Annotated in this window: 60 protein-coding genes and 1 tRNA gene (2 of these 61 running past the window's edge); 36 read left to right on the top strand and 25 right to left on the bottom strand. The window is 69.8% G+C overall.

Annotated features, from left to right (window positions below; genetic code table 11):
- Positions 1–115 carry the 5' portion of a carboxyl transferase domain-containing protein gene (locus O6P37_RS03330; protein ID WP_269892718.1) on the bottom strand. It extends 1,358 nt beyond the left edge of the window, so the window shows 115 of its 1,473 coding nt (coding positions 1–115); its start codon is at positions 113–115; its stop codon lies beyond the left edge, outside the window.
- Positions 116–124: 9 nt separating this feature from the next.
- Complete coding sequence (locus tag O6P37_RS03325; RefSeq protein WP_269892717.1) at positions 125–739, bottom strand: hypothetical protein; 615 nt, start codon at positions 737–739, stop codon at positions 125–127.
- A gap of 79 nt (positions 740–818) precedes the next feature.
- On the opposite strand from O6P37_RS03325, the gene O6P37_RS03320 reads away from it, so the two are divergent.
- The 7 genes from O6P37_RS03320 to O6P37_RS03290 are packed head-to-tail and all read left to right on the top strand — an operon-like array spanning position 819 to position 7,762.
- Positions 819–1,553: an enoyl-CoA hydratase gene (locus O6P37_RS03320; protein WP_269892716.1), complete on the top strand. Its 735-nt coding sequence runs from the start codon at positions 819–821 to the stop codon at positions 1,551–1,553.
- Position 1,554: 1 nt separating this feature from the next.
- Positions 1,555–2,670 (top strand): MBL fold metallo-hydrolase, encoded by a 1,116-nt coding sequence (locus tag O6P37_RS03315; protein ID WP_269892715.1) that lies wholly within the window; start codon positions 1,555–1,557, stop codon positions 2,668–2,670.
- A gap of 52 nt (positions 2,671–2,722) precedes the next feature.
- A complete protein-coding gene (locus O6P37_RS03310; RefSeq protein ID WP_269892714.1) occupies positions 2,723–4,306 on the top strand; it encodes a serine hydrolase in 1,584 nt (527 codons plus the stop codon).
- The gene (locus O6P37_RS03305; RefSeq protein WP_269892713.1) at positions 4,303–6,687 is read left to right on the top strand and encodes a cation-translocating P-type ATPase; all 2,385 of its coding nucleotides are present in this window, start codon (positions 4,303–4,305) and stop codon (positions 6,685–6,687) included. Before O6P37_RS03310 ends, O6P37_RS03305 begins: the two co-directional genes overlap by 4 nt.
- Positions 6,688–6,696: 9 nt before the next feature.
- Positions 6,697–6,933, top strand: a complete 237-nt coding sequence (locus O6P37_RS03300) for an antitoxin (protein WP_269892712.1) — start codon at positions 6,697–6,699, stop codon at positions 6,931–6,933.
- Between the two features lie 3 nt (positions 6,934–6,936).
- A complete protein-coding gene (locus O6P37_RS03295; protein WP_269892711.1) occupies positions 6,937–7,377 on the top strand; it encodes a type II toxin-antitoxin system Rv0910 family toxin in 441 nt (146 codons plus the stop codon).
- A gap of 4 nt (positions 7,378–7,381) precedes the next feature.
- Positions 7,382–7,762 (top strand): glyoxalase superfamily protein, encoded by a 381-nt coding sequence (locus O6P37_RS03290; RefSeq protein WP_269892710.1) that lies wholly within the window; start codon positions 7,382–7,384, stop codon positions 7,760–7,762.
- Here the strand turns inward: O6P37_RS03290 and O6P37_RS03285 are convergent.
- Positions 7,740–8,306 carry an isomerase gene (locus tag O6P37_RS03285; protein ID WP_269892709.1) on the bottom strand — a complete coding sequence of 189 codons (567 nt, stop codon included), beginning with the start codon at positions 8,304–8,306 and terminating at the stop codon, positions 7,740–7,742. The two genes, O6P37_RS03290 and O6P37_RS03285, sit on opposite strands and share 23 nt — an antisense overlap.
- A 222-nt stretch (positions 8,307–8,528) precedes the next feature.
- Here O6P37_RS03285 and O6P37_RS03280 point away from each other — a divergent pair, with 222 nt between their 5' ends.
- From O6P37_RS03280 to O6P37_RS03265, 4 genes are read left to right on the top strand one after another with little or no spacing between them, the layout of a single operon-like run.
- Complete coding sequence (locus O6P37_RS03280; protein ID WP_269892708.1) at positions 8,529–9,512, top strand: LacI family DNA-binding transcriptional regulator; 984 nt, start codon at positions 8,529–8,531, stop codon at positions 9,510–9,512.
- Entirely contained in the window at positions 9,505–10,449 is a 945-nt protein-coding gene (locus O6P37_RS03275) for a ribokinase (RefSeq protein WP_269892707.1), read from the top strand. The genes O6P37_RS03280 and O6P37_RS03275 overlap by 8 nt, the downstream gene beginning before the upstream one ends.
- Entirely contained in the window at positions 10,446–10,916 is a 471-nt protein-coding gene (locus O6P37_RS03270) for an RpiB/LacA/LacB family sugar-phosphate isomerase (RefSeq protein ID WP_269892706.1), read from the top strand. Before O6P37_RS03275 ends, O6P37_RS03270 begins: the two co-directional genes overlap by 4 nt.
- A gap of 31 nt (positions 10,917–10,947) precedes the next feature.
- The gene (locus O6P37_RS03265; RefSeq protein WP_269892705.1) at positions 10,948–12,291 is read left to right on the top strand and encodes an MFS transporter; all 1,344 of its coding nucleotides are present in this window, start codon (positions 10,948–10,950) and stop codon (positions 12,289–12,291) included.
- Here the strand turns inward: O6P37_RS03265 and O6P37_RS03260 are convergent.
- From O6P37_RS03260 to O6P37_RS03235, 6 genes are all read right to left on the bottom strand, one after another.
- Positions 12,288–12,935: an NAD(P)H-binding protein gene (locus O6P37_RS03260; RefSeq protein ID WP_269893156.1), complete on the bottom strand. Its 648-nt coding sequence runs from the start codon at positions 12,933–12,935 to the stop codon at positions 12,288–12,290. The two genes, O6P37_RS03265 and O6P37_RS03260, sit on opposite strands and share 4 nt — an antisense overlap.
- Positions 12,936–13,042: 107 nt before the next feature.
- Positions 13,043–14,527, bottom strand: a complete 1,485-nt coding sequence (locus O6P37_RS03255) for an acyl-CoA synthetase (protein ID WP_269892704.1) — start codon at positions 14,525–14,527, stop codon at positions 13,043–13,045.
- A gap of 13 nt (positions 14,528–14,540) precedes the next feature.
- Positions 14,541–15,332: an SDR family NAD(P)-dependent oxidoreductase gene (locus O6P37_RS03250; RefSeq protein WP_269892703.1), complete on the bottom strand. Its 792-nt coding sequence runs from the start codon at positions 15,330–15,332 to the stop codon at positions 14,541–14,543.
- 6 nt (positions 15,333–15,338) lie between these two features.
- A complete protein-coding gene (locus O6P37_RS03245; RefSeq protein ID WP_269892702.1) occupies positions 15,339–16,931 on the bottom strand; it encodes an AMP-binding protein in 1,593 nt (530 codons plus the stop codon).
- Positions 16,928–17,677 (bottom strand): GntR family transcriptional regulator, encoded by a 750-nt coding sequence (locus O6P37_RS03240; RefSeq protein WP_269892701.1) that lies wholly within the window; start codon positions 17,675–17,677, stop codon positions 16,928–16,930. The genes O6P37_RS03245 and O6P37_RS03240 overlap by 4 nt, the downstream gene beginning before the upstream one ends.
- The gene (locus O6P37_RS03235) at positions 17,674–19,284 is read right to left on the bottom strand and encodes an SMP-30/gluconolactonase/LRE family protein (RefSeq protein ID WP_269892700.1); all 1,611 of its coding nucleotides are present in this window, start codon (positions 19,282–19,284) and stop codon (positions 17,674–17,676) included. Before O6P37_RS03235 ends, O6P37_RS03240 begins: the two co-directional genes overlap by 4 nt.
- A 146-nt stretch (positions 19,285–19,430) precedes the next feature.
- Between O6P37_RS03235 and O6P37_RS03230 the strand changes: the two genes are divergently transcribed.
- The 14 genes from O6P37_RS03230 (at position 19,431) to O6P37_RS03165 (ending at position 35,365) form a co-directional block, all read left to right on the top strand.
- On the top strand, positions 19,431–20,288 hold the full coding sequence (locus O6P37_RS03230) for an SDR family NAD(P)-dependent oxidoreductase (RefSeq protein ID WP_269892699.1): 858 nt from the start codon (positions 19,431–19,433) through the stop codon (positions 20,286–20,288).
- Between the two features lie 11 nt (positions 20,289–20,299).
- Positions 20,300–21,691, top strand: a complete 1,392-nt coding sequence (locus tag O6P37_RS03225; protein ID WP_269892698.1) for an aromatic ring-hydroxylating oxygenase subunit alpha — start codon at positions 20,300–20,302, stop codon at positions 21,689–21,691.
- A 70-nt stretch (positions 21,692–21,761) separates the two neighbouring features.
- Positions 21,762–23,612, top strand: coding sequence for a flavin-containing monooxygenase (locus O6P37_RS03220; protein ID WP_269892697.1), 1,851 nt, complete (start codon positions 21,762–21,764; stop codon positions 23,610–23,612).
- The gene (locus O6P37_RS03215) at positions 23,609–24,442 is read left to right on the top strand and encodes a TauD/TfdA dioxygenase family protein (protein WP_269892696.1); all 834 of its coding nucleotides are present in this window, start codon (positions 23,609–23,611) and stop codon (positions 24,440–24,442) included. Before O6P37_RS03220 ends, O6P37_RS03215 begins: the two co-directional genes overlap by 4 nt.
- Before the next feature lies 1 nt (position 24,443).
- Positions 24,444–25,373, top strand: coding sequence for an SDR family NAD(P)-dependent oxidoreductase (locus O6P37_RS03210; protein WP_269892695.1), 930 nt, complete (start codon positions 24,444–24,446; stop codon positions 25,371–25,373).
- Positions 25,366–26,604, top strand: a complete 1,239-nt coding sequence (locus O6P37_RS03205; protein ID WP_269892694.1) for a CaiB/BaiF CoA transferase family protein — start codon at positions 25,366–25,368, stop codon at positions 26,602–26,604. The genes O6P37_RS03210 and O6P37_RS03205 overlap by 8 nt, the downstream gene beginning before the upstream one ends.
- A gap of 2 nt (positions 26,605–26,606) precedes the next feature.
- A complete protein-coding gene (locus O6P37_RS03200; RefSeq protein WP_269893155.1) occupies positions 26,607–27,758 on the top strand; it encodes an acyl-CoA dehydrogenase family protein in 1,152 nt (383 codons plus the stop codon).
- Positions 27,755–28,672 carry an acyl-CoA dehydrogenase family protein gene (locus O6P37_RS03195; RefSeq protein WP_269892693.1) on the top strand — a complete coding sequence of 306 codons (918 nt, stop codon included), beginning with the start codon at positions 27,755–27,757 and terminating at the stop codon, positions 28,670–28,672. Before O6P37_RS03200 ends, O6P37_RS03195 begins: the two co-directional genes overlap by 4 nt.
- A 26-nt stretch (positions 28,673–28,698) precedes the next feature.
- Positions 28,699–29,877 carry an acyl-CoA dehydrogenase family protein gene (locus tag O6P37_RS03190; RefSeq protein ID WP_269893154.1) on the top strand — a complete coding sequence of 393 codons (1,179 nt, stop codon included), beginning with the start codon at positions 28,699–28,701 and terminating at the stop codon, positions 29,875–29,877.
- Positions 29,877–30,848 (top strand): acyl-CoA dehydrogenase family protein, encoded by a 972-nt coding sequence (locus tag O6P37_RS03185; protein WP_269892692.1) that lies wholly within the window; start codon positions 29,877–29,879, stop codon positions 30,846–30,848. The genes O6P37_RS03190 and O6P37_RS03185 overlap by 1 nt, the downstream gene beginning before the upstream one ends.
- A 10-nt stretch (positions 30,849–30,858) precedes the next feature.
- Positions 30,859–32,571 carry a thiamine pyrophosphate-binding protein gene (locus O6P37_RS03180; protein ID WP_269892691.1) on the top strand — a complete coding sequence of 571 codons (1,713 nt, stop codon included), beginning with the start codon at positions 30,859–30,861 and terminating at the stop codon, positions 32,569–32,571.
- A 27-nt stretch (positions 32,572–32,598) separates the two neighbouring features.
- Entirely contained in the window at positions 32,599–34,020 is a 1,422-nt protein-coding gene (locus tag O6P37_RS03175) for an aldehyde dehydrogenase family protein (protein ID WP_269892690.1), read from the top strand.
- A gap of 120 nt (positions 34,021–34,140) precedes the next feature.
- Positions 34,141–34,629, top strand: a complete 489-nt coding sequence (locus O6P37_RS03170) for a DUF309 domain-containing protein (protein ID WP_269892689.1) — start codon at positions 34,141–34,143, stop codon at positions 34,627–34,629.
- Between the two features lie 10 nt (positions 34,630–34,639).
- Positions 34,640–35,365, top strand: a complete 726-nt coding sequence (locus tag O6P37_RS03165; protein WP_269892688.1) for a 3-keto-5-aminohexanoate cleavage protein — start codon at positions 34,640–34,642, stop codon at positions 35,363–35,365.
- Here the strand turns inward: O6P37_RS03165 and O6P37_RS03160 are convergent.
- Positions 35,355–35,801: a cupin domain-containing protein gene (locus tag O6P37_RS03160; RefSeq protein WP_269892687.1), complete on the bottom strand. Its 447-nt coding sequence runs from the start codon at positions 35,799–35,801 to the stop codon at positions 35,355–35,357. The two genes, O6P37_RS03165 and O6P37_RS03160, sit on opposite strands and share 11 nt — an antisense overlap.
- Positions 35,802–35,886: 85 nt before the next feature.
- On the opposite strand from O6P37_RS03160, the gene O6P37_RS03155 reads away from it, so the two are divergent.
- Entirely contained in the window at positions 35,887–36,309 is a 423-nt protein-coding gene (locus tag O6P37_RS03155) for a hypothetical protein (RefSeq protein WP_269892686.1), read from the top strand.
- Positions 36,306–36,902, top strand: coding sequence for a GNAT family N-acetyltransferase (locus O6P37_RS03150; RefSeq protein ID WP_269892685.1), 597 nt, complete (start codon positions 36,306–36,308; stop codon positions 36,900–36,902). The genes O6P37_RS03155 and O6P37_RS03150 overlap by 4 nt, the downstream gene beginning before the upstream one ends.
- Positions 36,903–36,952: 50 nt before the next feature.
- On the opposite strand, the gene O6P37_RS03145 is transcribed toward O6P37_RS03150, so the two are convergent.
- Positions 36,953–37,402: an Hsp20/alpha crystallin family protein gene (locus O6P37_RS03145; protein ID WP_269892684.1), complete on the bottom strand. Its 450-nt coding sequence runs from the start codon at positions 37,400–37,402 to the stop codon at positions 36,953–36,955.
- A 458-nt stretch (positions 37,403–37,860) separates the two neighbouring features.
- On the opposite strand from O6P37_RS03145, the gene O6P37_RS03140 reads away from it, so the two are divergent.
- On the top strand, positions 37,861–38,544 hold the full coding sequence (locus O6P37_RS03140) for a GAF and ANTAR domain-containing protein (RefSeq protein WP_269892683.1): 684 nt from the start codon (positions 37,861–37,863) through the stop codon (positions 38,542–38,544).
- Positions 38,545–38,559: 15 nt separating this feature from the next.
- On the opposite strand, the gene O6P37_RS03135 is transcribed toward O6P37_RS03140, so the two are convergent.
- The 3 genes from O6P37_RS03135 to O6P37_RS03125 form a co-directional block, all read right to left on the bottom strand.
- Positions 38,560–38,793 carry a hypothetical protein gene (locus tag O6P37_RS03135; RefSeq protein WP_269892682.1) on the bottom strand — a complete coding sequence of 78 codons (234 nt, stop codon included), beginning with the start codon at positions 38,791–38,793 and terminating at the stop codon, positions 38,560–38,562.
- 194 nt (positions 38,794–38,987) lie between these two features.
- On the bottom strand, positions 38,988–40,013 hold the full coding sequence (locus tag O6P37_RS03130; protein ID WP_269892681.1) for an NAD(P)H-dependent flavin oxidoreductase: 1,026 nt from the start codon (positions 40,011–40,013) through the stop codon (positions 38,988–38,990).
- A gap of 47 nt (positions 40,014–40,060) precedes the next feature.
- Entirely contained in the window at positions 40,061–40,786 is a 726-nt protein-coding gene (locus tag O6P37_RS03125; protein ID WP_269892680.1) for an SDR family NAD(P)-dependent oxidoreductase, read from the bottom strand.
- 123 nt (positions 40,787–40,909) lie between these two features.
- Between O6P37_RS03125 and O6P37_RS03120 the strand changes: the two genes are divergently transcribed.
- A complete protein-coding gene (locus tag O6P37_RS03120) occupies positions 40,910–41,821 on the top strand; it encodes a LysR family transcriptional regulator (protein ID WP_269892679.1) in 912 nt (303 codons plus the stop codon).
- Here the strand turns inward: O6P37_RS03120 and O6P37_RS03115 are convergent.
- Both O6P37_RS03115 and O6P37_RS03110 read right to left on the bottom strand, forming a co-directional pair.
- Positions 41,818–42,642: an MBL fold metallo-hydrolase gene (locus O6P37_RS03115; RefSeq protein ID WP_269892678.1), complete on the bottom strand. Its 825-nt coding sequence runs from the start codon at positions 42,640–42,642 to the stop codon at positions 41,818–41,820. The genes O6P37_RS03120 and O6P37_RS03115 overlap by 4 nt on opposite strands.
- Positions 42,643–42,651: 9 nt before the next feature.
- On the bottom strand, positions 42,652–43,497 hold the full coding sequence (locus O6P37_RS03110; RefSeq protein ID WP_269892677.1) for an enoyl-CoA hydratase/isomerase family protein: 846 nt from the start codon (positions 43,495–43,497) through the stop codon (positions 42,652–42,654).
- A gap of 174 nt (positions 43,498–43,671) precedes the next feature.
- Here O6P37_RS03110 and O6P37_RS03105 point away from each other — a divergent pair, with 174 nt between their 5' ends.
- Positions 43,672–44,115, top strand: coding sequence for a VOC family protein (locus O6P37_RS03105; protein WP_269892676.1), 444 nt, complete (start codon positions 43,672–43,674; stop codon positions 44,113–44,115).
- A gap of 127 nt (positions 44,116–44,242) precedes the next feature.
- Positions 44,243–44,923, top strand: a complete 681-nt coding sequence (locus tag O6P37_RS03100; protein WP_269892675.1) for an SDR family oxidoreductase — start codon at positions 44,243–44,245, stop codon at positions 44,921–44,923.
- A gap of 73 nt (positions 44,924–44,996) precedes the next feature.
- Here the strand turns inward: O6P37_RS03100 and O6P37_RS03095 are convergent.
- A tRNA-Arg gene (locus tag O6P37_RS03095) sits at positions 44,997–45,072 on the bottom strand.
- A gap of 102 nt (positions 45,073–45,174) precedes the next feature.
- Between O6P37_RS03095 and O6P37_RS03090 the strand changes: the two genes are divergently transcribed.
- The 3 genes from O6P37_RS03090 to O6P37_RS03080 are packed head-to-tail and all read left to right on the top strand — an operon-like array spanning position 45,175 to position 46,750.
- Positions 45,175–45,888, top strand: a complete 714-nt coding sequence (locus O6P37_RS03090) for a hypothetical protein (RefSeq protein ID WP_269892674.1) — start codon at positions 45,175–45,177, stop codon at positions 45,886–45,888.
- Positions 45,885–46,475, top strand: a complete 591-nt coding sequence (locus O6P37_RS03085; RefSeq protein ID WP_269892673.1) for a cytochrome c oxidase subunit 3 — start codon at positions 45,885–45,887, stop codon at positions 46,473–46,475. Before O6P37_RS03090 ends, O6P37_RS03085 begins: the two co-directional genes overlap by 4 nt.
- The gene (locus O6P37_RS03080; RefSeq protein ID WP_269892672.1) at positions 46,472–46,750 is read left to right on the top strand and encodes a cytochrome C oxidase subunit IV family protein; all 279 of its coding nucleotides are present in this window, start codon (positions 46,472–46,474) and stop codon (positions 46,748–46,750) included. The genes O6P37_RS03085 and O6P37_RS03080 overlap by 4 nt, the downstream gene beginning before the upstream one ends.
- On the opposite strand, the gene O6P37_RS03075 is transcribed toward O6P37_RS03080, so the two are convergent.
- Entirely contained in the window at positions 46,747–47,571 is an 825-nt protein-coding gene (locus O6P37_RS03075; RefSeq protein ID WP_269892671.1) for an LLM class F420-dependent oxidoreductase, read from the bottom strand. The genes O6P37_RS03080 and O6P37_RS03075 overlap by 4 nt on opposite strands.
- Positions 47,572–47,748: 177 nt before the next feature.
- Here O6P37_RS03075 and O6P37_RS03070 point away from each other — a divergent pair, with 177 nt between their 5' ends.
- The gene (locus O6P37_RS03070) at positions 47,749–48,849 is read left to right on the top strand and encodes a glutamate--cysteine ligase (RefSeq protein ID WP_269892670.1); all 1,101 of its coding nucleotides are present in this window, start codon (positions 47,749–47,751) and stop codon (positions 48,847–48,849) included.
- On the opposite strand, the gene O6P37_RS03065 is transcribed toward O6P37_RS03070, so the two are convergent.
- From O6P37_RS03065 to O6P37_RS03050, 4 genes are all read right to left on the bottom strand, one after another.
- Complete coding sequence (locus O6P37_RS03065; protein ID WP_269892669.1) at positions 48,846–49,553, bottom strand: anti-sigma factor; 708 nt, start codon at positions 49,551–49,553, stop codon at positions 48,846–48,848. The two genes, O6P37_RS03070 and O6P37_RS03065, sit on opposite strands and share 4 nt — an antisense overlap.
- Complete coding sequence (locus O6P37_RS03060; RefSeq protein ID WP_264010763.1) at positions 49,550–50,131, bottom strand: sigma-70 family RNA polymerase sigma factor; 582 nt, start codon at positions 50,129–50,131, stop codon at positions 49,550–49,552. The genes O6P37_RS03065 and O6P37_RS03060 overlap by 4 nt, the downstream gene beginning before the upstream one ends.
- Positions 50,128–50,931, bottom strand: a complete 804-nt coding sequence (locus tag O6P37_RS03055) for a DUF1365 domain-containing protein (RefSeq protein WP_269892668.1) — start codon at positions 50,929–50,931, stop codon at positions 50,128–50,130. Before O6P37_RS03055 ends, O6P37_RS03060 begins: the two co-directional genes overlap by 4 nt.
- Positions 50,932–50,994: 63 nt before the next feature.
- Positions 50,995–52,065 carry a poly-gamma-glutamate hydrolase family protein gene (locus O6P37_RS03050; RefSeq protein ID WP_269892667.1) on the bottom strand — a complete coding sequence of 357 codons (1,071 nt, stop codon included), beginning with the start codon at positions 52,063–52,065 and terminating at the stop codon, positions 50,995–50,997.
- Positions 52,066–52,247: 182 nt separating this feature from the next.
- Here O6P37_RS03050 and O6P37_RS03045 point away from each other — a divergent pair, with 182 nt between their 5' ends.
- On the top strand, positions 52,248–52,688 hold the full coding sequence (locus O6P37_RS03045) for a hypothetical protein (RefSeq protein WP_269892666.1): 441 nt from the start codon (positions 52,248–52,250) through the stop codon (positions 52,686–52,688).
- Between the two features lie 2 nt (positions 52,689–52,690).
- On the opposite strand, the gene O6P37_RS03040 is transcribed toward O6P37_RS03045, so the two are convergent.
- The 3 genes from O6P37_RS03040 to O6P37_RS03030 all read right to left on the bottom strand — a co-directional run.
- On the bottom strand, positions 52,691–53,917 hold the full coding sequence (locus tag O6P37_RS03040; RefSeq protein WP_269892665.1) for an Nramp family divalent metal transporter: 1,227 nt from the start codon (positions 53,915–53,917) through the stop codon (positions 52,691–52,693).
- A gap of 144 nt (positions 53,918–54,061) precedes the next feature.
- Positions 54,062–54,319 (bottom strand): hypothetical protein, encoded by a 258-nt coding sequence (locus O6P37_RS03035; RefSeq protein ID WP_269892664.1) that lies wholly within the window; start codon positions 54,317–54,319, stop codon positions 54,062–54,064.
- Between the two features lie 42 nt (positions 54,320–54,361).
- Positions 54,362–54,596, bottom strand: partial view of an NAD(P)H-dependent amine dehydrogenase family protein gene (locus O6P37_RS03030; RefSeq protein WP_269892663.1) — the final stretch only. Its footprint extends 836 nt past the window's final position; the window shows 235 of its 1,071 coding nt (coding positions 837–1,071); its start codon lies beyond the right edge, outside the window — the gene reads right to left on this strand; it ends in the stop codon at positions 54,362–54,364.

Genomic DNA, 54,596 nt, shown 5'->3' with positions numbered 1-54,596 from the left:
GTTCTTCGCGGTAGGTGTCGCTGGTGGCCACGGGCAGGGGCGGGCCGTCCCAGCTGCGGAACGAGCCGGGGTCGAGCACGGCGTCGCGGATCTGCAGCGCACCGATCCGGCTCATGGAGAAAGGCTAGCCAGCGGGACGGGCCTCGACGCGCCAGTGCCCCGATGTCTCCGGGAACCGCGCCGCCAGCCGCTCACCGGCCTCGCGGTCGGCGACCCGGATGTCGAGCCGGCGATCGTTGACCCCGGGTTCGCTCGCCGATTCGGCCGGGCGGCTCAGGTGCACCGACACCACGCCCGGGAACTGCATCGCCTCCGCCCACAGTCGCAGGTCGCCGGCCACGTCGTCGGCGCTCACCGGGTTGCGCCCGAGTCGGTCGTCGGTGAGCCGGAAAGAGGCGCCCGACGATCCCTCCGCCCGGTCCACCCGCGTGGTCTGGACCTTCAGCGACACGATGTACTCGGGGAAACCGTGGTCGTCCACCTCGACGACGAATCGGCCGCCGGCCTGCTCCAGCCGCTCCGGGGAGATGGCGTGCCGCACTTCGACCGCGAGCGTGAACGTCGCGCCCAGCGATGTGCTGTTGACGTACGTCGGCTCGGCGCGGGTGACGCCGGGCACGCTGCGCATCGCGGCCGTGATCGAGCCGATCTCGTCCTGGCGTTCCTCGAACGCCGCGCACGCCATGAGCACGGAAGCGAGCAGGACGGCCGCCGGCACCCGCCACCTGTTGCGCGTCACCGTGCGATTCCACCATCCCGGTGCGGGGCTGGCGAACACTCGGACCGAGTCCCCGGCCGGCTTCATATAGGTTGGCGCCATGATTGGAGTGACCCGCGACGGCCACGTGCTGACCCTGGAGATGCAGCGCGCCGAGCGGCGCAACGCGCTGAACAGCGAACTCGTCGACAGCCTGCGCGAAGCGATCGAGAAGGCCGCCACCGAGGACGTCCGCGCCATCGTGCTGACCGGCCAGGGCCACGTGTTCAGCTCCGGTGCGGACCTGTCGGACCCGTCGGGTGTCGCCGAGGACCTGCCCGACCGCGCCAGGGCGCTGAACCTGGCCATCGATGCGGCGCCGGTGCCCGTCATCGGCGCGATCAACGGCCCCGCGATCGGGGCCGGCGTCATCCTCTCGATGATCTGCGACCTACGCGTCGTCGCGCCGGAGGCCTACTTCCAGTTCCCCGTGGCGAAGTACGGCATCGCGCTCGACAACTGGAGCATCCGGCGGCTGACGTCGCTGGTCGGGGCCGGCCGGGCGCGCGGGATGCTGATGGCCGCCGACCGGCTCACCGCCGACGTCGCCCTGCAGACCGGTATGGCCAACCGCATCGGAACGCTCGCCGACGCGCAGGCCCTGGCCCAGGAGATCGCCGGGTTCGCGCCGCTGGCGCTGCAGCACGCCAAACGGGTGCTCAACGACGACGGCGCCTACGACGAGCCGCGGCCCGTGCACCGGGAGCTGTTCGACCGAGCCTGGGGGAGCAAGGACATCATCGAGGCGCAGGTGGCGCGGATCGAGAAGCGGCCGCCGAACTTCCTGGGCGCCTGACATGCTGCGGGCCGCGCTGCGCTTCGGTTTCGGGACCGCCTCGCTGCTCGGCGGCAGCTGGGTGTTGCGGGCGCTGCACGGCACCCCCGCCGCCCTGGGCGCCACGCCCGCCGAGATCGCCGCCGTCGCGCGCCGGTCACCGCACTACCGCGACGGCGTCTTCGTCAATCTCGACCAGACGTCGCAGATGAGCCTTGACGCGGAGCAGCAGCGGCTGCTGGTGCGCGAACTGGTGACCGGCCGCGACTCCGGGCCCGGCGGTCCGATCCCGCTGGCCGCCCCGGCGGCCACCGACCGCGCGGCCGCCGACCTGGCGGTGCACTGGTACGGCCACTCCTCGGCGCTGGTCGAGGTCGACGGCTACCGGGTGCTCACCGACCCGATCTGGAGTTCCCGGTGTTCGCCGTCGCGTCAGGTCGGGCCGCACCGGCTGCACGACGTGCCGGTGGAGCTCGAGGCGCTGCCCGCCGTGGACGCCGTGCTCATCAGCCACGACCACTACGACCACCTCGACATCGACACGATCCTCGGGTTGGCGCGTACCCAGTGGGCGCCGTTCTGTGTGCCGCTCGGCGTCGGCGCGCACCTGAGGAAGTGGGGTATCCCCGAAGAGCGCATCGTCGAACTCGACTGGAACGAGAGCCACCGGATCGGCGACTTGACGGTGGTCTGCACCCCGGCCCGGCACTTCTCCGGACGGCTGTTCGCCCGCAACACGACGCTGTGGGCGTCGTGGGCGATCGTCGGACCGAAGCACCGGGCCTTCTTCGGCGGCGACACCGGCTACAGCAGGAGCTTCGCCGACATCGGCGCCGAGCACGGGCCGTTCGACGTGACACTGCTGCCCGTCGGTGCGTACCACCCGGCGTGGCCCGACATCCACATGAACCCCGAAGATGCGGTGCGCGCACACCTCGACGTCGCCGAGGCCGGCGCCGGGCTGCTGGTGCCGATCCACTGGGCGACGTTCCGGCTCGCGCCCCACCCGTGGGCCGAACCGGTCGAACGTCTGCTGCGCGCCGCCGATCCCGCCGGCGTCCCGGTCGTGGTGCCGAAGCCGGGCGAACGCGTCGACCGCGAGACCATCCGGCCGTCCGCGCCGTGGTGGCAGTTGTAACGACGGGCGCATTGACCGCCCAACCGGGTGCCGGACCGTTACGGTGCTGACCATGAGGGCACTGATCAGCGCCGCCGTCGTCGGTCTGCTGCTGGTATCGACGGTGGGCTGCGACGCCGAACCGGCTCGGCCTGCGTCGTCCCCGGCGGCGGAGTCCGACGTCCCGCCGCCCCTGGTGCCCGCGATGCCGCTGCCCGAGAACGCGGTGGACGACGCGGTCGCCGAGCTCGACGGCCTGGTCGAGAAGGTGATGAACGCCTCCGGCATCCCCGGTATGGCCGTCGCGGTGGTGCACGGCGGAAAGACGGTGTACGCGAAGGGTTTCGGCGTCAAGGACGTGAACGCCGGTGACGGCGACGGCAACAAGGTGAACCCCGACACGACGTTCCAGCTGGCATCGCTGTCCAAGCCGATCGCCGCGACCGTGGTAGCCCGCCAGGTGGGCAAGGGGGCGGTCGGTTGGGACACCCCGATCGTCGAGAAGCTGCCGGGGTTCGCGCTGTCCGATCCCGCGGTCACCCGGATGGTCACCGTCGGTGACATGATGTCGCACCGCTCAGGCCTGCCCGATCACGCCGGCGACCAACTCGAGGACCTCGGCTACTCCCGGGAGTACATCCTCGACAAGATGCGGCAGCTCCCGCTCGATCCGTTCCGGATCTCGTACGCCTACACCAACTTCGGATACACCGCGGGTGCCGAGGCGGTCGCGGCCGCGGCGAGCAGGAAGTGGGAGGACCTCGCCGACGAGGCGATCTTCGACCCGCTCGGGATGGACTCGACCAGCTACCGCTTCGCCGACTACGAAGCCCGGCCTGACCGCGCCGCGGGCCACATCCACATCGACGGCCGCTACGAGCCGCTGTACGTCCGCGACGCCGACCCGGAAGCGCCCGCAGGTGGCGCCAGCTCATCGGTGAACGACATGGCGCGCTGGCTGGCGATGGTGCTGGCCGACGGGAAGCACGACGGCACACAGCTGATCGACCCGAAGGCGTTGCTGCCCGCCCTCACCCCGCAGGTGGTGTCCAGCCCGGCCAGTGAACCGGCGATGCGAACCGGCTTCTACGGGTACGGCTTCAACGTCGGCACCACCTCGGGCGCCCGCACCGAGCTCAGCCACTCGGGGGCCTTCGAATCCGGTGCGGGCACCAACTTCCTGTTCCTGCCGTCGGCCGACGTCGGCATCATCGCGCTGACGAACGCCACCCCGGCCGGTGTTCCCGAGGCGCTGACCGCGGAATTCGCCGACCTCGTCCAGTTCGGGGAGGTCCGCGAGGACTGGTACAGGCTGTACAACACCATCTTCCAGAAGATGGAGAAGCCGGTCGGCGAGCTGGTCGGCAAGAAGCGCCCGGCCGGCGCGAGGCCGCCCGGGCCGCTGTCGTCCTACGCCGGCGTCTACAGCAACGAGTACTGGGGCCCGGTGACGGTCATCGAGCAGTCGGGCAAGCTCCGGCTGAAGATGGGCACCAAGCTCGACGTGGAGCTCACGCCATGGGACGGCAACGTCTTCAGCTATTCCTGGGTGAGTGAGAACTCGCCCCCCGGAACGGTTTCCGCGGCGACCTTCGACGGTGACAGGCTGACGCTGGACTACTACGACGAAGAGGGCAACGGAGTCTTCACGCGATGAGCGCAGCTCTGGTCGCGACCGGGTTGTCCGACGCCGAGGTGGCCCAGCGCGTCGCCGACGGCAAGACCAACGACGTACCCACCCGGGCGGCACGGACCACGCGGGAGATCGTCCGGGCCAACGTCTTCACCCGGATCAACGCGATCCTCGGAGTGCTGCTCGTCATCGTGCTGTCCACCGGCTCGGTGATCAACGGCGCGTTCGGCCTGCTGATCATCGCCAACAGCGCGATCGGCATCATCCAGGAGCTGCGGGCCAAGAAGACGCTCGACAGGCTCGCCATCGTCGGTCAGGCGAAGCCGTTGGTGCGCAGGCAGTCCGGCGCCGTCGCGGTGCTGCCGAATCGGGTGGTGCTCGACGACGTGATCGAGCTCGGGCCGGGCGATCAGATCGTGGTCGACGGCGACGTCATCGAGGAGACCAACCTCGAGGTGGACGAATCACTGCTCACCGGCGAGGCGGACCCGATCGCCAAGGACGCCGGTGACCACGTCATGTCGGGCAGCTTCGTGGTGGCGGGCAGCGGGGCCTACCGGGCCACCAGGGTGGGCCGGGAAGCGTACGCGGCCAAACTCGCCGAGGAGGCCACCAGATTCACGCTGGTGAAGTCCGAACTGCGCAGCGGCATCAACAAGATCCTCCAGTTCATCACCTATCTGCTGGTCCCCGCCGGACTGCTGATCATCTACACCCAGCTGTTCACCACCGGTGCGGACTGGCGCGAGTCGGTGCTGCGGATGGTCGGCGCGCTGGTGCCGATGGTGCCCGAAGGGCTGGTGCTGATGACGTCGATCGCGTTCGCGGTGGGCGTGGTCCGGCTCGGCCGCCGTCAGTGTCTGGTCAACGAACTGCCCGCCATCGAGGGGCTGGCCCGTGTCGACGTGGTGTGTGCGGACAAGACCGGCACCCTCACCGAGAACGGCATGCGGGTCGCCGACACGCAGCGGCTGTCCACCGCCGACGTCGCAGAAGTGCTGGCGCAGTTGGCCGCCGACGACGCCAGGCCCAACGCCAGCATGCTCGCCATCGCCGAGGCCTACCGGATGCCGCCGGGCTGGACCGCGACCGCGACCGCGCCGTTCAAGTCGGCCACCAAGTGGAGCGGCGCGTCCTACGGCGAGCACGGCAACTGGGTGATCGGCGCACCCGACGTGCTGCTGGACCCGGCGTCACCGGCCGCGGCGCAGGCCGAGCAGCTCGGCGCGCAGGGGCTGCGGGTGCTGTTGGTCGGCTCGTGCGATGTGGCGGTGGACGACGCGGCCGCGCCGGGCACCGTGACGCCCGTCGCGCTGGTGGTCCTCGAGCAGCGGGTGCGGCCCGACGCCCGCGACACCCTCGACTACTTCGCCTCGCAACATGTCTCGGTCAAGGTCATCTCCGGCGACAACGCGGTGTCGGTGGGCGCGGTCGCGGGATCGCTCGGCCTGACGGGCGAGACGATGGACGCGCGCCGGCTGCCCGATGAACCCGACCGGCTGGCCGACACCCTCGAGGAGTACACCACCTTCGGCCGGGTGCGGCCGGACCAGAAGCGGGCCATGGTGCACGCGCTGCAGTCGCGCGGCCACACCGTCGCGATGACCGGTGACGGCGTCAACGACGTGCTCGCGCTGAAGGACGCCGACATCGGTGTCGCGATGGGATCGGGCAGCTCGGCGTCGCGGGCGGTGGCGCAGATCGTGTTGCTGGACAACAAGTTCGCCACGCTGCCCTACGTGGTCGGCGAGGGCAGGCGGGTGATCGGCAACATCGAGAGGGTGTCGAACCTGTTCCTGACCAAGACCGTCTACTCGGTGCTGCTGGCGGTGCTCGTCGGCCTGGCCGGATTGTCCTCCGAGGTGTTCGACACCGATCCGCTGCCGTTCCCGTTCCAGCCCATCCACGTGACCATCGCGGCGTGGTTCACCATCGGCATCCCGGCGTTCGTCCTGTCGCTGGCACCCAACAGTGAACGCGCCCACAGTGGATTCGTCCGCCGCGTGATGACCGCTGCGCTGCCGTCGGGACTGGTCGTCGGCGCCTGCACCTTCGTCTCCTACCTGCTCGCCTATCAGGGGCGGGCCGCCACGCCGACCGAGCAGACGCAGGCCTCGACGGCGGCGCTGATCACGCTGCTGGTGGGGGCGGTGTGGGTGCTGGCGGTGGTGGCCCGGCCCTACGAGTGGTGGCGGGTGGCGCTGGTGGCGGTCTCCGCGCTGGCCTACGTGGTGATCTTCTCGATCCCGTGGGCGCAGGAGCTGTTCATCCTCGACCCGTCGAACGCGGCGATCACGGCGACGGCGCTGGGCATCGGCCTGGTCGGCGCCCTGGTCATCGAGGTGCTGTGGTGGATCCAGGGGTCGGCGCTCGGCGAGCGACGCCGGTTGTGGCGCGGCCGGTAAGCTGGCCGCATGGCTATTTTCGACAAGGTGAAGAACTGGGTGTCGAAGAACCCCGACAAGGCGAGCGGCGCGATCGACAAGGCCGCCAACCTCTTCGATCAGAAGACCAAGGGTAAGTACGCCGACAAGGTCAACAAGGCCCACGGCGCGGCCCGCAACTACGTCAACAAGAACAACCCGCGCGGCCCCGGTCCGGCCGGACAACCGCCGGTCCCGCCTCCGCCGCCGGTGCCGCCACGCCCCTGACGCATGGCCAAACTGTCTGTCTCCGTCGATGTCCCGCTGTCGCCGGCGGACGCATGGGCGGCCGCCTCGGATCTGTCCCGCTACAAGGAGTGGCTGACCATCCACCGGGTGTGGCGGTCGAAGCTGCCCGAGACCCTGGATAAGGGCACCCGCATCGACTCGATCATCGAGGTCAAGGGCATGCCCAACCGGGTGAACTGGACCATCGTGCACTACCGGCCGCCGGAGGCGATGACGCTCAACGGTGACGGCAAGGGCGGGGTGAAGGTCAAGCTCATGGGCAAGGTGAAGCCCGCCGCCGACGGCGGTTCGACGGTCACCTTCGACGTGCACCTCGGCGGGCCTGCGCTGTTCGGGCCGATCGGCATGGTGGTCGCCGGCGCGCTCAAGAGTGACATCCAGGAGTCGCTGAACAGGTTCAAAGCCGTCTTCGCGCCGGCCTGAACTAATGCGATTCGACCGCGCCATCCCGGTGCTCAGAGTGTTCGACCAGGCCAAGGCCGAGGAGTTCTACCTCGGCTATCTGGGTTTCAGCACCGACTGGGAGCACCGGTTCGGACCGGACTTCCCGCGCTACGCCCAGATCAGCCGCTCCGACCTGCTGCTCCACCTGTCCGAGCACCACGGTGACGGGACGCCGGGCAGCGTGGTCTTCCTGCCGATGGACGGCATTCGGGAGTTCCACGCCGAGCTGTCCGGCCGCGATTACAGATTCGCCAAGCCGGGACTGGAGAGCGCGCCGTGGGGTCTGACGGTCGACGTGACCGATCCGTTCGGCAACGAACTGCGGTTCTGCGAACAGAGTGTCAGCGGCGCATCCGGCGCCTGAGCAGCCGGCCGAACTCGACGGCCGAGCGCCGCACCGACTCGACCTCCAGTGACACCAGCAGGGTGTCCACCATCGCGAAGGGCAGCGTGGTGACCACCGCGCCGCGGCCGTACTCGATGTGCCAGGAGCCGGGGTGGATGGTCAGGCCCCGGACGCGGCCCTTCTCCAGGCAGGTGTGCTCGCCGGCCCGCAGCGTCGAGGGCAGCAGGTCGTCGGACTCCAGGTCGAACGAGTCGATCTGGCCGGCGATCAGGAACTTGTGGATCTCCACCCGCTTGTAGCGGCCGGAGAATCCCACGGTGCCGGTGGGCGAGCCGAACAGCACGATGTACTCGCTCGGGCTGAAGTAGAGGAACCGCACCTTGCCCAGCACGCCGCCCGCCCTGCTTGCCACCCAGCGCCCTTCGCCGGTGTCGATCAGGTCCGGATACTCGGCGGCGAGCAGTTCTGTTGTGCGACGGATCAACTCGCCGCCCGCGAGCGGTGTTCCGGTCACTTGCTTCGCCACCCGGGCAAGGACGTCGGGGTCGATCCGGTAGGCCATCGTCTGAGGTAACCACAGCCGGTGGCGCGACGCGCCGGGGTGCGGCCGGTGATTTCGGCGCGCTTTCGTTCACGGAGCGATCGTGAACGCGCCGAAATCACCGGGAGGCCACCCTTGACGGCCCGCAGTGTGTGACGTAGCTTACGTGGAAACGTTCACATGGAACCGTTTCCACAGCGAAGGGGCTGAGTGTTGGCGAGCAACGGCGTCACGATCCGCGACGTGGCCGCGCGCGCAGGGGTGTCGCTCGGCACGGCGTCCCGGGTGCTCTCCGGCCATCCCGCCACGTCGCCGGGCGCGCGTTCCCGGGTCACCGAAGCGGCGGCCGCACTCGGATACCGGCCCAACGCGCAGGCACGCTCCCTGCGGTCGACCCGCACGCACACGATCGGCCTGCTGGTCTCCGACGTGCGCAACCCGTTCTTCGCCGACGTCGCCCACGCCGCCGAACAGGCGGCGCTCGACGCGGACTACGTCACGCTGCTGGGCAACGCGAACGAGGACGTCGACCAACAGGACCGGTATCTCGAGACGTTCCTGACCCAGCGCGTCGACGGCGTGGTGATCACCCCTCAGGGCCGCGGTTCGGGCAGCCTCGACACCCTGATCGACAGCGGGATGCCGATCGTGTTCGCCGACCGCACCGTCGAGGGCCTCGACGTGCCGAGCGTGACCACCGACAGCAGGGTCGGCCTCGACGAGGCGATCGCGCACCTCGCCGCCCGCGGGCACACCAGGATCGCGTTCATCGGCGGCCCGCAATCGATCTCGACAGGGCGGGACCGCCACGACGCGTTCCTCGAGGCGATGCCCGCACACGGCCTCGAGGTGGCCGGTGACCTGATCGCGTTCGGCGACTTCCGCGAAGCGAGCGGCACCGAGGCCGCCGAACGCCTGCTGGCCGTCCCGGACCGGCCGACCGCGCTACTCGCCGCCGACAACCTGATGGCCGTCGGCGCACTCGCGGCGGTCCGCAGCCACGGCCTGACCATCGGCGCCGACATCGACCTGATCGCGTTCGACGACACGGAGTGGTTCCCCTTCCTCGACCCGCCGATGTCGGTGATCGCCCACGATCCCGGCGCGATCGGCCGGCACGCGGTCGCGCTGCTGCTCCAGGTCATCGGCGGTGACACCCCCGAGCCCGTCGTCCTGCCGACGAAGTTCGTCGACCGCACACGGGCCGCGGGGAGTCCTCATGGCTGAGCGGCGGGTGTTCGTCGTCGGCAGCCTCAACGCCGACCACCGGGTGCAGGTCACCCGCATCCCGGCGGCGGGGGAGACCGTGCTCGGCTCGACCGTCACCGTCGGGGCCGGCGGTAAGGGGGCGAACCAGGCCGTCGCCGCGGCCAGGGCGGGCGCCGCCACCCGGATCGTCGGCGTCGTCGGCGAGGACGGCGACGGCGATCTGATCCGGACGGCACTCTCGGGTGAATCCGTCGACACCCACCACGTGCACACCGTCGCAGGCACGCCGACGGGCCGCGCGCTGATCACCGTCGACGACGCGGGCGAGAACACAATCGTCGTCTCACCCGGCGCCAACAGCACCTTGTCGAGGGATGAGGTGTCCGCCGGACTGGCCGGAATCGGCGCCGGTGACCACCTGCTGCTGCAACTGGAGACGCCGATGCCGATCGTGGCGCACGCCGCCCGCACCGCACGCGATGCCGGTGCGACCGTGGTGGTCAACGCCGCACCGGTGCCCTCGGCCGTCGAGAACCTCCTCGACCTGGCCGACCTGCTGGTGGTCAACGAACACGAACTCGCCGACATCGCGCAGCGGATGCGCGGCGACGACGCCCGCGGCGGCGTCGAGGACGACATGGCCGCGGTGGTGGCGGCGTCGGGCGCCGGTGTCGTGTGCACGGCGGGCAGCGCGGGCGCGTTCGTCTGGAGTGGCGACGGGGTGGCGAACGTGCCGTCACCGACGGTCGCCGCGGTCGACTCCACCGCGGCCGGCGACACGTTCATCGGGTACCTCGCCGCCGGACTCACCGTCGACCCCGACGACCTCACCGGCGCCATCCGGTACGCGGTGCGCGCCGCGGCGGTCGCGGTCACCAGGCCCGGCGCCATCGACTCCATCCCACACCGCGACGAACTCGAAACCATCACTGCCGCAACGAAGGAAAGCCCATGAGAATCGCACTCGGCAACGACCACGCCGGCTACCCGCTCAAGGCCCACGTGCGCGAGGTGCTCGAAGGCCTCGGGCACGAGGTCATCGACCGCGGCGCACCGAGCGAAGAACCGGTCGACTTCCCCGACGTCACCTTCGCGACGTGCGACGCGGTCAGGAGAGGCGACGCCGACCGCGCCGTGCTGGTCTGCGGAACCGGTGCGGGCGCGGTGATGGCGGCCAACAAGATCGCAGGGATCAGGTGCGCGCTCGGCCACGACGTGTACTCCGCGCACCAGAGTGTCGAACACGACGACGCCAACGCGATCGCCATGGGGGCGTGGGTGATCGGCCGCGCCACCGCGGGCGAGGTGATCGAGGCGTTCCTCGCCGCCCGCTTCGACGACGACGAGGACACCGTGCGCCGCGTCGCCAAACTGCACGACCTCGAGAAGCAGTCGGCACGCGAGCTCGCCGCCGGCCTCTGACGTCCACCCCGCCCATCAAAGGAGATCGGCAATGACCACCACCGACATCGAGACCACCCGCAGGCAGGCCGAACACGGCTCACCGGGAAAGGTGAAGACCGCCTTCGGCGCGGCCGCGGGCACCTGCGTGGAGAACTACGACTTCGTCGCATACGGCACCGCATCGGCGCTGTACTTCGGCGACGTGTTCTTCCCGGAATCCGACCCCGTGACCGGCACCCTGCTGTCCTTCGCCACGCTGGGCGTCGGCTTCCTCATGCGGCCCATCGGCGGGTCGGTCGGCGGCTTCCTCGGCGACCGGTACGGCCGCAAGCCGGTCCTGGTGGGCGCCCTGCTGATCATGGGCGTCGCCACGGTGCTGATCGGACTTCTGCCGACCTACGCACAGGTGGGCGTGCTGGCTCCGGTGCTGCTGGTGCTGATCCGGATGATCCAGGGGCTGGCGTTCGGCGCCGAGTGGGGCGGCGCGGTGCTGATGGCCTACGAGCACGCGCCGTGGCGGCACCGCGGCCGGTTCGCCGCCATCCCGCAGGCGGGTAACCCGCTCGGGATCGCACTGGCCAACATCGCGTTCCTGGCCAGCGCCTCCCTCGACAGCGACTGGGCGTGGCGAATCCCGTTCCTGGCCAGTGCGATCCTGATCGCCGTCGGGCTGTTCGTGCGGATGCGGCTGAGCGAGTCGCCGGAGTTCGTGGCCACCAAGGCCCTCGGTGAGGTCGTGCGCAACCCGTTCCTCACGGTGATCAAGGAGGACTGGCGCAACATCCTGCGCGTCATCGCCCTGCGCGTCGTCGAGTCCTGCGCCTACTACCTGACCGCGACGTACCTGCTGAGCTACATCGCCCAGCGCGACCCGGCCGACCGCACCCCGGCACTGACCGGCGTCGTGATCGCGAGCGTGATCGCCGTCGGCACAACGCTGTTCGCCGGCAATCTCACCGACCGCATCGGCCGCCGACGCGTCTACCTCGTCGGGTGTCTGCTCGCCATCGCGTTCGGCATCCCGATGTACCTGCTGGCCAACACCGGTCAGCCGTTCCTGATCGCGGTGGTGTTCATCATCGGCATCGGCCTCATCCACGCCGTGCTGACGGGAACGCAGGCCGCGTGGTTCGCCGAACTGTTCGCCACCAACAGGCGGACGTCCGGCGCGTCGATCGGATACCAGACAGCGGCGTCCATCGCGGGCTTCGCCCCGTTCCTCGCGGTGCTGCTCGCCGACGGGCTCGGCTGGATCGGACCGGCGTTGTTCTACGTGACCGTCGGACTGGTCGGCCTCGGCGGTGTGATGGCCACCAGGGAGACCTGGGGTCCGAAGGAACGCGCGGGCGTCGACGCGTTCATCCGCGGCGAGGCGGACGCGACCGCGCGCTAGGCCAGCGCCTCGTCGATCGGGGTGTCGCCGGAGATCAGCTCGAAGGTCCGGCCGCCACCGGTGTCGAGCGCCGCGACGAGCACCGCCGCGACGTCGGCACGGGGGATGCTGCCGCGGCCGGTGGATTCGGCGATCCGCACCCGCCCGGTACCCGGGTCGTCCGTCAGCATCCCCGGCCGCACGATCGTCGTGTCGAGCGCCGCGCGGGCGGTGACGTAATCGTCGGCAGCGCCCTTGGCGCGCAGGTAGGCGACGAACACCGGATCGTCGGCGACGTCGTCGGCGGCTGCGGGGTTCGCGCCCATGGCCGAGACCATCAGGTAACGGCGCACGCCCGCCGCCTCGGCGGCGTCGGCCAGCAGGATCGCGGCGTCGCGGTCGACGGTCTCCTTACGCGCAGCACCGCTGCCGGGGCCGGCGCCCGCGGCGAACACCACCGCATCGGCGCCCCGCAGGTGGGCGGCGACCTCGTCGAGGGTGGCCTTCTCCAGATCCAGCACGATCGCCTCTGCGCCGGCGGCCTCCAGGTCGGCGGCGTGATCCGGGTTGCGGATCAGCCCGGCGACAGAATCGCCGCGCTCGGACAGCAGCTTCTCCAGCAGCAGGGCGATCTTCCCGTGGCCACCCGCGACGACGATGCGCATCATGGCGGCATACCCGATCGCCCGGATCGCCGAACGTGCGGTGGGTGCGAAATTTGGGACCGATTTCCGCACTGGCCGCACGTTCGGCGACGTGTCGGGCGCTGACGTCACGCCAGCTGCGCGCGTAACTCCCGTTTGAGTACTTTGCCGTAGCTGTTCTTCGGCAGTTCGTCGACGAACTCGTAACGCTTGGGACGCTTGAACCGGGCGATCCGCTCGAGCAGGTGGGCGTCCAGTTCCGAGGCGTCCGCCGTGCCCACGATGAACGCCACCACCACCTCGCCCCACTCGGGGTCGGGCGCACCGACCACGCACGCCTCGGTGACGCCGGGGTGCTCGATGAGCACCTCCTCGACCTCCCGCGGGTAGATGTTGCTGCCGCCGCTGATCACCACGTCCTTGGACCGGTCGCGCAGGGTCAGGAAGCCGCGGTGGTCGAACGACCCCATGTCGCCGGTGTGCAGCCAGCCCCGCTGCAGCGTCGCCGCCGTGGCCGCCGGGTTGCGCCAGTACCCCGACATCACGACGTCGCCGCGGCAGACGATCTCGCCGATCTCGTCGACGCCCGCCGGAGTGCCGTCCTCCCGGAGCACCGCGACGCTCACCCCCGAGCGGGCGTATCCCACGGATCCGAGCACCGCGTCGTCGGCTGGAACTCCGGCGCGAAGATGGTCGGCCCGGCGCAGGCCCGTGATCGTCATCGGCGCCTCGCCCTGCCCGTAGAGCTGGGTGAAGATCGGCCCGAACGCCGCCATCGCCTTCTTCAGGCTGTCGACGTACATTGGGCCACCGCCGTAGACCACGGTGCGCAGGTTCGCCGGCCGCGGCCGCCCGGTCTGCACCAGCCGCTGCACCATCGTCGGAGCCAGGAAGGCACTGCAGCCGGGATGGTGCTCGCAGAGATCGAGGAACTCGTCCGGCTCGAACGCCGCGGATACCGGCACCACCTGGCGGGCGCCGCGCAGCACGTACGGCGCGATGTAGAGCCCCGAGCCGTGTGACATCGGTGCGCCGTGCACCAGCGCGGATTCGTGGTCGGGGGAGTCGAAGTCGGCGAGGTGCGACACCGTCATGGCGGTCAGGTTGCGGTGCGAGAGCATCGCGCCCTTGGACCGGCCGGTGGTGCCGCTGGTGTAGAACAGCCACGCCAGCGTCTCGGGGTCGGTGTCGGTCGGGACGTCGCCGGGAGCGGTGCGCAGCCGGGCGGCGTACTCGTCGCCGGCGATCACCTCCACCGGCCGGGCGGTCGTGCCTGCCAGGCCCGCCGCGATCTTCGGCGACGCGAAAATCTGTGCGACGTCGGCGTCGTCGAGGATCTGGGCCGTCTCCAACGGGTGCAGCTTGAAGTTGATCGGCACCACGACGCTCTCGGCGACCCACGCCGCGAACATGAGTTCCACGATCTCCGGACGGTTCTCGCTGGCGACCGCGATGCGCGCGCCCGGACCGAGTGTGCGCAGTGACGCGGCCAGTCGCAGCGCACGCTCGCGCAGTTCCGCCCAGGTCCACATCTGCTGCTCGCCGAGGTACACGGCGCCGCGGTCACCGAAGCGCGATGCGGCCTGGTCGAGCATGGTGAACAGGTTGGTCATGCGCGGACCCGCCTCAACGCGGCACCCATTCCGAGGACAACGCGAAGTCCGACAGGTACTTCGTCGAACTCCACCCACCGTCGACGACGATCGTCTGGCCGTTGATGAAACTGCCACCCTCCGAACACAAGAACACCACCGTGGACGCCAGGTCGGCCACCGTGCCCAGCCGCGGATACGGCGTCATCTCGGTGTTGATCTTGCGGAACCGCTCGTCTTCGAGCCGGTGCGCCACCATCGGGGTGAGCGTCACCCCGGGCGCCACCGCGTTGCACCGGATGCCCTGCGGCCCGTACTGGCAGGCGATGTGGGTGGTCAGCGAGGTCAGTCCGCCCTTGGCCGCCGAGTACGCGCCGCCGCGCAGGCCGCCGACCACGGCGAAGGTCGAGGTGACGTTGATGATCGCCGACCCGGACCGCATGTGCGGGATGACGTCGCGGGCCAGCCGGAACGGCGCCCGCAGCATCAGGCCCAGGAAGTAGTCCAGGCTCTCGTCGTCGGTCTCGTGCAACGGCTTCGGGCTGCCGACGCCGGCGTTGTTGATCAGGTAGTCGATCCGGCCCCACCGCTGCACCGCGGCGTCGACGATCCGCTTCGGTCCGTCGTCGGCGGTGAGGTCGACGGCCAGGGTGGCGACCATGTCGGGGTCGCCGATCGCCTGTTCGAGTTCGGCCAGCCGCTCGGGGTCGCGGCCGGTGCCGAGCACCGCCGTCCCGGCCTCGGCGAGTGCTGTCGCACAACCGAATCCGATGCCACTGCTGGCACCCGTGACGATGGCCACCTTGCGTCCGGCGTCCTCTTGCATAGCTACCTACCTGACTTCGGCGGCGTCCAGTGCCGCGCGGATCCGATGCTTCAACACCTTGCCTGCGTCGTTCTTGGGCAGCGCATCCCAGATCGCCACCTGCTCGGGCACCTTGAACTTGGCGACGCCACGGCCCAGCAGGAAGTCCCGCAGGCTCTCGACGTCGGGGGCGTCCTGACCGGCCGCCACGATCACCGCGCACGCCCGCTCGCCGGTCCGGGCGTCGGGCAGGCCGACGACCGCCACCTCGGCGATACCGGGGTGGCCGGCGAGCAGATCCTCGACCTCCTTGGGCGAGATGTTCTCGCCGTTGCGGATGACGATGTCCTTGGCGCGCCCGGTCACCACGAGATAGTCGTCGTCCACCCACGCGCCCAGGTCACCGGTCGCGAAGTAGCCGTCGGCGTCGAAGCAGCCGGCCGCGTCCTCGGGATGCAGGTAGCCGACCAGCATCTGGGGCCCGCGGGCGTGGATCTCACCGGACCCCTCGGGCGCGGCTGCGTGGTCGGCGAGCCGGATGTCGGCGATGCCCGCGCGGCCGTCGGTGTCGGCCGCGTGGTCGACGTCGCGGGAGTCGGGCACCCCGACGGTGGTCACGGGGACCTCGGTCGAGCCGTACACCCGGGTCACCACCGCCTGCTCGAAACCCGCTGTGGCGCGGCGGATCAACGACGGTGACACCGACGCGCCGCCGCAGATGAACACCTTCAGGTCGGGGAGCCGGGTGCCGGCCTCATCAGCCGCGGCCAGCAGCCCTTCGAGGAACGGCGTCGCGCCCGCCATGTGGGTGCAGCGCTGCGCGGTCATCAGTGCGACGGCGTCCGCGGGGTCCCATCGCTCCATCAGCACCGCGGTGGTGCCGAGCAGCAGCGGGGATTCGAACGCGTAGATCGAGCCGCCGATGTGGGCGATCGGGGAGGGCACCAGGAAGCGGTCACCGGGCTCCACCAGCCAGTGCTCACCGATCTGACGGATCAGCGCATGGATCGAGTTGTGGCTGTGCAGCACGCCTTTGGGGCGGCCGGTGGTGCCTGAGGTGTACATGATCATGCGCACGTCGTCGGGGTCCGGGTCCGCCAGGTCCACCGGCGGCGAGCCGAACAGTGAGGCGTACGCGGTGTGCGGGCCGGGGTCGCCGCGCAGCACCACCACCTCGGGCGGGTCGGCCATGGCGGCGGTGACCCGGGTGAGCATGGCGGCGTAGTCGTGGGTGCCGAACCGCTGCGGCACGAACATCATCCGGGTGTCCGCGTCGCCGAGGATGAACTGCAGTTCGTGGTCGCGCAACGAGGGCAGGATCGGATTGACCACCATCCCGGCCAGCGTCGCGGCGAGGTAGACCACCGCCGCCTCGTGCCAGTTCGGCAGCGTGAACGACACCACGCTGCCCGCAGGCGTCCGGGCGGCCATGGCGTGGGCCAGTTTCGACGCCTGCAGGTGCAGCGACGCGCAGTCCACCGCGATGTCGCCGTCCACCAGCACCACCCGGTCCGGGGTGTCGCGGGCGGCGGCGCGCAACGCGTCGGCGAGCGTGGTGCGCACCCACAGGCCGCGGTCGTAGGCGTCGGCCGCGCGCCGCTCGTCGACGGCGACCCTCACGGCTCGACCAGGCCCTTGACCCGGCGCATCGTCATCGCGTGCCGGAACCGGGCCGACGGGTGGGTGTTCACGGTGACCTGGGCGATCTCGCCGTCGGAGGTGGTGTACGTGCGCTGCATCTCCAGCGCGGCACTGCCTGCGGCGACGTGCAACCGGTCGGCCAGTTCCCCGGTCAGCACCACGGCGGCGATCTCCTGGTGCACCTCGACGATGCTCACCCCGAACAGGTCCTCGATCAGCGGGAAGATCGGCCCGGAGTGGCGCGCCAGCAGGCGGCCCACCGCGGCGAACGTCCGGTTGATGTAGTACTCGGTGCGGCAGATCGGCGCGGCGGTGCCGTCGGCCTGGCGGTACCCGCGGACCGCCAGCCACTGCGATCCGATGTCCAGACCGGTGCGCTCGGCGAGGCCGGCGTCGATGGTCACCATCGCGGTCGACTCAACGGCGAACTGCGCGCCCGCGGCGAACGCGAGCAGGTCGTTGATCGACATCACGTCCTGGGCATAGGAACTCGCTTCGGGGCGTGGCACCACCAGGGTGCCTGCGCGTGGCCGCGAGGTGACCAGGTTGTCCTCGCGCAACCGGCGCAGCGCCTCGCGCACGGTGTAACGGCTCACCGCGAACCGTTCGCACAGTTCGTGTTCGGTGGGCAGCTGCGAGCCCACCGGATACACGCCGTCGACGATCTCCTTCCGCAGCGCCCGCGCCACCTGCAGGTAGCGGTGCTCGGTCGGCGTGAGGGTCATGCGCGGCGCAACGCCAGCACGCTGCCGTCGCCGTCGGCCGCCACGAACAATGTGCCGTCGGCGCCACCTGTGATGCCGGCGAACGGCCCCTGCGGACCCGAGAACGGCTGGATCCCCAGCAGCGGCTTGGGCGTCACACCGGGCGGCGCACCGATCGGCAGGCCGGACGCGATGACGCTGCGCGCCCCGGTGGTGAGGTCGACCGCGATAACCTCCTTGGCGCCGGCGTCGACGACGAACAGTGAACCGCCCTCGACGGTGATGCCCTGCGGCGTCTGCAGGCCGTCGACGACGGTCTCGGCGCCGGACCCGGTCAGCCGGACCACCCGGCCGGCGGCGGACTCGGCGACCAGCGGGGCGCCGTCGATGCCGATCGCCACCCCGGTCGGCTCGGCGAGCCCGTCGGCCAGCACCGTGCCTGCGCCCTCGCGCAGCGAGTGCACCCGTCCGGCGCCCAGCTCGGCGAACACGATCGTGCCGTCGAATCCGACGGCAATGCCGTACAGCTGATCGAAACCCGTTGCCAGGTAATCAGTCTCGCCGCCGGGGCGGTACCGGCCGACCTGCCCGAGGGAAGTCGTGCAGAGGAAGTCGCCGTCCGCGGTGCTGGTCAGGCCGCGCATGTATCCGGGATAGCCGGGGGTGAACAACATCGCGACCGCTTCGAGCGACCCGTCGGGCTCCAGCGCGTAGAAGTAGGTGCCGTCGGCGATGTGCAGCCTGCCGTCGGCGCCCACCGCGAGGTCGTGCGGCCAGTTCAGGCCACCGGGCAGCAGCGTGCGGGTCTCGCCGCCGCCGAGCACCTCGGCGATCTCACCGGTGAAGTTCGAGGCGAACAACCGGCCGTCGACGATGGTCAAGTTGTCGAGGCCCGGATTGAGCTGGGCGAGCACGGTCTGCGCGCCGGACCGGGGATCGATGCGCAGCACCTGGCCGGAGGCCACCTGGGTGGACACGATGAACCCGTCGGCGTCGAACTTCACCGAGTCGGGCACGCCGAGGTCCGCGGCGACGCGCTGCGGTTCACCGCCGTCGAGGTCGATCCGCCAGATCTCGTTGGCCGTCATGACGGGGAAGTACAAAAGTCCGTCGGGGCCGACCTCCATCGCGTTGGGCGAGGGCAGGTTGTCCGCCAGGACGCGGGGTTCGCCGCCGGCGAGGTCGAGTTCCAGCAGCCGTCCGCCGTCGCGGCACTCGTTGACGAAGAGCCTGCCCCGGTGGGTGGTGATGCCGTTGGCGGCGGGCACGTCGTCGCGCAGCACCCGGGACCGGCCCGCGGTGTCGCGCACGCTCACCCGGCCGTTCATGTACTCCGTGGCGTACAGGTTGCCGTCCGCGTCGAAGGCCAGGTCGTCGGGGGCGACGATGTCGCTGCCCTTCGCGCTGATCGTCTCCATCGCCCCGGTCGCGAGGTCAAGGGCGCTGATCTGGCTACCGGTCACCTGCGCGATGTACATCCGCCCGTCCGGGCCGGTGCGCAGGCCGTTGGCGCCGAACAGCCGGCTGGGCGGGGTGAGGCGCGTCAGCCGCCAGCCGTCGGTGACGGTCGGATTCGCGGCGGTGTACCTGGCGGAGGGCGTCGGCGCCGCAGTGGATGGCGGAGTCATGGACCCGGACGTTAGCAAGCGGGCTTAGTCCAGACAATAGCGACGACGGAAGGACCGGGGTCCCTTGACGGCCGGATAACCCCTGCGGAATAGTGTTCTGCAATATGCAGAGCACCATTGTTTGTCCGGACAAATAGGCGTCGGACATGGACGACCTCCTCAACCTCGACGGCCGCATCGTGGTCGTGTCGGGCGCCGGTGGCGGCGGTATCGGCACCACCGTCACCGAGCTGGCCGCCGCGGCGGGTGCCACGGTCGTCGCCGTCAGTCGCAGGCAGGACAACCTCGACCAGCACGTCGGCCCGCTCGCCGACAAGGGCCTGCCGGTGGTCACCGTGGCGGCCGACGCATCGACCGACGAGGGCATCGCCGCGGTGCTGGAGGCGGTGCGCAACACGGCCGGGCGCACCGGTGCCCGGCTGCACGGTCTGGTGAACATCGCCGGCGGGGCGGCCCCCGCCACCTGGATGCCCTCGACCCGCGTCACCCGTGACGACTGGCGGGCAGTGTTCGCCGCCAACCTCGAGACGGCGTTCTTCATGAGCCAGGCGGTCGCCGTCGAACTGCGGTCGGAAGGCAACCCGGGCTCGATCGTGTCGGTGTCGTCGATCAGCGGGATGAACACCGCGCCGTTCCACATCGCCTACGGCACCGCCAAGGCGGCGGTGGTGGCGATGACGAGGACGATGGCCGTCGAACTCGCGCTGGACGGCATCCGGGTCAACGCCGTCGCCCCCGGCGTCACCGAGACCGCGGCCTCGGCGACCTACGTCGACGCCGACCCCGAGCGTGACCGCCGAGCCATCGCGATGGGCCGCCGCGGCACACCGCGCGAGCAGGCCGGCGCCATCCTGTTCCTGCTCTCCGACCTGTCCGGCTACGTCACCGGCCAGACGCTGCTGGTCGACGGCGGCCTTGATCTCAAGTGGAGCCACCTCGCCGCCGACAACACCTCGCTGTTCCTGAAAGACGAATCCTTCCGCAGCACCATCAGCCGGCTATGAAGGGGATGTAGATGACCGACATGAAGGCCGACACGGAGAAGACCGTCCCGGAACCGGCTCCGGCCGAGGAACTCTCGGAGCCGATGACCATCCCGGTCGAGGCCTACATCTCCGAGGAGTACGCCCGCGCCGAACGGGACAGGCTGTGGCGCAAGGTCTGGCAGCAGGTCGGCCGGGTCGAGGAGATCCCCGAGGTGGGCAGTTACCTCACCTACGACATCCTCGACGACTCGATCATCGTGGTCCGCACCGGGCCGAACGAGTTCGCGGCGCACCACAACGTCTGCATGCACCGCGGCCGCAAGCTCGTCGACCGGCCGGAAGGCGCGAAGAACGCACTGGGTCGGGCCCGCAAGTCGTTCGTCTGCGGATTCCACGGCTGGACATACGGATTGGACGGCACCTGCACCCACATCAGGGAACAGGACGACTGGAAGGGCGCGCTGAACCCGCGCAACACCCATCTGGCACCGGTGCAGGTCGACACCTGGGGCGGCTGGCTGTTCATCAACATGGACCCGGACTGCGAGCCGCTGGCCGACTACCTGTTCCCGGCGGCGAAGATCCTCGATCCGTTCGGCCTGGAGAACATGCGCTACAAGTGGCGCAAATGGCTGTACTTCGACTGCAACTGGAAAGTCGCGATGGAGGCCTTCAACGAGACCTACCACGTGTTCACCACGCACCCGGAGTTCAACAAGTTCGGCGAGTTCAAGGGTTGGGCCAAGGCACAGGGCCGGCACAGCAACATCGGCTACGACGCGCCGAAAGGCATGGACGAGACCAAGTCCAAGATCCGGCTCGGCACCGGCGACGACCCGCGCGTGTCCACTGCCGAGATGCAGATGTACACCTGGGAGCAGACCAACGCGACCACCACCGAGACACTGGTCAACGCCGCCAAGCGGCTGGTCGACGAACTCCCCGAGGGCACTCCTGCCGACAAGGTGCTCCAGCACTGGCTGGCCTCCGCGCGCCGGGACGACGAGGCGCGGGGCGTCATCTGGCCGGTGATCCCGCCCGACATCCTCGGCCAGAGCGGCACCGCGTGGCAGCTGTTCCCGAACTTCCAGATCGGCCAGGGCCTCACCAGTGCCCTGTGCTACAGCGCCCGGCCGGACCCGAGCTACCACCCCGACAAGTGCATCTTCGAGGTCGCCGTCTTCGAGCTGTACCCGAAGGGTGGAGAGCCGCAGACCGACTGGGTCTACACGCCTGTGGGCGACCCGAACTGGCTGTCGGTCCTGCCGCAGGACTTCTCGAACATGGCCGCGGTGCAGCAGGGCATGAAGTCGGCCGGTTTCCCCGGCACGAAGCCCAACCCGTACCGCGAGCGCAGCACGGTCAACCTGCACCACCAACTGTCGAAGTACATGGGCACCGGCGAACCCCACCAGCTCTAGGAGCGATTTCGGCGCGCTTTCGATCGCTCACCGAACGAGATCACGCCGAAATCACGGAAGAAGGAGAGACATGACGACCGCCGAGCAGTCCTGCGGACCCACCGACGTCCCGACCGACGTCGACATCCCCGCGATACGGGACAGGTACGCCGCCGAGCGGGCCAAGCGGCTGCGGCCCGAGGGCGCCGACCAGTACCTGGAACTCGAAGGTGACTACGCCGGGTTCTACGAGGTCGACCCGTACACCACGGTGACCGAGCGGGACGCGATCACCGAGGACGTCGACGTCGTCGTCCTAGGTGGCGGGATCTCCGGACTGTTGGCGGGGGCGTATCTGAAGAAGGCCGGCGTCGACGGCATCCGGGTCATCGAGATGGCAGGCGACTTCGGAGGTGTCTGGTACTGGAACCGGTTCCCCGGCATCCAGTGCGACAACGACGCGTACTGCTACGTCCCGCTGCTCGAAGAACTCGATTTCATGCCGTCGAAGAAGTTCGCCGACGGAGCCGAGATCTTCCAGCACTGTCGCAACATCGGAAAGCACTTCGGGCTGTACGACGGAGCGCTGTTCTCCACCCAGGTGCGCGAGCTGAGCTGGGACGAAGAATCGCAGCGTTGGCAGATCAGCACCGACCGGGGTGACGACATCCGCGCCCGGTTCGTGGTCATGGCCCAGGGCTCCTACAACCGCCCGAAGTTCCCCGGCATCCCCGGCATCAAGGACTTCACCGGACACGTGTTCCACTCCGCCCGCTGGGATTACGACTACACCGGCGGGAACGCCGACGGCGGGTTGGACAAGCTGGCGGACAAGCGTGTCGCGCTCGTCGGCACCGGGGCGACCGGCATTCAGCTGGTGCCGCACCTCGGCCGCGATGCGCAGGAGCTGTTCGTCTTCCAGCGCACGCCGTCCTCGGTCGACGAGCGCTCCAACCCGTCCACCGACCCCGCCTGGGCCGCCTCCCTCGAACCGGGGTGGCAGGAAGCGCGCAAGCGCAACTTCCACAACTGGTCACCGTTCGTCGGTGTGGTGTTCGGCGAACCCGACCTGATCTGCGACTTCTGGACCGAGCTCGGGCGCAACCTGACCGCCCGGATCGCCGGCCTGGACGACCCCGCCTCGGTCACCATCGAGCAGATCATGGCGTTCCGGGAGGAGGAGGACTACAAGATCATGGAGCGGTTGCGTCGCCGTGTCGACGCGATCGTCGAGGATCCCGCCACCGCCGAGGCGCTCAAGCCGTACTACCGCTTCATGTGCAAGCGGCCGTCGTCCAGCGAGCACTATCTCGCGTCGTTCAACCGTCCGAATGTGACGCTCGTCGACGTCTCGGCGTCCAAGGGCGTGGAGAAGCTGACCGAGAAGGGGATCGTCGCCAACGGTGTCGAGTACGAGGTGGACTGCGTGATCTTCGCGAGTGGCTTCGAGATCTCCACCGAGATCAGCCGCCGGTTCGCGATCGACAGCATCGTGGGCCGCGACGGGCTGTCGCTGTTCGACTACTGGCAGAACGACTACAAGACGCTGCACGGCATGACCAGCCGCGGCTTTCCGAACCAGTTCTTCATGGGGTTCATCCAGGGCGGCGTGTCGGCGAACACGACGGCGATGTTCGAACAGCAGGCCCAGCACATCGCCTACATCATCGCCGAGGCGCAGAACAGAGGTGCCACACGAGTCGAGCCGACCCAGGAGGCGCAGGACAGCTGGGTGCAGACGGTCCGCGAGTTGTCGATCGACAACTCCGCGTTCGAGTTGTCCTGCACGCCCGGCTACTACAACAACGAGGGGCGAGGCGGCGCGGAACGCAACGGGTCGTTCCTCGGTGACTTCTACTCGCCCGGCTTCTACGCGTTCGACGAACTGATCGCGGAATGGCGCAGCAAGGGTGATCTCGACGGTCTGGAGCTGAGCAGATGACAGCGGCTACAACGGCACTCGACGCCCGGGAGATCAGCCCGCGCATCGGCACCGAGATCCGGGCCGACAAGTCGACACTGCTCTCCGGCGACCACGCCGCCACGCTGCGCGATCTGCTCGAGCAGCGCGGCGTGCTGGTGTTCCCGGAGATCGGCTTCACCGACGACGAGCAGGTGGCGTTCACCGAGACCCTGGGCACGCTGGCCACCGAGCGCAAGGGCGAGAAGCTCTACAACGTCACGCTCGACAAGACCGTCAACAAGCAGGCCGACTACCTGAAGGGGTCGCTGTACTGGCACCTCGACGGCACGATGAACGAGGTGCCGATCCTGGCCTCGCTGCTGTCGAGCAAGGCACTGGGCAACGAGGGCGAGGGTGACACCGAGTTCTGCAACACCTACGCCGCCTACGACGACCTGTCCGACGAGGACAAGGCGGCGTTCGAGGAACTCCGGGTGGTCCACTCCACCTGGACGACGCTGCTCTACTACGAGCCCGAGCCGTCGCTGGAGATGCTGCAGCAGATGATGGCGATCGGCGAGCGGGAGCTGCCGCTGGTGTGGCGGCACCGGTCGGGCCGCAAGTCGCTGGTGCTGGGTTGCACGGCCGGCCACGTCGTCGGCATGGACCGCGGCAAGAGCATCGAACTGCTTGTCCGGCTGCGGGAGTGGGCCACCCAGCCGCAGTTCGTATACCGGCACAAGTGGTCGGTCGGTGATCTGGTGATCTGGGACAACACCGGCACCATGCACCGCGCGACGCCGTACGACCCGGCGTCGGGGCGGCTGTTGCAGCGCACCAAGCTGGCCGGTGAGGAGTCGTTCGCCTGACATGGGTGACCTGAGATTCGACGGCCGGGTGGCCGTGGTCACCGGCGGGGGCCGCGGCCTCGGGCGGGCCTACGCGCTGCTGCTGGCGTCCCGCGGGGCGAAGGTCGTGGTCAACGACCTCGGCGGCAGCCTCACCGGTGAGGGTGGTGACGCCGGCCCGGCCCACGACGTAGTGCGCGAGATCGTCGCCGCAGGCGGAGAGGCCGTCGCCAATGCCGATTCGGTCACCACCCCCGAGGGTGGGCGGGCCATCGTCGGCGCCGCGCTCGACGCCTTCGGCCGCCTCGACGTGGTCGTGCACAACGCAGGCAACGTGCGGCGCGGCTCGCTGCGCGACATCAGCTACGCCGACTTCGAGGCCGTCGTCGACGTGCACCTGCGCGGCGCGTTCCACGTTGTCCGCGAGGCCTTTCCGGTGATGTGCGACGCCGGTTACGGGCGCATCGTGCTCACCTCCTCGATCGGCGGGCTCTACGGCAACCACGACGTGGTCAACTACGCGGTCGCCAAGGCGGGCGTGATCGGGCTGTCGAACGTCGCGGCGATCGAGGGCGCGGCGCACGGCGTGACGAGCAACGTGATCGTGCCCGCCGCCGTCACCCGGATGGCCGAGGGCATCGACACGTCGGCCTACCCGCCGATGGGACCCGAACTGGTGGCGCCCGCGGTGGGCTGGCTGGCACACGAAAGTTGTTCTGTCACCGGTGAGATCTACATCGCGCTGGCCGGCCGGATCGCCCGCGCCGCGATTGCCGAGAGCCCGGGGGTGTACCGGCCGTCCTGGTCGGTCGAGGACGTCGAGGCTCAGCTCGACGGGATCCGCGACCTCTCGCAGCCGGTGGTGTTCCCGCCGGTGCCCGACGGGCACACCGACCACATCCGGTACAGCTTCGCGATGGCTGTCCAGCAGCAGGGAGCCGTCCATGGTTAGCTCCGCCGGCCCGCTCGCCGGGATCCGGGTCGTCGACCTCACCGCGGTGGTGATGGGGCCGTACTGCACGCAGATCATGGCCGACATGGGCGCCGACGTCATCAAGGTCGAGCCGCCCGAGGGGGACATCACCCGCTTCGTCGCACCCGGTCCGTCGCCGGGGATGAACGGCGTGTTCGTCAACGTCAACCGCGGAAAGCGCAGCGTCGTCCTCGATCTGCGGTCCGACCACGGGATGGCGGCACTGCGTGCACTCATCGAGACGGCCGACGTGTTCGTCCACTCGATGCGGGCGAAGGCGATCGCCAAGCTCGGATTCGACTACGAGTCGGTCGCGGCCATCAACCCGCGGATCATCTACACCAACTGCTACGGCTACAGCAGACGCGGCCCGGATGCCGACCGGCCCGCCTACGACGACACCATCCAGGCCGAGTGCGGTCTGCCCGCGGTACAGAAGCAACTCACCGGCGATGCCACCTACGTCGCAACGATCATGGCCGACAAGGTCACCGGCCTCACCGCGCTGTACGCGACCATGATGGCGCTGTTCCACCGCGAACGCACCGGCGAGGGACAGGAGCTCGAGGTCAGCATGTTCGAGACCATGGCGTCGTTCATGCTCGTCGAGCACGCGAACGGCGCCATGTTCGACCCGCCGCTCGGGCCGGCCGTCTATCCGAGGACGGTCGCGCCGAACCGGCGTCCGTATCAGACGAAGGACGGTTACGTCGCCGCGCTGATCTACAACGACAAGCACTGGCGGGCGTTCACCGACGCGGTGCGGCCGTCGTGGAACTCCGACGAATACGCCACACTGCAGATGCGCGCCAAGCAGATCGATGTCGTGTACGGGCTGGTGGCCCAGACGATGCGGGAGCGCACCACCGCCGAGTGGCTCGCGCTGTTCGCCGAACTGGAGATCCCCGCTACGCCGATCAACACACTCGACTCGTTGTTCGATTCGCCGCAGCTCAACGCCGCCGGGATGTTCGAGACCATCGACACTCCGCACGGCAAGGTGCGCTTCCCCGGGGTGCCGACGTGGTTCTCGCGCACGCCCGGCCACGTCCGGGGTTACGCGCCCGAACTGGGCGCCGACACCGTCGACATCCTCGCCGAACTGGGCCTGTCGAGCGACGCCGAGACGACGGTTGTTGACGGAAACAGCCCGGATTCGGTCAACAACCGTAGCGTCGGCGCCGCCGAAGCCGCGGCGGAGCTGGCATGAGCATGGACTTCGAGATGGGGCAGCGCGCTGCGCAGTTGCGCACCGATCTGCGGGAATTGGTGCACGACAACGTGCCCGAGCACTACCTCGGCGCCTTCACCGACGACCCGGCCGACCTCGAGACGGCGCAGCGGTTCTGCCGCCTGCTCGCCGAGCGGGATCTGCTGTGTCTGTCGTGGCCGGAGGAGTTCGGCGGCGGCGGGGCGTCGGTGTGGGAGCAGACGGTGGTGCGCGAGGAGATGTGGGCGCACCACGAACCGCGCGGCGCCCAGTACATGGGCGTGAACTGGGTGGGGCCGATCATCATGCGGCACGGCACCGAAGAGCAGCAGCGCAGGCATCTTCCGCCGATCGCGCGCGGCGAGGTGATCTGGTGTCAGGGCTTCTCCGAACCCGAGGCGGGCTCGGACCTGGCGTCGCTGCGCACCACCGCCCGCCCCGACGGAGACGGCTGGCTGGTCAGTGGCCAGAAGATCTGGACGTCGTACGCCACCATGGCGCAGTGGTGCTTCCTGCTGGCGCGGACGTCGAAGGGTGAGAAGAAGCAGCAGGGCTTGACGATCTTCCTGGTGCCGATGGGCGATCCGGCGATCCAGGTGCGGCCGATCCGCTGCATGATGGGCCCGCACCACCTCAACGAGGTGTTCTTCGACGACCTGCGGGTGACCGAGGCCGACGTGCTGGGCACCGTCGACGCCGGCTGGTCGGTGGTGCAGGACGTGATGGCGTTCGAACGCGTCGGCATCGCCCGCTACGCCCGCTGCGAACGGCTGCTCGCCGCGGCGCCCGCCGTGCTCGGGCCGCGCTGGGACAGGGTGCCGGAGGAGTTGCGCGGCAGATGGATCCGCATGCTCACGCACTGCCGCCGGGCCCGTCTGCTGGCCTACCGGGTGGTGTCGCTGCAGAGCAGCGGCCGCATCACACCCGGTGACGCCGCCGCGTACCGCATCGCCGTCACCAAGCTCGACCAGGACAGCGCGGAGGTGCTGATGGACATCGCCGCCGAGGTGCGCCAAGACGACCCGAACGCCGGGTGGTTCCTCGGTGAGGTCGAGGACCACTGGCGCTACTCGCAGGCGTCGACGGTCTCGTCGGGCAGCATCGAGATGCAGCGCATCCTGCTGTCGCGGACGCTGCTGGCGGCCGCACGATGATCCTCGATCTAGGCGACGACGCAAGCGAATTCGGCAGGCAGGCACTGCGCGCGTTCGAGGCCGCCGGTGGCGATGAGCTGGTGCAGCAGGCCGAAGCCAAACCTGCAGAACGCGAATCACTGGTCGGCCCCGCGCTGGCGGGCCTGGGCGCGTGGGACCTCGACGTGCGCGGTGACGCCGACGAGCTCGAGGCCGCCGCGGCGCTGTGCCGCAGCGCCGGTCACTGGGCGCTGCCCTATCCGGTGGCCGAGCGGCTGGCCCGACCGGCCGACCTGGACGTCGACGGGCTGATCGTGGTCGCCGACCAGCGGCCGTCGGCGGCCGTCGCCGGGCTGCAGTCGCGATGGGCGACGGTCACGTTGGCCGGACAGCGCAGCCACGTCACCGCGCAGGGACCCGCAGGCGCGGCGTTCGTCGCCGAGCTCGAACTGTCGGCGGTCGACGACGGCGGTGCCGGTGACCTGGCTCTCGCCCTGGTGCTGCCGTGCTGGACCCTGCTCGGAATACTCGACCGCGCAATGGAACTCACCATCGCCCACATCACCCTGCGCAAGCAGTTCGGTCAGCCGCTGTCGTCGTTCCAGGGCGTGCAGTTCCAGCTCACCGACGCCGAGGTGGAGCGCAGCGGGGTGGACATCCTGGCCAAGTACGCGCTGTGGAGCATCGCGACCGGTCGCCCGGAGGCGCTCGACGACGCGCTGGCGCTGCGGATGGCCGCGCTGGAGGCGGCGGAGGTGGTGTTCCGGGTGTGCCACCAGCTGCATGGCGCGGTCGGCTTCTGCGACGAGACCACGCTGTCCTGGCTGTCGCGCTACAGCCAGCCGCTGCGCCGGCTGCCGTTCGGGGTGTCGGCCACCCGGGACCGGCTGCTGCACGCCGCGGGTCCCCGCGGGCTGACGGGACTGTACGCGTGACCGGAACCCCCGCCGAACGTGAAGATTTGCGCGAGAATTCGGCAGAAACTCGCACAGATCTTCACGCTCGGCGCGAGGAGATCCGCACCTGGTGCGCCGACCACATCCCGCGCGACTGGCGGCAGGCGCAGACCGGTGTGGCCGAGGAGGAGTTCGTCCGCTTCCAGAAGGCGTGGTTCGCCGAACTGCACACGGCGGGTTACGCGGTGCCGCACTGGCCGCGCGAGTGGGGTGGCGGCATGTCGGTGGCCGAGCAGATCGTGCTGTACCAGGAACTCGCCGCCCATGACGCCCCCCGTCTCGTGCTGGCGTTCGTCGGCATCCACCACGCCGCGTCGACGCTGCTGGTGGCCGGCACCGACGAGCAGCGGCGCCGCCATCTGCCCGCGATCCTCGACGGCGAGATCTGGGTGCAGGGTTTCTCCGAACCCGAGGCCGGCTCCGACCTGGCGGCGCTGCGCACCACCGCACGCCGCGAAGGCGACGAGTTCGTGGTCAACGGTCAGAAGCTCTGGGCCAGCGGCGGTATGCACGCCGACTGGTGCCTGCTGCTGGCCCGCACCGATCCCGATGCCCCGAAGCGCAAGGGCATCTCGTACTTCTTACTGGACATGACGTCGCCCGGGATCGACGTGCGGCCCATCCGCAACGCCGTCGGCGACTCGCACTTCTGCGAGATCTTCCTCAGCGACGTGCGGGTGCCCGCGGTCAACCTGGTGGGCGCCGAGAACGCCGGCTGGCAGGTGGCGCAGGCGACGCTGGGCGCCGAACGCGGCATGACGATGCTCGAACTCGCCGAGCGACTCGGCAACGCCGGCTTCCGGTGGCTGGTGCAGAGCAGTCCCGTCGGCGATCCGGTGGTGGCCGACCGGCTGGCTCAGTTCGAGATCGAGCTGGCGGGACTGCGTGGCATGTGCCGCAAGGTAGTGGAAGGCAAGGCGACGGGACCGGCGGACGCGTCGATCGTCAAGCTCTACTACAGCGAACTGCTGCAACGCATGACCGACTTCGGCGCCGAGATCGGTGGCCTCGCCGCTCACACCGACCTCGCCAAGCCGATGTCGAGCGGGTGGGAGTCGGGTTCCTGGGTGCTGGACTTCATCGGGTCGTGGGAGTGGACGATCCCCGGCGGCTCCAGCGAGATCCAGCGCACCATCATCGGTGAGCGCGGCCTCGGGCTGCCCCGGGAACCGAGCGCGGTGTGATGGCCGCAGAGGACTTCGCCGAGTTCCACGGGGAACTGCGCTCGGTCGCCGCCGACCTGCTCGCCAAGGACACCGCGGTCGAGTGGCCCGCGCTCGTCGACGCGGGGTGGGTGGGCCTGGAGGTGCCGGAGGAATTCGGCGGCGCCGGTGCCACTTTCGCCGAGGTCGCGGTGATCTGCACCGAGATCGGCCGCGCCGCCGCCGCCAACAGCTATCTGGGCAGTGCCGTGCTGGCGGTCGGCACCCTGAACGCGCTGCGGCCCGGTCCCACCCGCGACCGCCTGCTCTACGGTGTCGCGTCGGGCGACCTGCGGTGTGCCGTGACCCTCGAGTCGCTGTCCTTCGTGCCCGACGCGTACGGCGCCGACCAGGTGCTGGTGGTCGCCAACGGCGCCGTGGCCGTGGCCGATCTGTCGGTGAGCCCGGCGCCCGTCCTCGACGAGACCAGGGCGCTGGCGATGGTGTCGTCGCGGACCGTCGATCCGCCGGAGCTCCTGCAGTTCGACGGAGACGCCGACGCCGCGGTGCGCCGGCTGCACGACCGCGCCGCGGTGGCCGTCGCCTGCGACAGCCTGGGCCTCGCCGAGGCCATGCTCGACGCGACGGTGGCGTATGCGAAGGTGCGCAGGCAGTTCGGCCGTCCGATCGGATCGTTCCAGGCCGTCAAGCACGCGTGCGCCGACATGCTGGTGGCCGTCTCGATGTCACGCCAACTCGTCGGCGACGCCGTGGCGGCAATCGTCGAGGACCGCGACGACGCCCACGTCGCCGCGTCGATGGCCAAGTCGTATGTCACCGGCGCCGCGGTCGACGTGGTCGGCAAGGCCATGCAGCTGCACGGCGGCATCGGCTACACGTGGGAGAGCGGCGTCCACGTCTACCTCAAACGCGCCAGCGTGAACCGCTCGCTGTTCGGATCGCCTGCTGCACACCGCAAACAACTCGCTCACCGTTACCTGTCACCGACATAGGAGTTCAACCATGGGTGTACCCGTCTACAAACGCATTCTCGACCTGTTCGAGGCCGAGGGCGTCAACACGCTGTTCGGCATCCCGGACCCGAACTTCGTGCACATGTTCGCCGAGGCCGAGGCGCGCGGCTGGTCAGTCGTCGCACCGCACCACGAGCTCAGCGCGGGCTTCATGGCCGAGGCGGCGTCGCGGATGACCGGCGGGCCCGGCCTGTGCATCGGCACGCTGGGCCCCGGCGTGGCCAACATCGCCGGAGCCATGATGTGCGCGCTGGTGGAGAACTCACCGGTGATCTTCCTCGGCGGCCAGCGGGCCAGGATCACCGAGCGCCGCGTCCGTCGCGGCCGCATCCAGTTCATCCAGCAGGAGGGGCTTTTCACGCCGTCGGTGAAGTACAGCAGCTCCATCGAGTACGCCAATCAGACCGACGAGATCATCCACGAGGCGATCCGCAGGTCGATGTCCGGCACCCCGGGTCCGTCCTACGTCGAGTTCCCGTCGCACGTGATCCTCGAGGAGCTCGACGTCGCCGACCCGCTGCCGCCGCACCGCTACCGGCTCGTCGACCAGGGTGCGGGCGCACGCGAGGTCGCCGAGGCGGTGCGGCTCATCCGCGAGGCGAAGAGCCCGGTCCTGCTCGTCGGCCACGGCGTGCACACGTCGCGCACCCAGCAGGAGGTCAAGCAGCTCGCCGAACTGATGAACTGCCCGGTCATCCAGACCTCGGGCGGCACGTCGTTCATCGCTGGGCTGCAGGAGCGGACGTTCCCCTACCTGTTCTCCCCGGCCGCCAACCAGGCGGTCGAGGAATCCGACCTCTGTGTCGCGCTGGGCACCGAACTCGGTGAGCCCATGCACTACGGCCGGACCCAGCACTGGGCGGGCAACGATGAGAACCGCAAGTGGGTGCTGGTCGAGCAGGACCCGACGGCCATCGGCGTGAACCGGCCCGTCGACGTGGCGCTGGTCGGCGACCTGCGTGGCGTCGTGCCGCAGCTGGTCGAGGCGCTCGAGGACTCACCGCGAGAGCCGTCGGCCAACCTCGACGCCCTGGTCAAGGCCGACGCCGCCGAACTGGCGCGGGTGGCCGACGAGGCCCCGAGCGGACGCACCCCGGTGCACCCGGCGCGCTACGTCGTCGAGGCGACCAAGGCGTTCGCCGAACTCGAGGACGGCATCATGGTCCGCGACGGCGGCGCGACCGTGATCTTCCAGTGGACCTACTCGCAGTCCAAGCCGCGCGACGTGATCTGGAACCAGAACTTCGGACACCTCGGCACCGGTCTGCCCTACGCCGTCGGCGCCTCGGTCGCCGAGGGCGGCAAGCGCCCGGTCATGCTGCTCACCAGCGACTCGGCGTTCCTGTTCCACATCGCCGAGCTGGAGACCGCGGCGCGGCAGAACCTGCCGCTGGTGTGCGTGGTCGGCGTCGACCACCAGTGGGGCCTCGAGGTGGGCGTCTACAAGCGCACATTCGAACAGCCGTCGCCGCAGCCCGGCGTGCACTGGAGCAAGGACGTCCGGATGGACAAGATCGCCGAGGGCTTCGGTTGCCACGGCGAGTACGTCGAGAAGGAAGAGGAGATCGGGCCGGCGATCGCACGCGCGTACGCCAGCGGCAAGGTCGGCGTGGTGCACGTGTGCATCGACCCGACCGCGAACTCCGAGGAGATGCCCAAGTACGACCGATTCCGCACCTGGTACGCCGAAGGTACTCAGTAGGACCCGTCGATAGGGGAGAGTGAAACCATGCGTGAATACCTGAAGTTCTACATCGACGGACAGTGGGTCGAGCCGGTGCGGCCCAACACCCTCGACGTCGACAACCCGACCACCGAGCAGGTCTCCGGCCGGATCGCCATCGGCACGGCGGTCGACGTCGATGTCGCCGTGCAGGCGGCGCGGCGGGCGTTCGGGACGTGGTCGCAGAGCTCCCGCGAGGAGCGCCTCGACCTCCTGCAGACCATCATGGGCGAATACCAGAAGCGTGCCGATGATCTCGCCGACGCGGTCAACGAGGAGATGGGCGCGCCCGCGTCGCTGGCGTCGGGCCCGCAGGTCAATCTCGGCCTCGGCCACCTCGCCACGGCGATGGACGTGCTGAAGAACTTCCAGTTCGAGGAGCAGCACGGCTCGACGCTGGTGGTGAAGGAGCCGATCGGCGTCTGCGGGCTCATCACGCCGTGGAACTGGCCGATCAACCAGATCGCATGCAAGGTGTTCCCGGCGCTGGCCACCGGCTGCACCATGGTGCTCAAGCCGTCGGAGGTGGCGCCTTACTCGGCGCAGATCTTCACCGAGATCATCGACGCCGCAGGCGTTCCCGCCGGGGTGTACAACCTCGTCTACGGCGACGGCCCCGGTGTCGGTGCCGCGCTGTCGAGCCACCCGGACATCGACATGGTGTCGTTCACCGGTTCCACCCGGGCCGGTGTCGACGTCGCCCGCAACGCCGCCGCCACCGTCAAGCGCGTCACCCAGGAACTGGGCGGCAAGAGCCCGAACATCGTGCTCGACGACGACGACTTCGCCAAGAGCGTCACGGCCGGGGTGTCGGTGATGATGATGAACAGCGGCCAGAGCTGCAACGCGCCGTCGCGGATGCTGGTGCCCAACTCACGCATGGACGACGCCATCGCAGTGGCGCGGGACGTCGCGGGCGCCGTCAAGGTCGGCACCGGCGACAAGGACGCGATCGGACCGGTCGCGTCGAAGGCGCAGTTCGAGAAGATTCAGGGACTGCTCGCGAAGGGCATCGAGGAGGGCGCCACCGTGGTGGTCGGCGGCACCGGGCGCCCGGACGGGCTGGACAGCGGCTACTACGTCAAGCCGACGGTGTTCGCCCACGTCACCAACGACATGACGATCGCCCGCGAGGAGATCTTCGGGCCGGTGCTGTGCATCCTCGGGTACGACGACCTCGACGAGGCGGTGGAGATCGCCAACGACACCGAATACGGTCTCGCGGGCTATGTCTCGGCCGCCGACCTGGATCAGGCCCGGCAGGTGGCACGCCGCATCCGCGCCGGTTCGGTGGCGATCAACCACGGCTTCGACATGAGTGCGCCGTTCGGTGGCTACAAGCGCAGTGGCAACGGCCGCGAGTGGGGCCAGTTCGGTTTCGACGAGTTCCTGGAGACCAAGGCAGCACTGGGTTACGCCCCCGCCTAGGGGCCCAATCCTCTACCGCGAGCAGACGCAAAGTCGCACAGTTCTGGCTTGAAGCGTGCGAATTTGCGTCTGCTCGCCGGGCTGATCACCGCAACGACGGCCGGTGCGTAGCCTGGAACGGTGAATGCCGCTCGGGATCGCGACGAAGCCGGGCGCGCACACAACGCGCGCCCGCGCGATGCGCTCGGCAGGCCGCTGCCCAGGCACGAGACCGGTGTGCCGCGGATTCCCGACGACCTCGACGTCACACCCGAGCAGGGCCTGTCGGCAGCGCAACGGCTGCTCGACGAGGGCCTGGCCTTCAACGCCCACGAGGTGCTCGAAGCCGTCTGGAAGGACGCGCCCCCGGAGCACCGCGAACTGTGGCGGGGGTTGGCGCAACTCGCGGTCGGCATCACCCATGTCCAGCGCGGTAACCGGGCAGGCGCACGGGCGTTGTTGATGCGGGCGTCGGCGGCGATCGCGCACGGCCCCGCCGTCCACGGAATCGATGTGCCCGGCCTGGTCGCCTACGCCGACGCGCTGGCCGATGACCTGTCCGGCGACGCAGGCATCGGCCAGGAGCGGTTGCGGCCACGGTTGTCGGGTGCGTCCGGCGGCCACGGGTGAAGATGGACCCATGACCGGTCCCCGCATCTACCTCAAGGCCTGCATCAACGGTGCCCGAACCCCGGACCAGCATCCCGGCCTGCCGGTGAGTCCGGACGAGCTGGCCGCCGCGGCGCTGGCCGCACATCGAGCCGGCGCGCAGGCGGTGCACCTGCACCCGAAGACGCCGGACGGCGTCGACTCGCTGCGGCCCGACGTCGTCGCCGCGGCGGTGACGGCGGTCCGCCAGGCGGTGCCCGGCCTGCCGCTCGGGGTGACCACCGGCTACTGGGCTCTACCGGATGCCGCCGAACGGCGTCGCGCCGTCGAGAGTTGGGACGTGCTCCCCGATTTCGCGTCGCTGAACTGGCACGAGCCGGGCTCGCCAGAGCTGGCGCAGGTGCTGCTGTCAAAGGGGCTGGGTGTCGAGGTCGGGATCTTCCACACCGAGGCAGCGCAGTCGTGGGCGGTCAGTGACATCGCCGCGCACTGCATGCGGGTGATGATCGAACTGCAGGCCGACGCCGACACGGCATTGGCCGACGACGTGCTCAGCCAGGTGGCGGCGGCCGGCTCACCGGCGCCGGTGCTGCTGCACGGTCTCGACGAAAGCTGTTGGCCGCTACTGGAACATGCCGGGGTCCGCGGTGTGCAGACCCGCATCGGCCTGGAGGACACCCTGCACCTGCCCGACGGTTCGCTCGCGCCGGACAACGCCGCGCTGGTGTCGGCGGCCGTCGACCTGCTCAGCCGGTAGGACCGGCCAGCGCGAAGTCGGCGAAGTCGAAGCCCGGCACCACCACGCAGCTGACCAGGCTCGGCTCGTCGTCACGCGGGCGGGCCCGCTGCCAGTGCCGTGGCGGGACGACCAGCTGCGGCTGTTCACCGGCAGCGATGTCACCGCCGAGCAGATGTGTTGCGGCAGAACCCTGCTCGGGTCCGACCTCGAGCAGAAGCGGACTGCCGCGGTGGAAGAGCCAGAGTTCGGCGCTGCGCACGGTGTGCCATGCCGACTGCTGACCGGGCATGAGCAGGAACAGGATCGCCGTACCGGCGCTGCGCGGACCGGTGTAGTCCGGCGGCAGGGCCGACGGCGGCATCGACAGCTCACTGCGCCAGGTCTCCCGGAACCACCCGCCCTCCGGGTGCGGGGACAGGTCGAGGCCGCGGGCCCAGTCCGGGAGATCGCTCATCGGCACCGCCTTGAATCGAGGTCGTGGTTCAGCCTAGAGCGCCGCGGCGGAGGGGACGGCGCACCGCACCCGATAGGCTCGCCGCGTGCTGCGTGTCAATCCCGGATGGCTGGTCGCCGTGTGCGCAGCCGTGGTGGCGGTGAGCGGGTGGTTGCCATGGCTGACCACCGGCGGCGGCCGGGCCAACGCGATCGGCGGAACGGTCGGCAGCCTGGACTCGGTGCCCGCGCGGTTCGGGGTGGGGCAGCTGATCGTGCTTCTGGCCGCGGCGCTGATCGTGGCCGGGGCGATGGCCGCGCGCGGCCTGTCGGAAAGGGTGGCGGCGGCGGGTGCGCTGGCGATCTCGCTGCTGCTGGTGGCGCTGACCGGCGTGTATTACAGCAGTTACGTGGCGGCGCCGGTATCGGCCGGTTACGGCCTCTACGTCGGCGGCGCCCTGTCCATCGCTGCCGCGCTGTGTGCGGCGTGGTCGCTGTTCGTGGCGTTGTCGGCGGGGCGCCCGTCGTGACGGGTTTCGTGGAACCGGTGCACCTGGCCGGCCGGCGCTGGGTGTCGTTGGAGCCGCTGTCGGCGAGCCACGTTCCCGAGATCGCCGACGCCGCCGCCGACGGCGAGCTCGGCGCACTGTGGTTCACCTCCGCTCCCGGGCCGCAGGACGCCGCCGGATGGGTGCGGCGCATGGCCGACCTTCGCGCGGCCGACGGCGGGGCCGCGTTCGCGGTGCGTGGTCTCGACGGTCCGCTGGTGGGCTCATCGAGCTATCTGAACGTCGATGCGACCAACCGCCGGCTCGAGATCGGACACACCTGGTACACCGCTGCGGCGCGGCGCACCGGCGTCAACACGGAGACCAAGCTGCTGATGCTCGGCCACGCCTTCGACCAACTCGGTTGCGTGGCAGTGGAGTTCCGCACGCACTTCTTCAACTTCGCCAGCCGCAAGGCGATCGAGCGGCTGGGCGCCAAACTGGACGGGATCCTGCGCAGCCACCAGGTGCTGCCCGACGGCTCGCGCCGCGACACCGTCGTCTACTCGATCCTCGACATCGAATGGCCCGCCGTGCGTGCGAATCTGGAGCACCGGCTGGGCCGCGACGGCTGACGCGCCGGACCCCCGGCGGACGCGGATCCGCCGGGGGCACGGGCACTGCGTCAGCCGGCCTCGACCGTGTTGGTCTCGATGGAACGCTGGTCGGCGCTGTGGGAGACCTCGATCCGGCGCTTCTTGGCCCGTTCCGCCATCGGGATGGTGACGGTGAGCACGCCGTTCTCGTAGGTCGCGGAGATCGCGCCCGCGTCGATGCCTTCGCCGAGAGACAACTGACGGCGGTAGGTGCCGAAGAACCGCTCGTTGGCCAACCACTGCACCGAGTCCTCGGAACGCGCGGTGCGGTGCGCCGAGATCGTCAGAGTGCCGTTGTCGACGTCGACGTCGACCGAACCCGGATCGACGCCGGGCAGGTCGGCGGTCAGCACGTAGTGGTCGTCGATCTTGCAGAGATCCATCGGCATGAACCGCGGTGTCCGATTCGAACCGGACGAACTCGTCAGCAAACCGCGGGTGAGGGCATCGAGGTCACTGAAGGGATCAAAGCGAAGCACAGCAATCCACCTCCTATGTCGCTCCAGGGCCCGCCACCTCGACGGGCAGCCAATCACTGTGCGGCATCAGATTAGCACTCTCCACCCGAGAGTGCCAAGACCTTTTTGGGCGACATCGGGTGGTCAACGCGTTGTGGCGGCCGCGTCCAGTTCGGGTTGGAAGCGGTCCTGAGGTTGAGCCGACCGTCGACGCAACGAATGCAGGCCGAGGCCGGGCGGCGGCCGCGTATGTCTGGCTGGGCGGTCTCCGGTAGCGGGCCGGCGCGGCGCTCAGCAACCTGGCCCTGCGACTATGTCCGGCGTCGAAAAGAGGCGGTCTCGCCGGCTCGAGGTCTGAACCGGCGAGACCTCAACGGGTGCGCTGGTCGACCAGCGCACCCGTCTGCGCAGCAGCATGCCCACGCGCCCAGATCACAAACCCCGTGTGTGACGGCCCGTCTTCGGGAACCCTGGAGGCTATGACGCAGCCACAGCCACACGACCTTGCGATGCGCATGGCCGATCTTGCGCGCACGGTCGCGATGCCGCGCTCGGTTGAACAGGTGCTGGAAGACGTCACTTCGGCGGCCACCGAACTGATCCCGGGCGCCGACACAGCGGGCATCCTGCTGGTCGGTCCCGGCGGGAAATTCGAGTCACTCGCGGGAACCACCGATCTGCCGCACCAGTTGGACGAGCTCCAGATGACCTTCGAGGAGGGGCCCTGCGTGCAGGCAGCGCTCGACGACGTGATCGTGCGCACCGACGACTTCCGTGAGGAGTCGAGGTGGCCGAAATACTCGGAGGCCGTGGTGGAAATCGGCGTGCTCAGTGGGCTGTCGTTCAAGCTCTACACCGCGGACCGCACCGCAGGCGCGCTGAACCTCTTCGGGTTCGAGCCCAACAGGTGGGACGGCGAGGCAGAGACCATCGGCACCGTGCTGGCCGCGCACGCCGCCGCTGCCATCCTCGCCAGCCGGCAGGGCCAGCAGCTGGAGTCGGCGCTGTCCACGCGGGACCGCATCGGCCAGGCGAAGGGCATCATCATGGAGCGCTACGACGTCGACGACGTGCAGGCGTTCGAGATGCTGCGGCGGCTGTCGCAGGAGAGCAACACCAAGCTCACCGACATCGCCCAGCAGGTGATCGAAACCCGGGGCTAGCGGCCGCGGGTCAGGTCAGTCGCGGCCGTGTCCGTGGCCGTGCTTCCAGTGGCCACGACCCCGCGGGCCGTCGTACCAGCCGACCCAGCCGGGTGTGTCCACGCACGCGTATGCGTAGCCGAGCGGGCCGCCGACGCACACGTCGGGTCCGGCCGAGGCCGGCGCGGCGATGACCACCGCGGCACCGAACGGCAGCGCCGCCACACTCAGACCGAGCACGGCCTTGCGGAGCAGATTCGAACGGATCACACTCAACCTCCGGTTTCGCCTTGTTCGAGCGGACCCCCCGTCCGGGGATCACTCTAGTACGCGAATTTCGCCCGGTCATCTCACCCCTGTGTGACGCAAACCTCACTGCGACAAGGTCTTTGCTCGCAAACACCAGCCCTCGGGAAGTAGTGCGAAGGGCCCGTTACGGGGGTTTGCCGTTCGATCAGCCGCGTTCAGGCCTCGCCGGCGAGGTCGGTCAGGATCGTGGCCGTCGGCTTCTGCGGGGCGTGGCGATAGCCCGTCCCCGCCCACAGGTGCACCAGGTCGGACTCACCGGCGGCCGCCGCGGCCTTGCGCAGGGGGCTCGTCAGGTGGTGGACCGCCGGATAGCCCAGCGGTGCCGACGCCTCGAACTCGTCGATGAAGCGATTCCGCAGGCCGCGCGCCGGGCGCCCGGTGAACGCCCGCGTGATCACCGTCTCGGTGCGCGACGGATCGGTGAGCGCAGCCTTGTGGGTGGCCGATGCCCCGCTCTCGTCGGCGCGCAGCAGCACCGTGCCCACCGCGGTGGCCGTGGCGCCTGCCCGCAGCACGGCGGCGACGTCAGCGGGGGTGGCCAGCCCACCCGCGGCGATCACCGGAAGGCCGACGGCGCCGGTCACCCGTGCCACGAGCTCGCCGATGGGCAGCGGCGACGGCATCCGATCGGGGGTGAACGTCCCGGAGTGGCCGCCGGCGACGGCGGCCTGGACGGCGAGCATGTCTACCCCGGCCGCCGCGGCCGCCTCGGCTTCCTCCAGCGACGTCACGGTCTGCACCACGGCCGTGCCCGCCTTGTGCAGCGCACGGATCACATCGCCGCCCGGCAGGCCGAAGGTGAAGCTGACGACGGGCACCGGATCGGAGAGCAGGATGTCGACCTTCGCGCCGAACGCGTCGTCGTCGTCGACCGGGTCGGCGGGCAGCGTCAGCCCGAACCGGTCCGCCTCGCGTTGCACCGCGGCCGCGTAGCGGCGGTAGTCCGCCTCACCGATCGGCACCGGGTTCGGCGCGAAGACGTTGACGCCGAACGGGATCGACGCCTGCCGCACGGCGGCGATCTCATTGCCCAGAGCTTCGGGCGTCTTGTAACCCGCGGCCAGCAGTCCGAGGCTGCCGGCCCGCGACGCGGCGATCACCATGGCGGTGGTGGTGGCGCCGCCCGCCATCGGCGCGGCGGTCACCGGCAGGCGCACGCCCAGGTTCGTCAGTGCGTTCATCGGTACTCCTCGGTTGATGGGGCCTGAGGCTAGCGAGCCTCCCTGATTCAATGCCCGGCGCTCTGGCCACCGTCGACGTGCAGCACCTCGCCGGTGACGAACGGCGCCTGCTCCAGATAGCGGATGGCGTCGACGACGTCGTCGATGTCGCCCAACCTGCCGACCGGATGCAGGCGGGCGAGGTCGGCGTGCGTCTCCGGCGGATGCATCGGCGTTCGGATGATCCCGAGTGCCACGGCGTTCACGCGGATGCCGCGCGCGGCGTACTCGACGGCCAGCGACTTCGTCACCGCATTGAGCCCGCCCTTCGTCAACGACGCCAATGCGGAGGGGACCGCCGAGTTGGCATGGTCGACGAGGCTCGTCGACACGTTGACCAGGTGGCCGCCGTCGCCCTGGTCCAGCATGGCGGCGACGGCGCTGCGCGACACCTCGAAGAAGCCGCGCAGATTAACGCCGGTGACGGCGTCGAAGTCCTCGTCGGTGTATTCGGTGAACGGTTTGGCGACGAAGATCCCGGCGTTGTTGACCACGGTGTCGACCCGGCCGAAGCGGTGCAGCGCCGCGTCGACCACGTGGGCGCCCGCGCCCGGAACGGCGATGTCGGCGGCGACGGTGAGCACTTCGGGGTCGATGTCGACCTCGGTGAATGACCGCGCCGTTGCCACGACGGCATAGCCGAGCTTGCGGTACGCGGGGACCAGGGCGGCGCCGATGCCGCGCGACGCGCCGGTGATGATGGCGACCTTCGTGTCGTCGGTCTGCTGGGTCATGGGAGTTCCTTCCGTTCGGATGTCGCTCCGTGGAACCGATTCTGGGCGCCCGGGCGTCCGGCTGCATACGACCGGTTTCCTCGTTGCTGGGAGGCGCAGACTCCCAACACTTAGAATCGGCCGGTGGAGCTGCGTCAACTGCGCTACTTCGTCGCCGTCGCCGAGGAGCTGAACTTCGGCCGCGCCGCGCAGCGCCTCCGCATCGCCGGGCCGTCGCTGTCCCAGCAGATCAAGGCCCTCGAACGGGACCTGCACGTCCAGCTGTTCGATCGGGACCGCCGCTCGGTAACGCTGACGGCGACGGGTGCCGAACTGCTGCCCAAGGTGCGCGATCTGCTGGCGCGCGCCGACGACCTCCGGCACGCCGCCGTGCAACTGGCCGACGCCGAGCCGGTCCGGCTCGGCTACGTGAGCTGGCGGCCCGCCGATCTCGTCGAACGCACCGCCGCCGTCGCGCAGCTGCACGTCGACACCTGGGTGATGCCGTCGCACGCGCAGGCCGCGCGCGTCGCCGAGCGGGCCATCGACCTCGCGATCTGCTGGGTGGACGAGGACGATCTGTCCACGCTCGGCCTGCGCGCGGACGTCATCGGGGCCGACCGGCTGTACGCGGTGGCTCCCGGCACCGACTCGTCGGAGGTCGACGCCCGCGACACCGTGGTGCTGCTCGACGCGGACTCGGCGAGCTGGTCGTCCTGGAACCGTTACGCCGAGTGCTTCGCCCGTGACTCCGGCGCGAAGGCGGTCCGCATCGACGACGGCGGCATCACCGGGACGGCGTTCTTCGAGCACGTGCGGCGGCTCCGGCGGCCGGTGCTGAACTCGCCCAAGGATCGCACCGGCTCATTGCCGCCGGATCTGGTGCGCAGGCCGGTGGTGCGCCCGCAGCCGTACTGGCCGTGGTGGCTGGTCTCGCGCAGCGACGAATCACGCGGCGCCGTCAACGCGGTGATCGCAGCGCTGGCCACCGGCGGCCCCGCGACAGGGGGCGCAGGCGAATGGTGGGGGACGCGCGGCCGGCCGGCCCCCGTCTAACCCGCCGGACCGTCGAGCAGCGACCAGGTCCCGGCGTCCCCGGGCACCAGCCGGTCGGCGATGCCCGCCTCGTCGAACGCCGTCCGCACGTCGGCGATGGTCTCGCTGTAGATCGACCAGCCGGCGATGTGGGCGATCACGACACGCGGGACGGCAAGCGCCGCAGCGACATCCGCTGCCCGTGGACCGGTGAGGGTCAGCGGTCGGCCCTGGTTCTTGGTGGGCAGCCGCGACGCCCCGGCGAACAGCACGGCGACGTCGATGTCGCCGAATCGCTGTGCGATCTGGACGACGGGCGCCAGGGAGGCGTTGTCGCCGCTGACGTACACGGTCGGTAGTCCGGTCGCCTGCAGGACGAAGCCGGTGACTTCGGCGTTGACGTGCCCGGAGGCGTCCCGTGTCCCGTCCAGCGGACCGTGCACGGCAGGGACGGCGGTGACGGTGATGACCCCGTCGCCGTCGGCGCGCGCGAGTTCGGTGGTGTCCCATGTCGCCAGACCGAGTGCACGCGCTCCGAGGCGGGCGGCGGCGCCGGGCCCGGTCATGATGGCGGGCACGGCGGTGGTGGCCCACTCCCGGCCGGCGATGTCGAGGTTGTCGTTGTGGTCATCGTGGCTGAGCAGCACGGCGTCGACGGGACCGAGGTCGGCGGAGGGCACCGAGGGCGGGGTCAGCTTGGCCATGGCGCCGTAGTCGCGCGGGTCGTCGAAGGTCGGGTCGGTGACGAATCGCGTTCGGCCGTAGTCGATGACGACGGTGGGGCCGCCGACGACGCCGACGGCGAAGGTGTGGCGTGCGGCGCCGATGGGGGAGGTGTTCACCGGGTCGCCCTAGTCGTCGTCGCCGAGTCGGCCGACATGGTGGCCGAGGCGGGTCTCGACGTCACCGGGTTGGTGGAAGCCGCGCTCGAACAGCTTCTGGATCCGGGCCTGCGCTGCGGGACGGCCGAGCGCGGCGACGAAGGCGTCCCACTCGGGGGCGATCTCGTCGTCGGGAGGAAGGCTGTTGACGTTCACCAGGTGCTTGGTCTCGGCGATCGCCTGCTTGTCGAACGACGCGATCCGGGTGGCCAGGGCGTCGACGAACGCGTCGAGTTCGGCGTCGGGCAAAGAGCGGTTGACGTAGCCGTACAACTGCGCGAGGTCGCCGTCGATGTCGTCGGCGCCCAGCAGCACCTCCAGTGCGCGTCCGCGGCCGATCAGCCGGGGCAACCGCGCCATCGGCCCGCCTCCGGGCACCAGCCCGGCGCCCACCTCCCACTGCGACAGGATCGCCTTCTCGCGGCTGGCGAAGCGCATGTCGCTGGCCAGTGCGAGCTCACTGCCGACCCCCGTGGCGCGGCCGCGGATGGCGGCTATGGACACCACCGGTGCGCGGCTCAGCCGGGCGAGCATGTCCGGAAGTGCCTGCAGCCCGGTGCTTCCCGCGGGGTAGCTGGTCGACTCCTCGAGATCGGCGAGGAAGTTGTAGTGCGTCAGGAAGAACCCGTCGACGGCACTGTCGAAGACCACCACCTTGACGTCGTCGTCGTCCTCCAGCGCGGTGACGACGGCGTCGAGCTGCGGCAGCGTCTCGGGGCCGAAGATGTTCAGGGGCGGGTTGTCGAACGTCACCCGCCAGTAGGCCGGCGATCGTCTGCTCACGGAGATCTGTTCGGCCTGTGCTGAACCGGTCATGTGTCGCTCCCGTTCGGTTGAGTGGTGCAGGGTGACATTACGACGGCGGACGCCGGCCGGGAATGCGTCGTCCGCCATTCGACGTTCATGCCTGCATTCCGGTGACAGGATCCGGGACAGACGTCCGAACCGCGACATCCGCGCCACGGCTCGAACAAGAACAAGGGAGCCGTCATGGACATGAAACTCGAAGTCGTCGTATTACCGGTGTCCGACGTGGATCGGGCGAGAGACTTCTACCAGAAGCTCGGCTGGCGGTTGGACGCGGATTTCCCTGTGACAGAGGGATATCGGGTGGTGCAGGTGACTCCGCCCGGGTCGCCCACTTCGGTCATCTTCGGCACCGGCGTCAGCACGGCGGCGCCGGGTTCGACGCAGGGTCTGTACCTGGTCGTCACCGACGTCGAGGCCGCCCGTGCCGAGCTGGTGGCACGCGGCGCCGAGGTGAGCGAGGTCTTCCACGACGCCACCGGTGTCTTCAATCAGGCCGGTGAGGACGGGCGCGTGCCAGGGCCGGATCCGGAGCGCCGCAGCTACAGCTCGTTCGCGTCGTTCCAGGACCCGGACGGCAACGGCTGGGTGCTGCAGGAGATCACCGAGCGCCTGCCCGGTCGCTGACCGGCGGCCCCGGTTCCCGCTAGCTGCAATCTTCGGCGGTTCCCGGATGGATCCGGCCGCCACGCGGCTTGTCACTGACAGCCGTGAACATCCCACAGCCACATGCCAGACCAGATGGAGGCACACCATGAACACCGAGAACATCGTCGCACTGGTGACGGGCGCCAACCGTGGACTCGGCCGGCGGTTCGCTGCCGAGCTCGTCGCCCGCGGCGCGAAGGTCTACGCGGGTGCGCGCAATCCCGACACCGTTGACCTGCCGGGCGTCGTACCCGTGCAACTGGACATCACCGATCCCGAATCGATCCGCCGTGCCGCGGATTTCGCCACCGACGTGAACCTGTTGGTGAACAACGCCGGCGTGTCGACGCGCGCGTCCGTGCTCGACGGGTCGATCGAGGACATTCGCCTGGAGATGGAGACGCACTATTTCGGCACCCTGCAGGTGATCCGCGCCTTCGCCCCGGTCGTCGAACGCAACGGCGGGGGAGCGATCCTCAACGTGCTGTCGGTGCTGTCCTGGCTGCACCCGCCGACCAGCGGCGCCTATTCCTCCGCGAAGGCCGCCGCCTGGGCGATGACCGACGCGGTGCGAACGGAGCTCGCTCCGAGGGGTATTCACGTCGCCGCACTGCACGTGGGCTACATGGACACCGACATGGTGAGCTACATCCCGGCCGACCAGAAGAGCGACCCGGGTGTAATCGCCAAGCTCGCCCTCGACGGTGTACTCGCCGGCGACAACGAGATCCTGGGCGACGAGATGACGCGCGGCGCCAAGGCGTCGCTGTCCGCGCCCGCACGCTGATCGGCTCGTTGACTTTGCGCTCAGGGCGTCGATCTGCGAGTGGATCGCGCGCTGAGCGCAAAGTCAACGAACGTGGTGCCCCCGGCATGATTCGAACATGCGACACCGGCTTTAGGAGAGCCGTGCTCTATCCCCTGAGCTACGGGGGCGGGGACCGCGTGAGAGTTTACCGCCCCCGCGCCGTCCGCTCGCCACGCGGCGGTTTCGGCAAAATTGTCAAAACATCTCGCGTCGGCCGGTAGCCTGCCGACGTGGAGCTGAGGATGCAACGCGTCGGCGCCTGGTCGGGAACAGTGATGATCCTGCTCTACGGCACCTGCTTCTCCGGACTGGCGCGGCTCTTCCCGCCGCTCTCTCCGACGGCGTCGGCCGAGGACATCGCGCAGTTCTTCGTCGACCACAAGCTGTGGATCCGGTTCGGCGTCGCGGGCGCCCTGCTCACCGCCGTCCTCGCGCTGCCGTTCCTCGCCGCACTGGTGCTGCGCATCCGCCGCGCCGAAGGCGGCTGGGGCATGCTCTCGGTCACCCAGGTGTTCGCCGCGACCATCTTCGTGCCCGCACTGATCTTCCCGCTGATGATGTTGGCGGCGGCCGCATTCCGGCCCGAGGACCGCCCACCCGAGATCACCCGGGCACTCAACGACCTGTTCTGGCTGTGGTTCATCGGCATCGTCGGCACCATCGTCGTGCAGAACATCACGCTGGCGGTGGCGTCCTTCATCGACAGGGCCGACCCGCCGACCTTCCCGCGCTGGTACGGCTACCTCAATCTGTGGGTGGCCACCCTGTCGCTGCCGGGGTGTGTCGTCGTGGTGTTCAACGACGGCCCGTTGGCCTGGAACGGCGTGTTCGCCTTCTATCTGCCCGGCCTGGTGCTGGTGATTTGGATCGTGGCGACCACCGTGGTCATGCTGCGCTCGATCTCGGCCCAGCAGGCCGCCGAATCCCCGGTGCCCGTGCCGTGACCGCCACGGCCGCCGCGCCCGCGGACACCGACGCCCGCCGCATTCCCGGCGAGGCAGGCACCTGGGTCTTCCTGTTCGGCGACATGCTGGTGTTCGGCGTCTTCTTCGTCACGTTCATGGTGGCCCGTGGCCGGACGCCCGAGGCCTTCGACGCCGCACGCGCGACGCTGCACATCGGCGTCGGGCTGCTCAACACGCTGGTGCTGCTCACCAGTTCGCTCTGCGTGGTGGTCGCCCTCGGCGCCGTCCGCACCGGCGCCCGCTCGATCGCCACCTCCGCCGTCACCGCAGCGATCGGCTGCGGCCTCCTGTTCGCCGGCCTGAAGGTCTACGAATACACCGCGCTGGTCTCCGCCGGCCACGGCGCCGGGGCGGGCGACTTCTACCTCTACTACTTCATCCTCACCGGCCTGCACCTGTTCCACGTCTGCCTCGGCCTGCTCGCGCTGACCTTCGTGTGGACGCAGACGCGCAGGCCCGAGTTGAGCCACAACCGGATGGCGCTCGTCGAGGGCGGCGCCTGCTTCTGGCATCTGGTCGACCTGCTGTGGATCTTCCTGTTCGCCCTGCTGTACCTGGTGTCATGACGGGTCCATCGGTGCTGCAGCTCGTCCGCAACCGCGCTGGCGTGACGTGGCTGCTGCTGATCGCCGCCACCGTCGTCTCGTGGGCGGTCGGCGCCGAGCACGGCACCGGCTCGGCCGTCGCCGTCGTCGTGCTCGCCATCGCGGCGGTCAAGGTGCGGCTCGTCGGCCTGGACTTCATGGAACTGCGCCGTGCCCCGGTGGCGCTGCGAACGGTGTTCGAGGTCTACTGCGTCGCCGTGTGGGCGGTGCTCAGCGGGCTGTACCTCTGGTACTAGCGCAGTTCGGCGATCACCTTCGCGAACGCGTCCGCGTGCGGCGCCTGCACGATGATGTAGGAGACGCCGTAGTCGTCGCGGTAGCCGCGGATGCGGTCGGCCATGTCGCGCGTCGACCCGGCCAGCGTGCCGGGATGGCGCAGCAGCTGCTCATCGGTCAGCCCGGGCAGGAAGTGCCGTGGGATCGACAGGTCGGGCATGCCGGAGCCGTCGACCGGCATCGCCGTCACGGCGAGATTGAGTTCGAGTTCGGCGAACCGGTCACCAGCGGCGGCCCGGACGAATGCGATCCGCTCGGCAAGCGGGTCCTCGTCGCCGGATGCCGGGCGGTCACCACCGGTCAGCCCGATGATGTCGGCCTTGCGGGCCGCCAGACGCAGCACCCGGTCGCCGTTGCCGGCGATGAGGATCGGCACGCTCGGCAGGTGCTCGCGCAGATATCCGGTGACGTGCGCCAGGTGGTCGACGCGTTCGCCCGCGCTCGGGTACGGCAGCTCGGCGGCCTCGAACTCCTCCCGCACGTACCCGGTGCCGAGGCCTGCCTCGAACCGCCCGCCGCTGAGGTCGTGCAGCGCCGCTACGTCGCGGGCCAGCAGCGCGGGCCGGTAGAAGCCGGCGTTGAGCACGAACGTCCCCAGCCGCAGGGTGCGGGTGGCCGCCGCGGCCGCCATCAGCGCCGGGAACGGGGCAGGGGCGCCGAGATGGTCGGGCACGTGCAGCACGTCGAAGCCGAGCTCCTCGGCTCGCCGCGCGGTGTCCTGCACTTTCGTCAGTGAACGGGCGGCGTGCAGACCGAGTCCGAACCGAAGATCCCGCGGCATCAGTCGATCGTAGGAGGTCGTCCGAATTCGATGTTTGACCCTCGCGGGAAGTGGGCACAAATGATCCGCACGGTTCGCCTCACTGCGGTGCGGACCCCTACGAACCACCACCAGATCCGGCCCGTTGTGAGTACCCCGGCGGGCCGGATCAATATTTTGAAAGAGTCTGCAGGCCCGATGTCCAGCCATCCCACCGTGGGCGTCGAGGAGGAGTTCCTCCTCGTCGACCCGGACTCGGGCGAACCGGTGGGGCACAGCCGCCGCGTCGCCGAACTCGCCGCCGCCGACGGCGTCGACCTCCAGCTCGAGCTGACCTCCTGCCAGGTCGAGACCGCCACCGAGGTGGCAAGCAGCACCGCCGATCTTCGTGAGCAGCTCACCGGGCTGCGGCGGGTCGCCGGCCGCGCCGCCGATGCCGCGGGCGCGCGGCTGCTCGCCGTCGGGCTGCCGCCCACCGTGCCGCACCACTTCCCGATCACCGACTCGCCGCGCTACCGCAAGATCGCGGACATGTTCGGGATGATCGCCCACGAACAGGGCATCTGCGGTTGCCATGTGCACGTCGCGGTGCCGACCCGCGAGGCGGCGATCCGGGTGAGCAATCGGCTGCGGCCGTGGCTGCCGCTGCTGCTCGCGCTGACCGCCAACTCGGCGATCTACCGCAACGCCGACAGCGGGCACGCGAGCTGGCGACAGGTGCTGTGGTCCCGCTGGCCCAGCGCCGGGCCGCCGCCGCACTTCGAGTCGGTCGACGAGTACGACGCGGTGGTGCAGATGATGCAGCACGCCGGCGCCATGCTCGACGACGGCATGGTCTATTGGGACGTCCGGCCGTCGGCGAACTTCCCGACCGTCGAGGTGCGGGTGTCCGACGTGCCCGCCACGGTCGCCGAGACGGTCCTGCTGGCCGCGCTGACCCGCGGTGCGGTGATGACGGCACTCGACGACGAGCGCAGCGGCGCCGGCCTGCCCCGCATCTCCCCGCACGCCCTGGCCGCGGCGTACTGGAAATCGGCGCGCGACGGCCTCGACGGGCAGGCCGTCGACCTGTTCGACGCCCACTCACCGGCGCCCGCCATCGACCTGCTGCGGGCCTTCGTCGACCGGATCACGCTCGCACTGCGTGCCGTCGGCGACGAGGAGCTGGTGCGGGCCGAACTCGACCGCATCGCCGAGCAGGGCAACGGCGCCATGCGCCAGCGCGCCGCGTGGCAGCGGCGCCACGAGGTGGCCGACGTCATCGACGAGGCGGCGACGGCGACGCTGTCGGGCTGTTAGACCAGCGGCAGTTCGGCGAACACGGGTGTGGTCGGCGCCTGTGAGCCCGAGCCCGGTTCGACCGTGAAGGCCAGCGCATTCGAGTCCCCGAGATCGGGCAGCACCGCGGTGGTGGACGGGGCCACGGCCTTGGCGTCCATGGTGCCCGCCGACTCCGCGCCCTCCGACCCGACCAGCCACATCTGGTACACCGTGCCCTGTTCGGGCGGCGCGACGTTGTTCATCACCAGCACGCCGGCGTTGCGGTCCCGCGAGAACACCAGCGTCGCCGTGCCGCCCGTGGGGATCGGACCCGACACCGTGCGCACGTCCGGCGCAGCGAACACCTGCTCGGCGGTGGACGGCGTGGGCGCGGGCCGCAGTGCGTAGCCCACCCCGAGCGCGCCGAGTCCGACGACGAGCACCGCGGCCGCGGCGAGCACCGCCTTCTGCCATCGCCTCGGCCGCAGCTCGCGTACCGGGTCGTCGGCGACGACGCCGAGCACGCGGTCCCGCAGCTGATCCGGCGGGTCGACCGCCGTGCCGGCCGAGAGGATCGCCATGGTCTCCCGCACGGCGCGCACCTCGTCGTCGAAGGCGCGCGCAACCTCTGCCGGGGCGTCGGCAAGGCGCCGCTCGACGTCGTCGAGGTCGGACTCGGGAATAGCGTGCAGCGCATACGGAGTCGCGAGCTCGATCAGGTCGTGTTCCACCGGCCCGGTCATGAGACCCCCAGGCAGCGACGCAGTCCGCGGATCGCATCACGCATCCGTGACTTGATGGTGGCCAGGTTCGCCGACAGCCGCTCGGAGACCTGGACGTAGGTCATCCCGTCGTAGTAGGCCAGCTGGATCGCCTCGCGCTGCACCTCGGTGAGCGAGTCCAGGCAGGCGGTCACCCGGCGGCGCTCGTCGTGGTTGATCGCGGCCTCGGCGACGTGGTCGACGGGCGGCTCGACGGTGGCGGCGCCGTATCGCGATTCGCGCACGGATCCCGCCTGCTCGGAGCGCACCCGGTCGACGGCGCGGCGGTGCGCGAGGGTGAGCAGCCACGCCAGGGGAGAGCCGGCGGTCGGGTCGTAATTACCGGCCGACCGCCAAACCTGCAGGTAGACGTCCTGCGTGGTCTCTTCGCTGTAACCGGGGTCGCGCAGCACTCGGGTGACCATGCCGAACACGCGGGAGCGGGTCTGGTCGTAGAACGTGGCGAACGCGTCGGCGTCCCGCTGTGCGACCCGACGCAGCAAATCGTCGAGGTCGGTGGTCACGAGCGGTAGCCTAACCGGACACAGCAGCAACGTCATAATAATTGCGATCTGGACTCGCGTGCGATCAGAGGCGTTGCGGGCGAATCGGTTTCATGCGTCACCGGGCATCCTTCGGCATGTCGCGGCACTACCGGCACCCGCCGCAGCCACAGCAGGGCGCCCTGCACCTTCATGCTCCAGCGGCCCATCAGCGGCGCCGCGGGCGCCGTCAGCTGCATCCACAGCACCTGGGCCGGGCCTGCGGATCGCCGCGTGCCGCGCAGGGTGGCCACGAATGCCGGGTGCTGGTCGCGGTGCAGGGAGATCGACACGTCGACGGCCTCGGCCGGCCGCGGTGCGCGCACCAGGTAGTAACCGTCGACCCCGTTGAAGGCCGAGGCGTAGATCCGCTTGCGCACCATGACGGGCTGCTCGCCCGACGGCGGCAGCAGGTAGGCGTGCCGCTCACCGTGGGTGTTGTGCACCTCGGCGATGACGTGGCGCAGGGTGCCGTCGGCATCGTGGCACCAGTACAGCGACAGCGGGTTGTACACGTAGCCGAGCACACGGGCCTGCAGCAGCGCGGTGATGCGGCCGCCGCGCAGGTCGATGTCGCGCTCGGCCAGGAACCTGTCGATGCGGTGCCGCAGTGACTCGTTGGGGCCACCGGTGAAATGGTCCTCGGCCTCGAACCGGGCGAACGGCCGCAGCCAGCGCGGCAGCCGCGGCAGGTCGTCGACGTCGACGTACCAGGAGTAACCACTGTTCTCGAAGTAGTGGTGCACCGGAGAACGGCGCAGATGCGTCACCCGGGTCCGGTACAGCGCAGGGGCCTGCGCGGTGCATGAACTTTCCACACCCGGTATTCGGAGTCGCCGCGCGGACGGATGGCCGCGGGCGGTGATGTGATCTCCGGGCCGCTACGGCGCGGGCGGGTGCCAGCTCCGTGCGGCCGCGACCAGCCCCTGCACCAGGGCCGACGTCGCCGGGGACAGGCCGTCGTCGCCCGGCAGCGGGCTGCGCGGGCTCAGGCCCCGCACCCGCGGTGTCAGTTCGAGTTGGGTACCGCCCGCGCGCACCCTGTTGACCGGGTTGTCCGGGTGCAGCCCCCGCAGTTCCCGCGGGATCGCGTCGAGGTCGGTGACCACCTGATAGCCGGGCACCTCGACGTGCTCGGCCAGGTGGTCGGCCAGCACGCGATTGCGCCCGCCGGCCAGTAACTGGGTGCTGCGGCCGATGCGGCCGTACCCGTGCAGCGACACCGCGACCTCGACGTGGTCGAGGAACTCGGCGAGGCGCGGGGACTGTGCGGCGAGGTAGCGCGCGGACGGCAGGTGGTGCGGGTAGTGGTCCGGGTGGCGCACCACGTACACCGACGCGCCTGCGGCGTCGGCGGCGCGCTCGGCGATGACGTCGGTCATCTGCTCAAGACCGCCGCCGTGGATGGCGAGGAACCCGAAGCGCGACCGCAGCGTGCTGTCCTCGACGACGGCGCGGTCGGCGAGCAGCTCGGAAAGCGATTGCGGGCCTTCGCCGTTCGCGGAACTCGGGCGGTTCGGCCAGTGCGCCGGATCCCATCGCCGGAGGAATTCGACCCAGCGGTGCGGCAGCCCGTGATGCTCGGCGCCGTCGATGATGCGCTCGAGATAGCCGGGCCGCGGCGGGCCGGGTTCCACCCGGTGGTCGATGTACACCCACGCATCGGCCGGCCCGTCGTCGGTGTTCACCGTCATCCGGTCGCGGCGGTAGCGCACGGGGACGCCCTCGGCGCTGTCCAGCGTGGCCAGGTCGTGGTCGGTGAGCCGCCACAGCACACCGTGCACCTGTGAGCCGTCGAACGGTTCGACCGTGGCCACGCCGCGTTCGTTGATCAGCCAGTCGTGGTCGGCCAGTGTCGCCGGCCGCGGGTCGACGGCGCCCGGGCATCGCTGCGCCATCTGCCGCACGCACAGGTTGGACCCGTACGCGAAGTAGGTGTGAGCGGGACGCATCAGCCTCTGACGGTGGTGTGGATGAGCACTGATTCACGACTTTACCGCGAGCAACGGCGACCGCCGTCCGAGGTCGGCCGGTCACGGGCCGGAATTTGCCATCAATATTGATGCACACTTCAAGTACTGCGCCGGCTGTTGCTGGATTCGGCAGGCGCGGTCGTGTACTCGCTGCAAGGCTGTTGAGCATCGCCTCACCGGGCGACGGGTCGGGGCGAGCAAGGGGAAACACAGTGAAGTCGATTGTTCGGGGGCTCGCGGCCGGCACCGTGCTGGCAGGCGCGACGGTCGGTCTGGCCGCACCCGCATCGGCGGGACCGCTCGACGGCATGTACACCGCGACCCTCACCCAGGCCACACCCGCAGGCCAAGGCGCGGATCCCGGAAAAACCATGTCGGTCATCCTGAGCGACTGCGGCCCGGACTGTACGAAGTTCCTGTCGAGTGCGAACGCTTTCGTCGGCGATCTCCGCCTGCAGGGAAACATCTTCGCCGGCAATGTGACCAGCGGAAAGAGCGGGATGGTGTGCAACGCCACCCTGGACAACGGTTCGCTTTACCTCGTCATCGACTGCCCGTCGATGCCCGCAAATGTGCAGTATCAGCTCGCCAGGAAGCCCTGAGCTCAGCCTCGGACGGTCAGGTAGATCAGCACCACATTGAGCACGCTGATCAGCACGGCGACCAGCCATCCGAGCGCGGTGGTCACCCGGTGGTTGGCGTCGTCGCCCATCAGCGCCCGGTCCGCGGTCAGCCGGATCAACGGGATCAGCGCGAACGGGATGCCGAACGACAGCACGACCTGCGACACCACCAGGGCGCGGCTGGGATCGATGCCGATCGCCAGGATGGCGAGCGCCGGGACCAGGGTGACCAGGCGGCGCAGCAGCAGGGGATAGGAGCGGCGCAGCAGGCCCTGCATGATCATGGCGCCCGCGTAGGCGCCGACCGACGACGACGCCAGCCCGGAGGCGAGCAGACCGACCGCGAAGAACAGTGCGACGGTGTGGCCGAGCGAGTTCTGCACGGCGGCATAGGCGCCCTCGATCGAGTCGGTGTTCTCCATGCCCTGCAGGTTGGTGGCGGCGACCAGCAGCATGGCGAGGTTGACCGCGCCCGCGACGAGCATCGCCAGCGCGACGTCCACACGGGTGATGCGCAGCATCCGGCGGCGCGGTGCACCGGCGTCCGGGCGGCCGTGCCGGTCGCGGGCCAGACCGGAGTGCAGGTACACCGCGTGCGGCATCACCGTCGCGCCGAGCATCGCGGTGGCCAGCAGCACACTCTCCGCGCCGTCGAACCGTGGAATCAGGCCGCCCACAACGTCACTCGCCGCGGGTGCCTCGACGAACAGGCTGGTGAGGAATCCGATCGCGATGACCAGCAGCAGACCGCTGATGACCCGCTCGAACACCTGCTGACTGCGGCGGTTCTGCACCGCCAGCAGCAGCAGTGACACCACACCGGTGATCACGCCGCCCACCAGCAGCGGCAGGTCGAACAACAGGTAGAGGGCGATCGCGCCGCCGACCACCTCGGCGAGATCGGTGGCCATCGCGACGAGTTCGGCCTGCAGCCAGTACGCGATCCGGGTCGGGGTGCGGGTGTTGTCGGCGACCGCCTCGGGCAGCGTCCGGCCGGTGACGAGCCCGAGCTTCGCCGACAGGTACTGCACCAGGCCCGCCATCACGTTGGCGAGCAGGATCACCCAGACCAGCAGGAAGCCGTACTGCGCGCCCGCGCTGACGTTGGCGGCGACATTGCCGGGGTCGACGTAGGCGATCGCGGCCACGAAGGCCGGACCGAGCAGCAGGAATCCCGGCTTCAGCGGCGTGGCGGTGTCTCGGAGCACCCACGAACCCCTTCTCTATCCGGCAATGCGAATAGAAAAGTTAGGTTAGCCGAAACCTAGCCGTCAAGCCAGGCCACCCGCATCGCTTCGATGCCGATACCCCGAGCGCCGGCGCTCAAGCCGCCGGCCGGGCGGTTCGCGCTGCTACCAACCGCCGATCATCATGGCCGGGCCGTAGTACTCGTCGGACCATGGGTAGGCGTAGACGGGCGGAGTCGAGTTGATCTGCACGTTGCCCGGTGACTGGCACACGGTCGACGAGCCGCCCAGAGCCGCTGAGCCACCGGTGTTGACGCATTGCGGCGCGCCGGGCGCGGCACCGGCGGCCGGCGCGGCCAGGATGGCGGCGACGGCGCCGCCCGCGGCGACCAGCGGAGTGAGATAGCGGAGGGTGCTCCCCATGTGCGCGCTCTTTCTTGTTCGGTGATCCCCGAGTGGGTTCAGTCAGCGTACAGCGCTTTTCCAGGTACTGAGGGGCAAGTCGAGCGTCGTCCTGATGCCGGGCGCGGCGGCCACCACGTCGGGGATCGCGTTCACGATCCGGGCGGCGGTGGCGACCAGACCGGCGTGATTGTGGTCTCCGTTCGGGCTGCTCAAACAGAGGTCGAGCGCGTACGTCGGCTCGCCGGTGATCTCGATGCGGTAGGACCCGCCCTCCTGTGCCGGCTGCGGCCATTCG

Origin of the sequence: Mycobacterium hippophais (genome assembly GCF_027529605.1) — a bacterium.
Lineage (GTDB): Bacteria > Actinomycetota > Actinomycetes > Mycobacteriales > Mycobacteriaceae > Mycobacterium > Mycobacterium arseniciresistens.
The sequence above is the reverse complement of the archived record's forward strand: the minus strand, read 5'-3'. Positions and strand labels throughout refer to the sequence as shown.

Excerpts from the sequence above, each read along its gene's own strand:
- O6P37_RS03195 (WP_269892693.1), top strand. The coding sequence starts at position 27,755 with ATGATCCTCGATCTAGGCGACGACGCAAGCGAATTCGGCAGGCAGGCA.
- O6P37_RS03315 (WP_269892715.1), top strand. The coding sequence starts at position 1,555 with ATGCTGCGGGCCGCGCTGCGCTTCGGTTTCGGGACCGCCTCGCTGCTC.
- O6P37_RS03110 (WP_269892677.1), bottom strand. The coding sequence starts at position 43,497 with ATGACCGGTTCAGCACAGGCCGAACAGATCTCCGTGAGCAGACGATCG.
- O6P37_RS03215 (WP_269892696.1), top strand. The coding sequence starts at position 23,609 with ATGACAGCGGCTACAACGGCACTCGACGCCCGGGAGATCAGCCCGCGC.
- O6P37_RS03100 (WP_269892675.1), top strand. The coding sequence starts at position 44,243 with ATGAACACCGAGAACATCGTCGCACTGGTGACGGGCGCCAACCGTGGA.
- O6P37_RS03180 (WP_269892691.1), top strand. The coding sequence starts at position 30,859 with ATGGGTGTACCCGTCTACAAACGCATTCTCGACCTGTTCGAGGCCGAG.
- O6P37_RS03230 (WP_269892699.1), top strand. The coding sequence starts at position 19,431 with ATGGACGACCTCCTCAACCTCGACGGCCGCATCGTGGTCGTGTCGGGC.
- O6P37_RS03140 (WP_269892683.1), top strand. The coding sequence starts at position 37,861 with ATGACGCAGCCACAGCCACACGACCTTGCGATGCGCATGGCCGATCTT.
- O6P37_RS03050 (WP_269892667.1), bottom strand. The coding sequence starts at position 52,065 with ATGCGTCCCGCTCACACCTACTTCGCGTACGGGTCCAACCTGTGCGTG.
- O6P37_RS03270 (WP_269892706.1), top strand. The coding sequence starts at position 10,446 with ATGAGAATCGCACTCGGCAACGACCACGCCGGCTACCCGCTCAAGGCC.
- O6P37_RS03310 (WP_269892714.1), top strand. The coding sequence starts at position 2,723 with ATGAGGGCACTGATCAGCGCCGCCGTCGTCGGTCTGCTGCTGGTATCG.
- O6P37_RS03175 (WP_269892690.1), top strand. The coding sequence starts at position 32,599 with ATGCGTGAATACCTGAAGTTCTACATCGACGGACAGTGGGTCGAGCCG.
- O6P37_RS03295 (WP_269892711.1), top strand. The coding sequence starts at position 6,937 with ATGGCCAAACTGTCTGTCTCCGTCGATGTCCCGCTGTCGCCGGCGGAC.
- O6P37_RS03185 (WP_269892692.1), top strand. The coding sequence starts at position 29,877 with ATGGCCGCAGAGGACTTCGCCGAGTTCCACGGGGAACTGCGCTCGGTC.
- O6P37_RS03200 (WP_269893155.1), top strand. The coding sequence starts at position 26,607 with ATGGACTTCGAGATGGGGCAGCGCGCTGCGCAGTTGCGCACCGATCTG.
- O6P37_RS03300 (WP_269892712.1), top strand. The coding sequence starts at position 6,697 with ATGGCTATTTTCGACAAGGTGAAGAACTGGGTGTCGAAGAACCCCGAC.
- O6P37_RS03320 (WP_269892716.1), top strand. The coding sequence starts at position 819 with ATGATTGGAGTGACCCGCGACGGCCACGTGCTGACCCTGGAGATGCAG.
- O6P37_RS03210 (WP_269892695.1), top strand. The coding sequence starts at position 24,444 with ATGGGTGACCTGAGATTCGACGGCCGGGTGGCCGTGGTCACCGGCGGG.
- O6P37_RS03070 (WP_269892670.1), top strand. The coding sequence starts at position 47,749 with ATGTCCAGCCATCCCACCGTGGGCGTCGAGGAGGAGTTCCTCCTCGTC.
- O6P37_RS03060 (WP_264010763.1), bottom strand. The coding sequence starts at position 50,131 with ATGACGTTGCTGCTGTGTCCGGTTAGGCTACCGCTCGTGACCACCGAC.
- O6P37_RS03305 (WP_269892713.1), top strand. The coding sequence starts at position 4,303 with ATGAGCGCAGCTCTGGTCGCGACCGGGTTGTCCGACGCCGAGGTGGCC.
- O6P37_RS03250 (WP_269892703.1), bottom strand. The coding sequence starts at position 15,332 with ATGCAAGAGGACGCCGGACGCAAGGTGGCCATCGTCACGGGTGCCAGC.
- O6P37_RS03080 (WP_269892672.1), top strand. The coding sequence starts at position 46,472 with ATGACGGGTCCATCGGTGCTGCAGCTCGTCCGCAACCGCGCTGGCGTG.
- O6P37_RS03125 (WP_269892680.1), bottom strand. The coding sequence starts at position 40,786 with ATGACCCAGCAGACCGACGACACGAAGGTCGCCATCATCACCGGCGCG.
- O6P37_RS03265 (WP_269892705.1), top strand. The coding sequence starts at position 10,948 with ATGACCACCACCGACATCGAGACCACCCGCAGGCAGGCCGAACACGGC.
- O6P37_RS03130 (WP_269892681.1), bottom strand. The coding sequence starts at position 40,013 with ATGAACGCACTGACGAACCTGGGCGTGCGCCTGCCGGTGACCGCCGCG.
- O6P37_RS03035 (WP_269892664.1), bottom strand. The coding sequence starts at position 54,319 with ATGGGGAGCACCCTCCGCTATCTCACTCCGCTGGTCGCCGCGGGCGGC.
- O6P37_RS03275 (WP_269892707.1), top strand. The coding sequence starts at position 9,505 with ATGGCTGAGCGGCGGGTGTTCGTCGTCGGCAGCCTCAACGCCGACCAC.
- O6P37_RS03220 (WP_269892697.1), top strand. The coding sequence starts at position 21,762 with ATGACGACCGCCGAGCAGTCCTGCGGACCCACCGACGTCCCGACCGAC.
- O6P37_RS03235 (WP_269892700.1), bottom strand. The coding sequence starts at position 19,284 with ATGACTCCGCCATCCACTGCGGCGCCGACGCCCTCCGCCAGGTACACC.
- O6P37_RS03290 (WP_269892710.1), top strand. The coding sequence starts at position 7,382 with ATGCGATTCGACCGCGCCATCCCGGTGCTCAGAGTGTTCGACCAGGCC.
- O6P37_RS03285 (WP_269892709.1), bottom strand. The coding sequence starts at position 8,306 with ATGGCCTACCGGATCGACCCCGACGTCCTTGCCCGGGTGGCGAAGCAA.
- O6P37_RS03105 (WP_269892676.1), top strand. The coding sequence starts at position 43,672 with ATGGACATGAAACTCGAAGTCGTCGTATTACCGGTGTCCGACGTGGAT.
- O6P37_RS03165 (WP_269892688.1), top strand. The coding sequence starts at position 34,640 with ATGACCGGTCCCCGCATCTACCTCAAGGCCTGCATCAACGGTGCCCGA.
- O6P37_RS03260 (WP_269893156.1), bottom strand. The coding sequence starts at position 12,935 with ATGCGCATCGTCGTCGCGGGTGGCCACGGGAAGATCGCCCTGCTGCTG.
- O6P37_RS03065 (WP_269892669.1), bottom strand. The coding sequence starts at position 49,553 with ATGACCGGGCCGGTGGAACACGACCTGATCGAGCTCGCGACTCCGTAT.
- O6P37_RS03205 (WP_269892694.1), top strand. The coding sequence starts at position 25,366 with ATGGTTAGCTCCGCCGGCCCGCTCGCCGGGATCCGGGTCGTCGACCTC.
- O6P37_RS03160 (WP_269892687.1), bottom strand. The coding sequence starts at position 35,801 with ATGAGCGATCTCCCGGACTGGGCCCGCGGCCTCGACCTGTCCCCGCAC.
- O6P37_RS03075 (WP_269892671.1), bottom strand. The coding sequence starts at position 47,571 with ATGCCGCGGGATCTTCGGTTCGGACTCGGTCTGCACGCCGCCCGTTCA.
- O6P37_RS03240 (WP_269892701.1), bottom strand. The coding sequence starts at position 17,677 with ATGACCCTCACGCCGACCGAGCACCGCTACCTGCAGGTGGCGCGGGCG.
- O6P37_RS03225 (WP_269892698.1), top strand. The coding sequence starts at position 20,300 with ATGACCGACATGAAGGCCGACACGGAGAAGACCGTCCCGGAACCGGCT.
- O6P37_RS03255 (WP_269892704.1), bottom strand. The coding sequence starts at position 14,527 with ATGACCAACCTGTTCACCATGCTCGACCAGGCCGCATCGCGCTTCGGT.